This is a genomic window from Sphingomonas sp. CCH5-D11, assembly GCF_001557395.1.
Taxonomy (GTDB): domain Bacteria; phylum Pseudomonadota; class Alphaproteobacteria; order Sphingomonadales; family Sphingomonadaceae; genus Sphingomonas.
Genome location: NZ_LSKH01000008.1, coordinates 1 through 44,211, shown reverse-complemented (window position 1 = coordinate 44,211; position 44,211 = coordinate 1). Strand labels below are relative to the sequence as shown.

At 66.5% G+C, this 44,211-nt stretch carries 40 protein-coding genes; 17 read left to right on the top strand and 23 right to left on the bottom strand.

Annotated features, from left to right (window positions below; all coding sequences use genetic code 11):
- On the top strand, positions 1–206 hold a 206-nt coding region (locus tag AX702_RS00445), incomplete at its 5' end, for a (2Fe-2S)-binding protein (RefSeq protein ID WP_156455287.1).
- On the top strand, positions 196–1,005 hold the full coding sequence (cobA, locus tag AX702_RS00440; protein ID WP_066774931.1) for a uroporphyrinogen-III C-methyltransferase: 810 nt from the start codon (positions 196–198) through the stop codon (positions 1,003–1,005). The genes AX702_RS00445 and cobA, both read left to right, overlap by 11 nt.
- A 747-nt stretch (positions 1,006–1,752) precedes the next feature.
- On the opposite strand, the gene gyrB is transcribed toward cobA, so the two are convergent.
- From gyrB to recF, 3 genes are all read right to left on the bottom strand, one after another.
- The gene (gene gyrB / locus AX702_RS00435) at positions 1,753–4,266 is read right to left on the bottom strand and encodes a DNA topoisomerase (ATP-hydrolyzing) subunit B (protein WP_066774928.1); all 2,514 of its coding nucleotides are present in this window, start codon (positions 4,264–4,266) and stop codon (positions 1,753–1,755) included.
- A 185-nt stretch (positions 4,267–4,451) separates the two neighbouring features.
- Positions 4,452–5,711, bottom strand: coding sequence for an MFS transporter (locus AX702_RS00430; RefSeq protein WP_082745895.1), 1,260 nt, complete (start codon positions 5,709–5,711; stop codon positions 4,452–4,454).
- Between the two features lie 65 nt (positions 5,712–5,776).
- Positions 5,777–6,820 (bottom strand): DNA replication/repair protein RecF, encoded by a 1,044-nt coding sequence (gene recF / locus AX702_RS00425; RefSeq protein WP_066774923.1) that lies wholly within the window; start codon positions 6,818–6,820, stop codon positions 5,777–5,779.
- A gap of 319 nt (positions 6,821–7,139) precedes the next feature.
- On the opposite strand from recF, the gene AX702_RS00420 reads away from it, so the two are divergent.
- A complete protein-coding gene (locus AX702_RS00420) occupies positions 7,140–7,289 on the top strand; it encodes a hypothetical protein (RefSeq protein ID WP_156455286.1) in 150 nt (49 codons plus the stop codon).
- A gap of 219 nt (positions 7,290–7,508) precedes the next feature.
- Here the strand turns inward: AX702_RS00420 and AX702_RS00415 are convergent, their stop codons facing one another.
- Entirely contained in the window at positions 7,509–8,303 is a 795-nt protein-coding gene (locus AX702_RS00415; protein ID WP_066774918.1) for a Coq4 family protein, read from the bottom strand.
- Positions 8,304–8,467: 164 nt separating this feature from the next.
- On the opposite strand from AX702_RS00415, the gene AX702_RS00410 reads away from it, so the two are divergent.
- Entirely contained in the window at positions 8,468–9,667 is a 1,200-nt protein-coding gene (locus tag AX702_RS00410; protein ID WP_082745897.1) for a GGDEF domain-containing protein, read from the top strand.
- A 62-nt stretch (positions 9,668–9,729) separates the two neighbouring features.
- Here the strand turns inward: AX702_RS00410 and AX702_RS00405 are convergent, their stop codons facing one another.
- Genes AX702_RS00405 through AX702_RS00395 form a run of 3 tightly spaced genes read right to left on the bottom strand, consistent with a single transcriptional unit; the run spans position 9,730 to position 12,519 of the window.
- Positions 9,730–10,863: an acyl-CoA dehydrogenase family protein gene (locus AX702_RS00405; RefSeq protein ID WP_066774916.1), complete on the bottom strand. Its 1,134-nt coding sequence runs from the start codon at positions 10,861–10,863 to the stop codon at positions 9,730–9,732.
- Between the two features lie 43 nt (positions 10,864–10,906).
- Entirely contained in the window at positions 10,907–11,275 is a 369-nt protein-coding gene (locus AX702_RS00400; protein WP_066774963.1) for an EthD domain-containing protein, read from the bottom strand.
- 41 nt (positions 11,276–11,316) lie between these two features.
- A complete protein-coding gene (locus tag AX702_RS00395) occupies positions 11,317–12,519 on the bottom strand; it encodes an acyl-CoA dehydrogenase family protein (protein ID WP_066774912.1) in 1,203 nt (400 codons plus the stop codon).
- Between the two features lie 113 nt (positions 12,520–12,632).
- Here AX702_RS00395 and AX702_RS00390 point away from each other — a divergent pair, with 113 nt between their 5' ends.
- On the top strand, positions 12,633–13,184 hold the full coding sequence (locus tag AX702_RS00390) for a lipocalin family protein (protein WP_066774909.1): 552 nt from the start codon (positions 12,633–12,635) through the stop codon (positions 13,182–13,184).
- Between the two features lie 59 nt (positions 13,185–13,243).
- Here the strand turns inward: AX702_RS00390 and AX702_RS00385 are convergent, their stop codons facing one another.
- Positions 13,244–13,753, bottom strand: coding sequence for a MucR family transcriptional regulator (locus AX702_RS00385; protein WP_066774906.1), 510 nt, complete (start codon positions 13,751–13,753; stop codon positions 13,244–13,246).
- Positions 13,754–14,259: 506 nt separating this feature from the next.
- On the opposite strand from AX702_RS00385, the gene AX702_RS00380 reads away from it, so the two are divergent.
- A complete protein-coding gene (locus AX702_RS00380) occupies positions 14,260–15,045 on the top strand; it encodes a thioesterase family protein (protein WP_082745893.1) in 786 nt (261 codons plus the stop codon).
- Between the two features lie 146 nt (positions 15,046–15,191).
- Positions 15,192–16,280, top strand: coding sequence for a serine hydrolase (locus tag AX702_RS00375; RefSeq protein WP_082745892.1), 1,089 nt, complete (start codon positions 15,192–15,194; stop codon positions 16,278–16,280).
- A 25-nt stretch (positions 16,281–16,305) separates the two neighbouring features.
- Here the strand turns inward: AX702_RS00375 and AX702_RS00370 are convergent, their stop codons facing one another.
- On the bottom strand, positions 16,306–17,574 hold the full coding sequence (locus tag AX702_RS00370) for a YihY/virulence factor BrkB family protein (protein WP_082745896.1): 1,269 nt from the start codon (positions 17,572–17,574) through the stop codon (positions 16,306–16,308).
- Positions 17,575–17,725: 151 nt separating this feature from the next.
- On the opposite strand from AX702_RS00370, the gene AX702_RS00365 reads away from it, so the two are divergent.
- Positions 17,726–17,935 carry a DUF2945 domain-containing protein gene (locus tag AX702_RS00365; RefSeq protein WP_066774952.1) on the top strand — a complete coding sequence of 70 codons (210 nt, stop codon included), beginning with the start codon at positions 17,726–17,728 and terminating at the stop codon, positions 17,933–17,935.
- 232 nt (positions 17,936–18,167) lie between these two features.
- Here AX702_RS00365 and AX702_RS00360 read toward each other — a convergent pair whose 3' ends face one another.
- On the bottom strand, positions 18,168–19,682 hold the full coding sequence (locus tag AX702_RS00360) for an acetyl-CoA hydrolase/transferase family protein (protein WP_066774949.1): 1,515 nt from the start codon (positions 19,680–19,682) through the stop codon (positions 18,168–18,170).
- Between the two features lie 186 nt (positions 19,683–19,868).
- Between AX702_RS00360 and AX702_RS00355 the strand changes: the two genes are divergently transcribed.
- Positions 19,869–20,855 carry an SDR family oxidoreductase gene (locus AX702_RS00355; RefSeq protein ID WP_066774903.1) on the top strand — a complete coding sequence of 329 codons (987 nt, stop codon included), beginning with the start codon at positions 19,869–19,871 and terminating at the stop codon, positions 20,853–20,855.
- Positions 20,856–20,904: 49 nt separating this feature from the next.
- Here AX702_RS00355 and AX702_RS00350 read toward each other — a convergent pair whose 3' ends face one another.
- The 3 genes from AX702_RS00350 to AX702_RS00340 form a co-directional block, all read right to left on the bottom strand.
- Positions 20,905–24,024 (bottom strand): helicase-related protein, encoded by a 3,120-nt coding sequence (locus AX702_RS00350; RefSeq protein ID WP_066774947.1) that lies wholly within the window; start codon positions 24,022–24,024, stop codon positions 20,905–20,907.
- A gap of 83 nt (positions 24,025–24,107) precedes the next feature.
- Positions 24,108–24,644 (bottom strand): metallophosphoesterase family protein, encoded by a 537-nt coding sequence (locus tag AX702_RS00345; protein ID WP_066774900.1) that lies wholly within the window; start codon positions 24,642–24,644, stop codon positions 24,108–24,110.
- A complete protein-coding gene (locus AX702_RS00340; protein WP_066774898.1) occupies positions 24,641–25,735 on the bottom strand; it encodes an SPL family radical SAM protein in 1,095 nt (364 codons plus the stop codon). The genes AX702_RS00345 and AX702_RS00340 overlap by 4 nt, the downstream gene beginning before the upstream one ends.
- Positions 25,736–25,985: 250 nt before the next feature.
- Between AX702_RS00340 and AX702_RS00335 the strand changes: the two genes are divergently transcribed.
- The gene (locus tag AX702_RS00335; protein ID WP_066774944.1) at positions 25,986–26,228 is read left to right on the top strand and encodes an SWIB/MDM2 domain-containing protein; all 243 of its coding nucleotides are present in this window, start codon (positions 25,986–25,988) and stop codon (positions 26,226–26,228) included.
- A 129-nt stretch (positions 26,229–26,357) separates the two neighbouring features.
- On the opposite strand, the gene AX702_RS00330 is transcribed toward AX702_RS00335, so the two are convergent.
- The 6 genes from AX702_RS00330 to AX702_RS00305 form a co-directional block, all read right to left on the bottom strand.
- Positions 26,358–26,837 (bottom strand): OsmC family protein, encoded by a 480-nt coding sequence (locus AX702_RS00330; protein ID WP_231731673.1) that lies wholly within the window; start codon positions 26,835–26,837, stop codon positions 26,358–26,360.
- 60 nt (positions 26,838–26,897) lie between these two features.
- Positions 26,898–27,560 (bottom strand): TetR family transcriptional regulator, encoded by a 663-nt coding sequence (locus AX702_RS00325; RefSeq protein ID WP_082745891.1) that lies wholly within the window; start codon positions 27,558–27,560, stop codon positions 26,898–26,900.
- A gap of 275 nt (positions 27,561–27,835) precedes the next feature.
- A complete protein-coding gene (locus tag AX702_RS00320) occupies positions 27,836–29,482 on the bottom strand; it encodes a S10 family peptidase (RefSeq protein ID WP_066774940.1) in 1,647 nt (548 codons plus the stop codon).
- 93 nt (positions 29,483–29,575) lie between these two features.
- Positions 29,576–30,778, bottom strand: coding sequence for a CoA transferase (locus AX702_RS00315; RefSeq protein ID WP_066774894.1), 1,203 nt, complete (start codon positions 30,776–30,778; stop codon positions 29,576–29,578).
- Between the two features lie 3 nt (positions 30,779–30,781).
- Positions 30,782–31,960, bottom strand: coding sequence for an acyl-CoA dehydrogenase family protein (locus AX702_RS00310; RefSeq protein ID WP_231731672.1), 1,179 nt, complete (start codon positions 31,958–31,960; stop codon positions 30,782–30,784).
- 11 nt (positions 31,961–31,971) lie between these two features.
- Entirely contained in the window at positions 31,972–32,880 is a 909-nt protein-coding gene (locus AX702_RS00305; protein WP_066774937.1) for an SDR family NAD(P)-dependent oxidoreductase, read from the bottom strand.
- 108 nt (positions 32,881–32,988) lie between these two features.
- On the opposite strand from AX702_RS00305, the gene AX702_RS00300 reads away from it, so the two are divergent.
- Complete coding sequence (locus AX702_RS00300) at positions 32,989–33,759, top strand: IclR family transcriptional regulator (RefSeq protein WP_066774891.1); 771 nt, start codon at positions 32,989–32,991, stop codon at positions 33,757–33,759.
- The gene (locus AX702_RS00295) at positions 33,756–34,919 is read left to right on the top strand and encodes an acyl-CoA dehydrogenase family protein (protein ID WP_066774889.1); all 1,164 of its coding nucleotides are present in this window, start codon (positions 33,756–33,758) and stop codon (positions 34,917–34,919) included. The genes AX702_RS00300 and AX702_RS00295 overlap by 4 nt, the downstream gene beginning before the upstream one ends.
- Before the next feature lie 37 nt (positions 34,920–34,956).
- On the opposite strand, the gene pncB is transcribed toward AX702_RS00295, so the two are convergent.
- Positions 34,957–36,261: a nicotinate phosphoribosyltransferase gene (pncB, locus tag AX702_RS00290; protein WP_066774887.1), complete on the bottom strand. Its 1,305-nt coding sequence runs from the start codon at positions 36,259–36,261 to the stop codon at positions 34,957–34,959.
- Between the two features lie 226 nt (positions 36,262–36,487).
- On the bottom strand, positions 36,488–36,955 hold the full coding sequence (locus AX702_RS00285) for an Lrp/AsnC family transcriptional regulator (protein WP_066774886.1): 468 nt from the start codon (positions 36,953–36,955) through the stop codon (positions 36,488–36,490).
- Between the two features lie 458 nt (positions 36,956–37,413).
- On the opposite strand from AX702_RS00285, the gene AX702_RS00280 reads away from it, so the two are divergent.
- Both AX702_RS00280 and AX702_RS00275 read left to right on the top strand, forming a co-directional pair.
- The gene (locus AX702_RS00280; RefSeq protein WP_231731671.1) at positions 37,414–37,635 is read left to right on the top strand and encodes a hypothetical protein; all 222 of its coding nucleotides are present in this window, start codon (positions 37,414–37,416) and stop codon (positions 37,633–37,635) included.
- Positions 37,636–37,783: 148 nt separating this feature from the next.
- Positions 37,784–39,670 (top strand): gamma-glutamyltransferase family protein, encoded by a 1,887-nt coding sequence (locus AX702_RS00275; RefSeq protein WP_066774885.1) that lies wholly within the window; start codon positions 37,784–37,786, stop codon positions 39,668–39,670.
- A 140-nt stretch (positions 39,671–39,810) separates the two neighbouring features.
- Here AX702_RS00275 and truA read toward each other — a convergent pair whose 3' ends face one another.
- Both truA and fmt read right to left on the bottom strand, forming a co-directional pair.
- Positions 39,811–40,554 (bottom strand): tRNA pseudouridine(38-40) synthase TruA, encoded by a 744-nt coding sequence (gene truA / locus AX702_RS00270; RefSeq protein WP_066774882.1) that lies wholly within the window; start codon positions 40,552–40,554, stop codon positions 39,811–39,813.
- On the bottom strand, positions 40,551–41,570 hold the full coding sequence (gene fmt, locus AX702_RS00265) for a methionyl-tRNA formyltransferase (protein ID WP_066774878.1): 1,020 nt from the start codon (positions 41,568–41,570) through the stop codon (positions 40,551–40,553). The genes truA and fmt overlap by 4 nt, the downstream gene beginning before the upstream one ends.
- A gap of 56 nt (positions 41,571–41,626) precedes the next feature.
- Between fmt and recR the strand changes: the two genes are divergently transcribed.
- From recR to rmuC, 3 genes are all read left to right on the top strand, one after another.
- Complete coding sequence (recR, locus tag AX702_RS00260) at positions 41,627–42,223, top strand: recombination mediator RecR (RefSeq protein WP_066774875.1); 597 nt, start codon at positions 41,627–41,629, stop codon at positions 42,221–42,223.
- 68 nt (positions 42,224–42,291) lie between these two features.
- Positions 42,292–42,828 (top strand): peptide deformylase, encoded by a 537-nt coding sequence (def, locus tag AX702_RS00255; RefSeq protein ID WP_066774871.1) that lies wholly within the window; start codon positions 42,292–42,294, stop codon positions 42,826–42,828.
- A gap of 62 nt (positions 42,829–42,890) precedes the next feature.
- Positions 42,891–44,211 (top strand): DNA recombination protein RmuC (gene rmuC, locus AX702_RS00250; protein WP_066774868.1); only part of this gene is annotated, 1,321 nt, incomplete at its 3' end.

The following is a 44,211-nucleotide window of genomic DNA, read 5'->3' as shown; positions in this document are numbered from 1 at the left end:
GGCCCGCCGGTGTGACGGTCGACCGGGGGCCGATCGTGTGCACCTGCTTCGACCTTGGCCTTCGCACCATCCTTGCCAACATTCGCGAGCGCCAGCTTACCGACGTAGCCGCGGTCGGCGCGGCGATCGGCGCCGGCACCAATTGCGGATCCTGCCGCCCGGCGCTCGCGCGCCTCCTCCAGTCGGAGAAAACCCATGCCGCATGACGACTTCCCGCCCGGCACGATCTGGCTGGTCGGCGCGGGCCCCGGCGACCCCGAGCTGCTGACGCGCAAGGCCGAACGCCTGATCGCCGCCGCCGAGATTGTGTTCCACGACGCCCTGGTGGGCCCGGCGATCCTGGACCTGATCTCGCCCGGCGCAAAGCGGGTGAGCGTCGGCAAGAGATCGGGCCGGCATTCCAAGGACCAGGCGACGATCGACACGCTGATCGTGGAGGCGGCCAGGAGCGGCCAGCGGGTGGTGCGGCTGAAGGGCGGGGACCCGGCGATCTTCGCGCGCACGGCGGAGGAGCTTTCGGCTAGCGCCCGCGCCGGCATCCCGGTGCGCATCTGCCCCGGCATCACCGCCGCCAGCGCCGCGGCAGCGGCCGCCACCGCGCCGCTGACGCTGCGCGGCCTTGCCCGGCGGCTGTCCTTCGTGACGGCGCACGCCCGCGCCGATGCGCCGCTCGACATGGACTGGCAGGCGCTGGCCACGCCGGACGCGACGCTCGCCATCTATATGGGCCGCACCGCCGCCGGCACGGTGATGCGCCAGTTGATCGCGGCCGGGCGTGACCCGGCGACCCCGGTGCTGGTGGTGGTGAACGCCTCGCTCCCCACTGAGCGCGTGCTGCGCGGCCGCCTGTCCGCGCTGTCCTTCCTTGTCGAAACCGTGAGCGATACCGATCCGACGCTGCTGATCGTGGGCGAGGCAGTGGGCCAGCAGCATGGCCTGGCGCAGGCCGAGGCGACGCCCGCCGCCGCGACGCGTGCGCAGCCGATGGCGGAGCGCCGGGCATGATCGCGCGCTTGCCGCGCCACCAGCTGTTCAGCGCGCCGATCTGCGGCTGGGGCCGGTTCGCTTTGTACGTCGGCCTGAGCTGCGCGCCGCTGCTGATCCTCTCCCTCGCCTGACGCGCGCGGGGCGGAGGACGGCCAGCGCCCGAGCGCGTCGCGCAGCGATTCGCGCCTTTCTTCCCCGGCGGCGCGGTCGAACCGTGCTGCGCCGGTGCGCGCTTGACGCCGCGGCCGGGCCAAAGTTGACAAAGATGGCGCACAGAAAGGTGTTGTTCGCCCGCGACGTATCAACTTTGCCCCACCTTCGCTGCGGACGCGGCGAGAGGGCCACGACCTGCCTGCATCATGCCACGGGGGTGTGCTTGTAGGACAGGCGTCTCGTGGGGCGTGTTGTGGTGGGTAAATGCTGGTTGGCTTGGTGTTGGGGTGAGGCGACGGGCTACCGGCAGGGGCGGTGGGCTCTAGACCGTTTAACTCGCCCGCGTGGGCGCGAGCGCCCCCGGTTCGGCGAGTAGCGCCACCAGCCCGGCCCCTTGAAGCAGGGGGATTGCGACTGTCGTGAGCCACTCAAGGACCGGTGCCGCCGCTGTCGACGGCAACAGCGCCGCGGTATTCGACCTAAGTCCGGTAGACGGGCGCGAGTGGAACGGGCTGCCCGCCCCTGTAGCCGCATAGTAGCTTAGGAGACGCTCTTGCTCTTCTGGTCGATGATCTGTTTCAATGCGGGGCGGCCCAGCCGCCCCGCATCCTATCAAACGTCCAAATTTGCCACGCTAAGCGCATTCTCCTGAATGAACTCCCGCCGGGGTTCCACGACATCGCCCATCAGCCGGGTGAAGATCTCGTCGGCCACGTCGGCCTGGTCGATCGCTACCTTCAGCATCGAGCGGTTGTTGGGGTCGAGGGTGGTTTCCCAGAGTTGCTCGGCGTTCATTTCGCCCAGGCCCTTGTAGCGCTGGATGGCGAGGCCCTTGCGGCCGGCTGCAAGGATGGCTTCCAGCAGCTGTGACGGGCGGGCGACGAGGGTTTCGCCCTTGCCGATCACCAGCGCGCCATCGTCGTCTCCGTCCGCATCATTGCCCTCGATCGCGCCGTCCAGCGTGGTGGCGGGAGTGGGTTCCTCGGCGCGGTCGGCCTGCTTCAGCGACACGAGCTTGCGCGCGTGCACGTAAAGGTCGGCGTGCTCGGCGGCGAGGGTGTGGAGCTTGCGCGCCTCGGCCGAGGAGACGAAGGCCGCCTCGACGATGTGATGATCGGTCACGCCGCGCCAGAAGCGCTGGAAGTGGAAGCCGCCCTCGCTGGTCATCTGCGCCGTCCAGCGCGCCTCGGGATCGCCCTGGTCGAGCCGGCGGGTCACCTCGGCGAGGCGCGCCGCGCGCTCCTCGGGGGCGATTTGCGGATCGAGCGCGCCGCCTAATGCCAGCGTCTCGATGATCACCGGATCGTAGCGGCGCGGCACGTAGCGCATCAGCGTGCGCATGCGGCGCGCGTGGTCGACGAGGTTGAACAAGGGCTCGCCGGTGCCGATCCCGTCGAGCGTGGTGCCGCCGGCGCCGTTGCGGACGAGGTAATCGTCCAGCGCGCCTTCGTCTTTCAGATATTCCACGGCCTTGCCGCGCGTCGCCTTATAGAGCGGCGGCTGGGCGATATAGAGGTGCCCGGCGCTGATCAGATCGGGCATCTGCCGGTAGAAGAAGGTCAGCAGCAGCGTGCGGATATGCGCGCCGTCGACGTCCGCGTCCGTCATGATGACGATCTTGTGGTAGCGGAGCTTGTCGAGATTGAACTCGTCGCGGCCGATGCCGGTGCCCATTGCCTGGATCAGCGAGATGATCTCCTTCGACGAGAGCATGCGATCGGTGCGCGCGCGCTCGACGTTGAGGATCTTGCCGCGGATCGGGAGGATCGCCTGATATTCGCTGTTGCGGCCCGACTTGGCCGAGCCGCCGGCCGAATCGCCCTCCACGATGAACAGTTCGGACTTGGCGGGATCCTTCTCACGGCAGTCGTGCAGCTTGCCGGGCAGGCCGCCGATCGCGCCCATCACCGTCTTGCGGCTGGCGTCACGCGCCTTGCGCGCGGCCTCGCGCGCGGCGGCGGCGTCGATCACCTTCTGGATGATCTGGCGGGCGTTGGCGGGGTTCTCCTCCAGCCAGTCGGCCATCTTGTCGGCGAGCAGGCTTTCGAGCGGCTGACGGACCTCGGAGCTGACGAGCTTGTCCTTGGTCTGCGACGAGAATTTCGGATCGGGCAGCTTGACCGAGACGATCGCGGTGAGCCCCTCGCGCATGTCGTCGCCGGTGAGGGAAACCTTCTCCTTCTTCAGCATGCCCGACTTGTCGGCATAAGCGTTGAGCGTGCGCGTCAGCGCCGAGCGGAAGGCGGCGAGGTGGGTGCCGCCGTCACGCTGCGGGATGTTGTTGGTGAAGCAGAGGACGTTTTCGTAGTAGGAATCATTCCACTGCAGCGCGACGTCGATGCCGATATCGTCGCGCTGGCCGCTGATCGCGATCGGCTCCGGGAAGAGCGCCGCCTTGGTGCGATCGAGCCACTTCACGAACGCGGCGATGCCGCCCTCGTAATAGAGCTCGACCGTCTTCGGCTCCTCGTGGCGGGCGTCGGTGAGGAACAGGCGCACGCCGGAGTTCAGGAAGGCGAGCTCGCGATAGCGGTGTTCGAGCTTGTCGAAGTCGAACTCGGTGATCTTGAACGTGGCGGGGGAGGGGAGGAAGGTGACGCGCGTGCCCTTCTTGCCCTCCGCCGGGCCGACGACCTTGAGCGGGGCGACCGCATCGCCATGGGCGAAGCGCATGTAATGCTCCTCGCCGTCACGCCAGATGGTGAGATCGAGGAATTCGGAGAGCGCGTTGACGACCGAGACGCCGACGCCGTGGAGGCCGCCGGAGACCTTGTAGGCATTATCGTCCGAGGTGTTCTCGAACTTACCGCCGGCGTGCAGCTGGGTCATGATGACCTCGGCCGCCGAGACGCCTTCTTCCGGGTGGATGCCGGTCGGGATGCCACGGCCGTTGTCCGTGACGCTGACCGAGCCGTCGGCGTTCAGCGTGATGTCGATCCGGTCGCAATGGCCGGCCAGTGCCTCGTCGATTGCGTTGTCCGAAACCTCGAACACCATGTGGTGGAGGCCCGAGCCATCGTCGGTATCGCCGATATACATGCCGGGACGCTTGCGGACGGCGTCGAGGCCCTTCAGCACCTTGATCGAGGAGGCGCCGTAATCGTTGGAATTCTGCTGATCTGCCATGACGAGTATATAGGCATGGCGGCGGTGTAACGGAAGCGAAATGGGAGGGTTCGCGCCTTCTCCGTTCCTGCCGGGTGCCGCCTCAGCCACTGGTGCCGCGCGCCCTGTCCGCCGGCTGCGCTCGGGGCGATTGAGGAGGGGGCACGCACGGGCTGCGCGTGCGTCCGGGCCGGGGGAGCAGGCGCTTACGCCGGGTGCGCCTGAACCTGAACGTGGGGGAGCGGGCGTTCGCGCAAGGTGAGGAACAGGAGCGCGGCCCCGGCCAGCGCAGCGGCGGCCATCGCCAGCGCCGCATCGTAATCGCCGGTAGCATCGTGGAGCCGGCCAAAGGCGGTGACGCCCGTCGCCGTGCCGAACAGCGAGACCATCACGAGAAGGCCATAGACCTCGCCATAAGCGCGCAGGCCGAACAGGCGGGCAGCGAGGAAGGGCAGCAGATCATGCTCCGCGCCGTTCATCAGCCCCGCGAAGAACACGGCAGCCACCAGCAGCGTGAGGCCCGGCGTGGCGGTCTGCAAGACCACGAAGGCGAGGGCCGAGACGGTGGCGAAGGCGGCGGCGATCAGCTGCGGGCGGAAGCGATCGACCAGCGCCCCCATAACCAGCCGGCCGACCACCTGGCTCGCGGCAAAGCTGGTCACCAGCAGCGCAGCGTCGGTCGCGCCAAGGCCGCGATCCATGCCGAAGGGCACCAGCGACGTGACCAGGCCGACGCTGGCGACGTTGATCAGCGCGGCGGTGAGCGCCAGGCGCCAGTAGCGGCTGTCGCGGCGCGCCTCCGCCCCGGTGACGCCCTCGACCTGAGCCGGGGCGGTCTCGCCCGGATCGGGCCGCGTGGTCTGGATATGCTCGCGGCGGAGCAGGAGGAGGACGGCGGGAAGCGCAAGGGCGCAGACGATGGCGCCGAGCGCGAGAAAGCCGGCGCGCCAGCCATAAGCGGTGATCACCGCGCCCAGAACCGGCGCGAGCGCGAGCGAGGAGACGGAGATGCCGGAGGTGGCGACGCCAAGCGCGATGCCGCGATGCGCGTGGAAGCGCTGCGCGATCAGCTTGCCGTAGACGATGGCGCTGGTGCCGGGGACGGTGAGCGCGAGGCCGAAGATCAGCAGCTGGTATTGCCACAGCGGCCCGCCGAGCGATGCCATGCCGGCGTAGACCAGCCCGAGAAGGATCATCGCCAGCAGGATGATCGCGCGGGCGCCGATCCGGTCCGCCAGCCGGCCGAGAAAGGGAACGGCCAGCCCGCCCAGAAGGCCAAGGCCGGCAGCGGTGGCGATATCGCCGCGGCTCCAGCCGAATTCCGCGATCGGGCCGACGATGAACAGGCTGGACAGGTTCTGGAACAGCCCCGGTCCGGTCCCGATGCCGATCATGGCCGCGGCGACCACTGGCCAGCCGCGTCGCCACTCGCCGGCATTTGCCGGTCGCCGTGCTTCTCTCTCCATTCCCGGATCGTAGCGCCGCCAGCCGGCCCGTCCAGCCGCTTTGCGACCGGCGCGCCGGTGCGTGCTCAGCCGAGGGCGAGGCGGGTCGCGTCCTCGCCAATGGCGGCGAACAGGGCTGGCTCCGTGCCGGTCATCCAGACCTGCGCATGTCCAGCGAGCCGGGCGAACAATGCCGCCCGCCGCGCCGGATCGAGGTGAGCGGCGACCTCGTCCAGAAGCAGGATGGGCTTCTGCCCCCGCCGCTCCCCGACGAGTTCGGCATGAGCCAGCACGATCGCCAGCAGCAGCGCCTTCTGTTCGCCGGTGGAGGCCTGTGCCGCCGGAATGTGCTTGTCGAGATGGCGTACCTGCAGGTCGGCGCGGTGCGGCCCGACGAGCGTCCGGCCGGCGGCGGCATCGCGCTGGCGCCCGGCGCGCAGGGCGGCGAGCAGCGAGTCGGCATCTTCGCCCCCGCCCTCCAGTGCCAGCGCGGCGCGCGGGAAGTCCGCGTCCGATGCCTGATCGAGCCGGGTGGAGAGGGCCGCCACCGTCTCGGCCCGCGCGGCGGCGACGGCGGCACCATGCTGCGCCATCTGCGCTTCCAGCGCGGACAGCCATTCGCGATCGGGATAGGGCTCCGCCAGCAGCTTGTTGCGCGCGCGCATGGCCGCCTCATACCGGCTCGTCTCGGTCGCATGAGCCGGCGCGAGCGCAAGCGTCAGCCGGTCCAGAAAGCGGCGCCGCTCGCCCGCCGGCTCCACGAACAGGCGATCCATGGCGGGGGTGAGCCAGAGAACGGACAGCCATTCGGCGAGCGCATTCGCGGCGGCGGTCGCCCCGTTGATGCGCACCACGCGGCGTTCCGGCGCGCTCGCCAGCGTGCCCGTGGCAATGTCGGTGGCGTCATCAAGCGCCGCGGCGATGCCGAAGCCGCCGGGCGACTCGCGGCGGGCGACATCTGAAAGGCTCGCGCGGCGCAAGCCCCGGCCGGGCGCGAGCAGCGACACCGCCTCCAGCACATTTGTCTTGCCGGCGCCGTTCGGCCCCGTGAGCAGGACAAAACCCGGCCCGGGCAAAAGCGTGAGTGTCGCGTGATTGCGAACATTGGTCAGCACGAGCCGGCGGATCATCGGCGGCGGCTGTAGTGCGGGTCAAAGCCGGGCGGAAGTGGGCCGGTGCCAGCGATAGTGCCCGTTCGAGACGCTTCGCCCTGTAAATTCAGAGGCATGACCTGGTCGGAGCGGCATTGGAGCGAACAAACAATCGGAATGCCGCGCCAAGATCCGTCGCTGTTCGAAGCGTAGAATACGTGATGTGGTTGGCACCGCTGCAAGCATCGGGCGTTTGATAATCGTGTGCAAGAACGTCGACAATTCGTCGCACGCATCTCGATTTGGACCGGCTTGGTCGTGAACAATGACCAGTACGGATGCGAAGTGGAGAGGTTTTGTGGCTGAACGCTGGGAAGACCTGGAACGCCGCGCCCGGGAGGCGCGCAGCCTGGGCAAGGCCATGCGTCTTCTGGAAGAAGCGGAGCGATCTCGGATCGCTGACCGGATCGCGGGAGACTGGTGGATGCCGCGGCGGCAGAAGCATTGAAGAACGCCGGGGCCGTCGGGCGCGTGCGGCGACCCGCAAAGCGGCAGGGGCGAACCGCTCTGCCGGACAAGGCCCGTCGTTCATGATGAGGCGGGGCGATCCCGCCATCTCGGCTTCCCGAACGTCCGACCCCCTTTGCGGGAGATAAGCCTGGAGCTGCCGCAGAGCGGCGGCCGGATAACGAGGTGGGAGGGAAGCCGATTTCCCCTCCCGAAGACATCAGGCAGCGAGCGGCTGCGCCTCGATCGCGTCATCGCGACGCTGGCTGAGATAGGACGCCATCTCCTCGCCAAGCTCCGCCTGTGCCCGCTTGTACAGCACCGGCTCCGTCAGGCCGAGACGCTTGCGCGCGGCGCCGAGCGGCTCATCCATGAGCTTGATATAGTCCTCGCCAGCCAGCCACTTGGCCGCCTTGCCACGCTGATAGCCCTCTGCGACCGCACGGGCGAACAGCGTGCCCTTGGTGACGCGCAGGCTCTTCAGCGCTGCCGCCGAGCCGATGAACGCCCAGCCGGCACCGCCAACCTGCGCGTAGCTGAAGGCGACGAGTGCTGCCTCGCCAAGGCTTTCGTCCGCCTTGTAGCCGGTGAGGACGTGCCAGATATCGTGAATGTCGCGCGTGCGGCGGCCGAACCAGGCGTACGGATGGTCGATCTCGACATTGTCGTTGCCTTCGCGGCTGACCGCGACGAGCCCGTCCGCCGAATAGCCGGTGCTGTCGAGAAAGTCGCGGTAGGCGGCGCCCACCGTTCCCGGTGCGAACCCGTTGACCCAGGTGCGGTCAGAGAAACGCTCCGCCAGTTCGGCCTGTTCGCGGGCGATCCGCCCGCCCTCTTCGGTGCCGAGCAACCTTGCATAGCCCGATTCCGTGCTGCCGACATTCAGGGCGCGCATGATGCGGAAGACCTGCACGGTATCATCGCCGTTGTTCAGCAGCTTCTTGATCGCGTCAAACGCCGTGTTCCAGTCGCGCCGACCGGTGCTGCCGGGAAAAGGGGGAAGCTTAGCGGCCATGATAGTGACTCCCTACTGACAACGCTGTAAATAGAGGTTGTCGGTAAGATCGTCAACGGTGAGTTTTCGATTTGTGCAGGCTCGCGTCCGCCCTTCGGTACTTTCCCTTAACGATGATCTTGTACAGAACCGCACAGGGGGAAATCGATGTTGCGGATCTGCATATGAACGGACGTTCAGGCCTTGGGCGCGAATTGCCCGCATGGTCCCTGACGCGTTGGCTGGTGGATCCGGGTGGCGATATTCCGGACGGCACGCGCCTCACGCTGCTGCGCAGCCTGTACAATACCTTGCCGATCTTCGCCGGTGGGGTGCTGAACACCATTGCGGTGTCCGCGCTGGTCGCCGTGCGGATGCAGACGCCGGCCGCTTATCTGTGGGTGGCGATGGAAGTGCTGCTGGCGGCGCTTCGCCTGCCGACGCTCTATTTCGGGCGCAAGGCCGTTCGGGAGGGAAGACGGGGCCCGACCGACCTCTACATCTCGCTGGCCGTATTATGGGCCGCGAGCGTCGGTTACGGCACCTTCATGTGCGTGCTGAGCGGCGACTGGGTTGCGGCGACGCTCGCCTGCCTGTCGGCGGCGGCGATGGTGGGCGGGATCTGCTTCCGCAACTTCGCTGCGCCGCGGCTTGTCGCCGTCATGATCGCGCTCAGCCTGGGGCCGTGCGCGATCGCCGCGATCTTTTCGGGCCAGCCGATCCTGCTGCTGGCGCTGTTCCAGATCCCCTTTTATCTCGTCAGCATGAGCTCGGCAGCCTTTCAGCTGAACCGGCTGCTGGTGCGCACAATGCGCGCCGAAATGATCAACGACCATCACGCGCGGCACGACCCGCTCACCGGCCTGTTGAACCGCAACGGCCTGTCACGCTGGGCCGAAGAGCGAGCAGGGCGGGCCGAAGCCGGGCTGATGGTGCTGTACCTGGATCTCGACTGGTTCAAGACCATCAACGACACGCTGGGGCACAAGGCCGGCGATGCGGTGCTGGTCGCAGTGGGCAAGCGGCTGCAGGAAATTGGCGGCAGCAAGGTGCGCGTGGCGCGGATCGGCGGGGATGAATTCGTGCTGGTCGCCGAGAATATCGGGCGCGACGAGGCGCTGGAGCTGAAGGAGCGGATCAGCGACGCGATCGCCGGCCACGGCTATCTGGTGGAGGGCCAGAACGTGCATGTCGGCGCAAGCATCGGCATGGCGACATCCGACGATCATGACGGCACGCTCGCCGACCTATTGGAAGAAGCCGACATGGCGCTGCACCGGGCCAAGCGGCGAAGCCATGGCGAGATGCCGTCCGCCGCGGGCGGCGCCGGCGAGCTGGCGTCGCTGCCGTCGCGCCGGAAGGTGGCGGGCGCGAGAGCGGGCTGAGTCTGCATTCGGCCTGGCCGAAGGGCGGCTGAAACCCGGTTCGCGGCCGTCGCGCGCCGCGATCAGGCGGCGGCCACGCCCTCCGGTGCTGACGGCGTGGCAGCGACGGACATGTAGCGGGCGAGGTGATCGTCGCTGGTGCCCAACAGCCCCTCGATCACGGTGGCGCGCTTGAAATAATGGCCGACGGCCAGTTCCTCCGTCATGCCCATGCCGCCGTGAAGCTGGACGCCATTCTGGCCGACGAACCGGCACGCCTCGCCGACAAGCACCTTGGCGCCCGAGATCGCCAGCGCTCGCTCGCGGGCCGGCGCGTGCAGCTTCATGGTGGCGAGGTAGGTGGCGGAGGTGGCCGCCTCGATCTTCATGAACATGTCGACCATGCGGTGCTGGAGCGCCTGAAAGCCCGCGATCGCCTGGCCGAACTGCCGGCGCTCGCGGGTGTAGGCGATCGTGTCGTCAAGGATCCGGCGAAGCACGCCGAGCGCCTCCGCGGCGAGGGCGACGATGGTTGCGTCAGTGGCGGCGTCGATCGCGGCTGGCGCCGTGGCCGGCGGAGCGATCATCTGTTCCGCCGTCACCACTGCATCGGCGAAGTGGATGTCCGCCGCGCGCCGACCGTCAATGGTGCGATAGGGGTGGAGGGTGACACCGGCGCTGCCCGGCTCCACCGCGAAGACTGCCGCGCCTTCTGGCGTTGCGGCGCTGACCAGCAAGGTGGTGGCCCAGGGCGCGGCCATGACCATGGATTTGGCGCCGTGCAGATGCCAGCCGCCGGCAAAGGGCGAAGCGCGCGTCAGCGCCGGGGCGGCGGCGAGGCGACCATTCCGCTCGCTATCGGCGAAGGCGACCACGGCGTCTCCGGCCGTGATCCGCTGCAACAGGGCAGCCGCGGCGGGCGTGCCGCTTTCGCGCAGCAGCGTCGCGCTGGTGACCGCCGTTTCGAGGAACGGCTCGGCCACCAGAGCAACGCCGAGCTCCTGCATCACGACCAGCAGGTCGAACGGATCCGGCGCATCGGGACCGGCGAGGGCGAACAGGCCGAGCCGGTCGGTGAAATCGTGCCAGATCGCAGGGGTGCGGCCATCGTCGGAAGCAACGCCGGCCTGGCGCGTGGTGAAATCGTGATGGCTGCGCAGATAGGCGGCCAGCGAGGCGCGCAATTGTTCCTGTTCGGGCGTGAAGCTGAAATCCATGCCGCCTCTCCTGATGCTTGTAACAGCCGGTTCTTTCGCCCGGTCAGATGACGTGGTTTTCGCGGACCCAGAACAAGGGCGACTGCGACAGGTCGATGAAGTTGCGTTCATCCTCCAGCAGCCGGCGGCCGGCCTCGCGCGCTTCCTTGCTGTCGTTCACGGCGGTGAGATCCTCGATGCTGTCCCAATATAGTTCGGCGACGCCATCATAGTGCGGGACGATGGCCCCGCGCGCCGCCACCGGCCCTGCAAGTTGCGGGTCCTCGAAGCTGTGGCTTTGCACATAGCGCCGGATGCGCAGCAGTGGCGCGACCTCCGCCACCAAGGGCGCGTGGCGATCGCGCCAATAGGCCTGGAACGCCGCCGGGCTCAGCTCCGCCCGGCGGCGAAGGCAGAAGATCATCTTGATCATCATTGCTCCAATCGGATCGGATGAGTGACGGGCCGGCCGGGTCAGGCGAGCGCGGCATTGGCGCGGTCGAGCGCCTTCCAGACGATCGTCTTCTGGATCTCGGTCGCGCCGCCGTAGATCGTCTGCGCCCGCTCGAAGAGATAGGAGGCGGTGCGCGGCACGGCGAAGCCGGCGACCTCCGGCGCCGTCCCCCGCCAGTCCGCGGCAGTGCGATCGGCGACCACGGCGCGGTCGCGTCCGGCCAGCTCGACCCACAATTCGGTGATCTCCTGCGCCAGTTCGGTACAGGCGATCTTCAAGGCGGAAACGGCGGCGGGCGCGGCCTCCCCGCACAGGACGCGCAGGACGGAGAGCTCGACGGCGTTCAGGCGGATCTCCGCCAGCGCCACGCGGCGCGCGAACAACGGCTCCTGCGCCATGGTATCGGCGAAACTGCCGGGCATGGTGGCCGCGACGCGGCGCAGCTCGGCCAGATCGGCGCGCTTGCGGCCGATGTGTGCATAGGACACGCGCTCCGCGGCAAGCAGCACATTGGCATAATGCCAGCCCTTGCCAGCCTCCCCGATCATGTTCGCCGCCGGCACGCGCACATTGTCAAACTCCACGCGATTAAGCTCGTGCGAACCGTCGATGGAGATGATCGGATGAACGGTGATGCCCGGCGTGCGCATGTCGGCGCAGATCATCGAAATGCCGTCCTGTTTGCGCTCGCATTTCTCCGTGCGCACGAGGCAGAAGATCCAATCCGCCCAATGCGCGCCGGACGTCCAGATCTTCGTGCCGTTCAGCACATAATCGTCGCCGTCGCGCACCGCGCTCATCCGCAGGGATGCAAGGTCGGACCCGGATTCGGGCTCCGAATAGCCCTGCGCCCACATGGCGCGCGAGTTCAGGATGTCCGGCAGCCAGCGCGCCTGCTGCCCCGGCGTGCCGAAGGCGCAGATGATCGGGCCGATATAGATCACCGCCATCGGGATGATCGACGGGGCGCCCGCCAGTTCGAGCTCCTGTTCGAACAGGTAACGCTGAAACGGGGACCAGCCCGGCCCGCCATGTTCCGCCGGCCAGCCGACGCCGAGCCAGCCCCTGGCGTTGAGCGCCTGTTGCGATCGGACGTGATCTTCCCGCGTCAACTTTCGCCCGTCGCGCAGCAGCGCGAGAACGTCCTGCGGATATTCTTCCCTGAAGAAGCGGCGGACTTCAGCGGCGAACGCCTGTTCGGCGGGGGAGAGCGTCAGATCCATGCCGTAGCGTCACCCAGCATCAGGGAAGCGTCAACAGCAACGTTGCGAGCCATTCGCGCGTTGGATCGCCGCATCGCCGGGCAGGTACCCGGAGCGACAGATAAGGAAGGATAATGAGAAAGGTCGTCATTGCCGCCGCAGCGATCGGCGTTCCGGCGATGATAGCGGCATACGTGGCAATACAACGTGCCGGCCCGGTCGGTAACAGATCCGTCCCCGAGCCCGCCAAGCCGGTGGATTTACAGCGATATCTTGGCCGCTGGTATGAACAGTTTCGCTATGAGGCGTCGTTCCAGAGAGGAATGGACGCTGTAACGGCCGATTATGCGCTAAATGGTGACGGAACGATCCGCGTGGTCAATCGCGGGCGGCAGGGCGGTATCAACGGCAAGGAAAAATCATCAACCGGCAAAGCAAAAGTCGTGGACACGGCGCGCAATGCAAAGCTGAAGGTATCCTTCTTCGGCCCGTTCCAAGGTGATTATTGGGTGCTGGATCATGGCGACCGCTATGACTGGTCGATCGTGGGCGAACCCTCGGGACGTTACCTTTGGGCGCTGACCCGAGCGCGCCATCCGGACGCGTCGGTGATCGCGATGCTGGAAACGCGCGCGCGCGAGCTTGGCTACGACCTGTCGCTCGTCAGGCGCACTGAACAACCATAATCCGGTGCCTGAGAAGTCGATCGGGCCGAAAGATCGATTTCGGCCCGATCACGACGAAATCATTCCTCGCCGCCGGCCTCTTCCCCCTTCGGCTTGCGTCCGCGCCGGGTAGACGCCTGCTGATCGGGTGACTTGTTGATCTTCGTCCCCGGCTTGCGGCCCAGACCAAGCTTCTTCGCCACATCGCGACGGGCGGCGGAATAACCCGGCGCGACCATCGGGTAATCAGGCTTCAGCCCATAACGCTGGCGATAATCTTCCGGAGAGAGACCATGCGCGTTTAAGTGGCGGCGCAGGCTGCGATACTTCTTCCCGTCGATCAGCGAAACGATAAAGTCCGGATCGGCCAGGGATTTCCGGACACTGACGGCAGGCTTGTATTCAGGGGTGTCGGCGGCGTCAGCTTCATCGGGAGCTGACGTCTTACCCAAGGTGCGCACTGCTTCATACATTGACGCAAGAACCCCGGGCACATCGTCCGGGTTTACGCGCGTGTTCGGATTGGCCAGCCATGCGATGGTTAGCTCAGTTGCCAAGAGGGTGCTGTCGTCGTCTGGCCTGTCAGTCATAACTCTTCCTACAGAATGAAACCCCAGCCGGGAAGTACGGGGTTACACGGTATTGGACTTAGTAATGAAAAGATACTGTCGAGTCAGGCATTATTGCTGACGCGACGTGGCCGGGTCCATGTTGCTCGCGTTTACGTAATGGTGAGCTTCTGAATTCTCGTACCCGTTATACTTTTTTGCGCTTCCTTGAAGAGAACAGCCGCGCTGACATCATTCGGCGCGCGTTGGAACCATCTAAGGCGTGACTCGCGCCAGATGTCGCAACGCTGAAAGCCTCGCAACACAGTTCTGCGCCTCGAGGCGAGCCATAACGGACACTTTGTCCGCTAAGTGAGCGGTATCTTGTTGCGGTGCACCACGGGCGGTGGCGCGGCGGACCGAAGCGGACGCGACGCGTGAATCTGACAACGGACCCGCGCCACCAGGAAAGGCGTCGGTCAGATGCGCGTTGCATGCGCGCGTCCAGCCAGTAGGTGAGAAGCGCCCAGGAAAGAGGACATGCGCGAGTGAGCGACGCCATCTTCGTGAAACAGGGAAGCGGATTTCTCGCGACGGCCTATGCGGCCGGCCCGTGGCATCCGCAATTGCAGCACGGTGGCGCGCCCTCCGCGCTGGTCGCCTGGGCGGCCGAGCAGGTGCCGACGGCAGCGCCGATGCGGGTCGCACGCGTGACGGTTGAGCTGTTGCGGCCCGTCCCCGTGGCGCGGCTTGATATCGCAACCGAGGTGATCCGCGACGGGCGCAAAATTCAGCTGGTACAGGTCAAATTGCTGCACGACGGCAAGGAAGTCACCCGCGCGAATGTGTTGCGCGTGCGGATGGCGGAAGAGCCCGTTCCGGCGGGTGCCGCCATGCCGGAGGTCGCTGGTTCACCCGAGAACGTGGCGGAAGATGACCAGTTTCGGGACAGCTTGCCCGGCGCGGTGAACTTTGGTGCCAATTTCGACCTGCGACGCATCCGGGGCGGCTTTCGTCAGCTCGGCCCGGGGCAGGTGTGGTTTCGCCAGCATCGCGCCCTGATCGAGGGAGAGCCGCTGTCCCCCGTGGCGCGGGCGATGGCGGTGGCCGATTTCTCCAACGGCATCGCGCCGGTTCTGCCGTTTGACGAGTGGACGTTCATCAATGCGGACCTGACCGTCAACTTTGCCCGCGCGCCGGTGGGTGAGTGGTTGTTTTCGGATGCGGAAACCTGGGCCGGTGATGATGGCGCCGGTTTGGCGATGACGCGGCTGTCGGACGTGCGTGGTCCATTTGCGCGCGCGGTGCAGTCGCTGGTGCTGGAGCGGCGCTGACGGCGCTCACCCTGGTCGACACCCGCGCGTGGCTCGCGACCGCCGCTTTGGCTTCTGCGATGGATGACGGCCTAATCGCGACAGGCTGAGCCGGCGGCCTTTCTCCTGCAGGCTCTGGCGCTTAGCAGGTGGGCAAAGGGAGTAACATGTCCGCCACGTTCGTCCGCCGGCTCAGCGCGATCGCCGCGCTGAGTGTCATCGCCGCCTGTGTTCCTGCCGCGCCGCCCGTCTCGGCGCCCGCTGCAAAGCCCGTTACCGTTCGCCAACCAGCGCCGCCGCCGCCGCCGCGCGTGTCGGTAGCGCGCCCGCAACCGCCAGCCGCGCTGCTGAACGCCGTCCAGGCGCTGGGGCGCGGCTTCAGCGGCGACGTGGGGATCTCGGTTCGAGACATCGACGAAGGCTGGACGGTCGATTGGGCCGGGGACAAGCCGCGCCCGCAGCAGAGCGTCAGCAAATTGTGGGTCGGCATCACCGTCATGGATGCGGTTGACCGGGGACGAATGAGCCTGAGCGATCCTGTTACGGTGCGCAAATCTGACCTCACCGTGTTTCACCAGCCGATCCGGCCGCTGGTGGACAGTGACGGGTATCGAACCAAGGTCGGTGCCTTGCTGCAGGGCGCCATGACGCGGAGCGACAATACGGCGAACGACGTGCTGCTGTGGCGCGCGGGCGGGCCGGAGGCGGTTCGGCGGATGCTGGAGGAGAAGGATGTCGCCGGGGTGACCTTCGGCCCCGGCGAACGGCTGCTGCAGGCGCGCACGGCCGGGCTGACCTGGCGGCCGGAATGGGCGGGGGGCTGGGGCTTTCTCCAGGCGCGGGCGGCAATGAGCTATGAGGCGCGGCGCCGGGCGCTGGACCGGTACCTGGCCGATCCCGAAGATGGCGCGTCGGCCAACGGCGTGACGCTGGGCATTGCGCTGCTGGCGCAGGGGAAGCTGCTCAGCCCGGCCTCGACCGACAAGCTGCTGTCGCTGATGCGGGCCAGCCGGACCGGGCCGCTGCGGCTGAAATCGGGGCTTCGGCCTGGCTGGACGCTGGCGCACAAGACCGGGACCGGGCAGGATCTGGGCAGCCTGTCGACCGGCTATAACGACGTGGGGCTGCTCGTCGCCCCCGATGGCCACCGTTATGCGGTAGCCGTCATGATCGCGAGCACTCGCCAGTCGATCCCGAGCCGGATGCGGTTGATGGGCGATGTCAGCCGCGCGATCGTAGCGTCTCACGCCGACTGACCCTGCCGGACTCGCGGCGGGACGCTTATCCCCGCGTCGACGTCGTGGACCGCGCGTCGGGGCGGCTGAGCCATTTCAGCCCGCCGGCCGCGGCCATGAAGGTGATGCCGAGCGCCGTCCTGTTCCGCTTGCCCATCATGGAGAGGCCAAGCGTGGCGAAAAGCGAGGGGAGCAGCCCGACCTTGCCGATGGAGCCGATGCGAAGCGCCCGATCGAGATTGCTGCTGACGGCAAGGCCGGTCCTCGCCGGTCCGGTGGCGGGATGAGGATCGCTGGCCGGGCTGCGCGTGGTGCCGCCCAATGCCGGCTTCGACTGCGGTTCCGGCCCGCTCGCCACGGTATCAGCGGCATAGGCGCCCCGCGTGCCCATCGGCTGGGCCGCGCCGGTAGTCGTATCCTGCGCGGTCTGTCGTTCCAGCTCGCAGTTGAACTCCGCCCCCAGCAGCAGGACATAGGCCGACAGGTACAGCCAGGTGAGCAGAACCACCGCCGCGCCAAGCGAGCCATAAGTGGCGTCATAGCTGCCGAAATTGGCGACATAGATGCCGAAGCCCAATGTCATCAGGACCCAGGAAAGCGCCGCGAAGACCGACCCGGGGGTGAGCCAGACCCATTTGGCGCCTTCGCGATTGGGGGCGAAGCGATAGAGCGTCGCCGCGGCGGCGGCGCCCACCGCGGCCATGACCAGATGGGAAATGATGTTGGTGATGACGAGCACCGGCGCGGGCAGCGTGGGAAACAGGTGCTTCAGCGATCCCATCGCGGCGATCGCGACCACCGCCAGCACTGCCACCAGAACGCCGCCGGCGGTGATCGCCAGCGCGATGAGGTTCAGCTTCACGAAGCCGCGCGTTTCTTCCTCATCATAAGCGATGTTGAGCGCGGTGATGATCGCCGTGGCGCCCTTCATCGCACCGTAGAGAGCGATGCCAAGCGCGATGAGCAGGCCGAATCCCTTCTTGCCATCGGAGGTGGACACGACATTGGCGAGCTGCTCCCCGATCAGCCGAGCGGCGTCTGCCGGCATCAGCGAGGTGAGCGAGCGGACATTGTTCATCACCGTCTCGGGTGTCGCGACCAGCCCGTAGCTGAGCACAATGGCGCCGAGCATCGGCACCATCGCGAGGATGCCGCAGAATGCGACCCCGGACGCGACGAGGCTGATGTTGTCCTGCCCCGATTCCCTCCAGCTGCGCAGCACGACATCCTTCCAGCCGCGCGGCGGGATGGCCCAAGGGGTAGGGGCCTGGCGACCGCGTTCCGCCGGTGTCGTCGTGGGGCTCGTTGCTGGCATCATCCCTCCCTTTCGTCGTTCTGATCGAACAAGTTGGCAGCGATGACGTTCCCGCGAGCGATCTTTGCCGATGGGCGTGGCGGCCGCGCAACCGGGTGATCGATCGGCGCGTTCGGAGCCGGGCGGCAACGTCCGCATCGGAGAGCGTGTCATGACAAAGAACCTGAAAGCCGGCGACCATGTGAAGTGGGACACGCCGCAGGGCGAGACGTCCGGCAAGGTGGTGCGCAAGGAGACGAGCACCACCAAGGCCGGTGGTCATACGGCCAAGGCGTCAAAGGACGATCCGCAATATCGCGTGAAGAGCGACAAGTCGGGCAAGGAAGCGGTTCACAAGCCGGATGCGCTGAAGAAGGGCTAGGGGCTGAACCGGCTGGTTCGCGTCACCTCGCCCCGGCGGGGCGTGAAGAAGGTAGAGCTTCGGGTGAGCTGCTGCCGAGCCTGATCGGCATCTATCGTTCCGCCAATCTCCGGCCATGGATTGGCGGAACGGTCGATCCCGGCGCTAGGCCGGGATGACGCGCTCTGTTGGGGCGACCGAGTAGATTTCTCCCGTGCGGTGTCGCCAACCCTTGATGGAAAGCCCGTATGGGTCAGGCGGGAAGCATGGTGCCTGTTTCCATGAAGCGCTGATGCCAGGACAGAGCCTCGCCGGGCAGTGCGGGCGCATGCAGGCCATAAGCGCCGCCCCGTGCGCGCGCGGCATAATCGGCGAGCAGCGGGCGATAGCTCGGGTGCGCGCAGCGCTCGATTACCACCGCGGCGCGCTGCCGCGGGCTGAGGCCGCGCAGATCGGCCAGGCCCTGTTCGGTGACGATCACCTGCACGTCCTGCATGATGTGATCGACATGGCTCGCCTGCGGCACGATGGCGGAGATGCGGCCGCCCTTGGCCGTTGAAGGCGTCATGAAGATCGAGACATAGGCGTTGCGGGCGAAATCACCCGAGCCGCCGATACCGTTCTGGATACGCGAGCCCATGACGAGCGTGGAATTGACGTTGCCGTAGATGTCGGCCTCGATCAGGCCGTTCATCGCGATGCAGCCGAGCCGGCGAACGAGTTCGGGATGATTGCTGATCTCCTGCGGGCGCAGGATCATGCGGCTGGCATAAGAGGCCATGTTCGCATTGAGGCGATCGGCGGCCGCCGGGCTGAGTGAAAAGGCCGTGGCCGAGGCCATGCGAAGCTTGCCCGCGTCGAGCAGGTCCAGCATCCCGTCCTGGATCACCTCCGTATAGGCGGTCATCGGATCGAACGGCGCGTCGACCAGCCCGGAAAGCACGGCATTGGCGATATTGCCCACGCCCGACTGGATCGGGAGCAGCGAGGCGGGAAGGCGGCCGCGCTTCACCTCATGACTGAGGAATTCGATGATGTGGCCGGCGATCGCGAGCGCGGTGTCGTCCGGCGCGGCGAAGGGAAGGTTGCGGTCCGGCGCATCCGTTTCGACGATCGCAACGATCTTGTCCGGATCGCAGGAGAGATAGGGAGAGCCGATGCGATCATCCGGGCGGACCAGAGGAATGGGAACGCGCTCCGGCGGCAGGCGCGTGCCGTAGTAAATGTCATGCGCGCCCTCCAGCGCCGGGTTCTGCCAGCGATTGACCTCCAGAATCACGCGCTTGGCGCGATCGAGCCACGTCTTGTTGTTGCCGATCGAGGATGAGGGGATCAGCGAACCATCGGCCTTGATGCCGGTGATCTCCACCACCGCCGTGTCGAGCGTGCCGATCACCCCTTCCCACGCCATGGGGGCGACCTGGCTGAGATGCATGTCGAGATAGTCGATCTCGCCGCGGTTGATCTTTTCCCGCGCCACGGGATCGGACGAATAGGGAAGCCGCTGCGCGACGCCATCCACGGCCGCAAGGGCGCCATCCAGCTCCGGGCCGGTCGAAGCGCCGGTCCACAGATTGACGCGGAACGGACGTCCGCCGGCACGCTCCGCCGCCATGCGACGGGCAAGCGCCTGCGGCACCGCCTTGGGGTAGCCGGAACCGGTGAAGCCGCTCATGCCGACCGTCTCGCCCGGCTGGATCAGCGCGGCGGCGGTGTCGGCGTCAGTGACGCGGGAGCGGAGAGCGGCGGATGCGATACGATCGGACACAGCAGTCTCGTTGGTTGTGGTAAGCAAGGGCTGCTGCCCTTTCCGCCGATCGCCCCGCGAAGTCGAGCGCGGAGCGCCATGTGCCCATCATCACAGGATATTTATCGTCATGCGTCCGGCCGGCCGGAACGCCGGCAGCGTCGGTGCGTCCCTCACCTGAACCGATATTCATGGTGGAGATGGTGGATGAGTGAATTCGAAAGCTCGCGACGCGGCCTGCTGGGCGGCGCGGTTCTCGGGCTGGCGGCGGCGTCCACGCCCGCCGCGGCACAGGGGCAGGCAGGAGGGCGACCAGCGCTGAGCGATCCGCGCACCCGCTATCGCCGGGAACCCTTCCCCGAGCAGCGGCAGCCATGGCCAGCGCTCGCCAGCAAGATGAACCCGCGCCCCGACCATGGGGAAACAAGCTATCGCGGATCGGGCAAGCTGACCGGACGGCGCGCGCTGATCACCGGCGGCGACAGCGGGATCGGCCGCGCCGCGGCGATCGCCTTTGCCCGCGAGGGGGCGGACGTCGCGATCAACTATTATCCCACGGAAGAGCCGGACGCGCGCGAGGTGAAGGCGCTGATCGAACAGGCCGGGCGCAAGGCCGTGCTGCTGCCGGCGGACATCCGGACGCAAAAGGCGTGCGAGGAGACGGTGCGCAAGGCGATCGCCGCGCTGGGCGGGCTGGACATTCTGGTCAACAATGCCGCTTATCAGCAGAGCAAGGCCGACATCATGGAGATTTCGGACGAGCAGTTCGTCCGCACCTATGAAACGAACGTCTACCATGTCTTCCGCTTCAGCAAGGCGGCGATCCCCGCACTGCCGCCTGGCGGCGTGATCATCAACACCGTGTCGGTGAACTCCTATGACCCTGGCGAGGAGCTGATCGATTATGCCAGCACCAAGGCGGCGATCCTGAACCTGACCAAGGGCATGGCGAAGCAGCTGGCGAAGAAGGGCATTCGGGTGAATGCCGTCTCGCCAGGCCCGGTGTGGACGCCGCTCCAGGTGGCGGGCGGCCAGTTGCCGGGCAAGATGGGCGAGTTTGGACAGGACACGCCGCTGGGCCGGGCCGGGCAGCCGGCCGAGCTTGCCTCACTATACGTCACGCTGGCGGCCGATGACGTAAGCTTCTCCACCGGAACCGTCGTCGGCGCCCATGGAGGCAAGGGCAATCCTTGAGGGGGCAACCCGTAAGGGGCAACCCGAAACGGTGCAGGGCGGGGCGGTGCTACCCGAGTAGCGCCGCCAGCCGTTCCAGCCGGGCGGATGGCTCTTCCAGCGCTTCCTTGAGCAGAAAGCGTCCGTCCTTTTCGACCATACCGTCGATCTGCGCCGCGCCCTTGCTGCCGTTGCGCGGCGTCAGGGCGATGGCGGCGGGCCCGGCATCGATCCGGGCGATGTTCAGCCCGCGCGCACGCTCCCGCACGCGGGCGATCGACATGAGCAGGGCCGCATCCTCCGGAAGCTCGCCGAACCGGTCCTCCAGTTCTGCCTCAAAGGCGTCCAGCTCCGCATCGCTGCGCAGCCGGCCGAGGCGGGCGTAGAGAGTGATTCGCAGATCCTCCTCCGGGATCCATTCCGGCGGGAGGCGTCCTTCCAGCCCGAGCTGCAATTCCGGCGTCCAGCGTTCCACGGTCTCGCCGCGCTCCGTGCGCAGCGCATCTTCCAGCAACTGCTGATACAGCTCCACACCGATCAGCCGCATGTGACCCGCCTGCGTGTCGCCTAGCAGGTCGCCGGCACCGCGCATGTCGAGATCGCGCGCGCTGATCGCAAAGCCGGCGCCCAGCCGGTCGAACGCCTCCAGCGTGCGCAGCCGCTTGAGCGTGCGCGGGGAAATGGCGTCATCGGCATCGGTGAACAGCAGCACCTGGCCGCGGCGGTGCCCGCGCCCGACGCGGCCGCGCAGCTGGTGAAGCTGCGACAGACCGAAGCGATCGGCGTGGACGATCGCCATGGTATTGGCCCGCGGCACGTCCAGCCCCGCCTCGATGATGTTGGTAGCGAGCAGCACGTCGCCGTCACCGCGGCCGAAGCGGACCATGGTCTCGTCGATCTCGGCGGCTGGCATCTTGCCATGGGCCTGCAGCAGCTCGAGCTCCGGCACCAGTTTGCCGAGCTGTTCGGCCAGCGGCGCCATGTCCGAGATGCGGGGCACGACGACGAAGCTCTGACCGCCGCGCGCGCGCTCGCGCAGCAGGGCGCCCCGCAGCGTATCGGGCGAGAAGTCGGAGACGGCGGTGCGGATCGGCTGGCGCCGGGCGGGCGGGGTGGCGATCACCGACAATTGCCGCAACCCGACCAGCGCCGATTGCAGCGTGCGCGGGATAGGCGTTGCCGACAGCGTCAGAATGTGGCCGGCGGAGAGATCCTGAAGCTTGTTCTTGTCGGCGGCGCCGAAGCGCTGCTCCTCATCGATGATGACGAGGGCGAGATCCTTGTATTTCACACCCTTGCCGGCGACCGCGCCTGTTCCGATCACCACCTGAATGCTGCCGTCCGCCAGGCCGGCCTTCACCCGCTTCTTTTCCGCATCGCTCGTCAGGCGAGAGAGGCCGGCGACGGCGATGCCGGCGTCCTCGAAGCGCGCGGTGAAGCTTTCGAGATGCTGCCGCGCGAGGACGGTGGTGGGCGCGGCCAGCGCCACTTGCTTGCCAGCGAGGGCGGCGATGGCGGCGGCGCGCAACGCCACCTCCGTCTTGCCGAAGCCGACATCGCCGATGATGAGGCGATCCATCGGCTTTCCCGAGGCAAGATCGCTGCGCACGGCCTCGATCGCGGTCAGCTGATCGGCGGTTTCCGAAAAGGGGAAGCCAGCGGCGAACCGCTCATAGGCGGCGGGCGCGGGATCGAGCACGGGCGCGCTATGGGTTTCGCGTTCGGCCGCCAGGGCGGTGAGCTGGCGCGCGGTATCGGCGATGGCCTCAGCGATCTTGCCGCGCCGTTCGTGCCAGGTGCGGCCGTCCAGCGTATCAAGCGTGACGGCATCATCCTCCGCGCCATAGCGCCACAGCCGATCCGCCTCCGCCACGGGCACCAGGCGAACGGCGTCCTTGGCATAGGTCAGCTTGATCGTATCGCCGCCTGTGCCGTCGCCATTCGGCAGCGCCTCGATCCCGGCTACGACGCCGATGCCGTGATCCTCGTGAATGACGGTATCACCGACGCGGATCTCGGCCGCCTGCACGAACGACAGATCGACGCGGTGTGCGGCGCCATCCTCGCGCTCCGCCCGGCTGCCGAGAAGATCGGCGGCGGCGATGGCGAAGATGCCGTCCCGGCGAAAGCCGCGATCCGCCGGCGCGGCAAGGGTGCAGAAAGTGCCCTTTGGCGCCGACAGGATCTCGGACCAGTCGCTGGCGGCGAGGGCGGCAGTGTCCAGCCGTTTCTCGATCCGCCGTGTCAGGAAGCGCAGGTCGCGCTCGCCGCCGATCAGGACGACGCGATCGCCCGCGGCGAGAACCTGTTTTGCCTCCTTTGCGAAAGCTGCCAGCGGCCCGCGCTGTTCGACGAAGCGGGCGGGCGGCTCGCCCTGCTGATCCAGCCCCTGCGTTTCGCGCCCGTCCAGCGCCTTTTGCCAGGCGGCGTCGTCCACAATGTCCTGCGCCGCGCGCCGGCTTTTGCGCTTTGCCGCATCGCTGCTGAGCGCGAGCAGGCGCCGGCGACGTTCGTCCGCGCGATCGGTGATGACGATCACCGCCTTGGGTAGATGATCCAGCAACGTCACCCGCTGCGCATCAAGCGGCGGTTCGGCCACGCGCCCGAGCTCATGGCTATCCACATCCTCGATGCTGCGCTGGTCGGAGGGATCGTAGAAGCGCAGGCTGGCGATGACGCCGTCCGCCACCTCGATGCGGAGCGGCGATTCCGCGTCCGCGGGGAAAATGTCGAGCACTTGCCCGCGCAGGGCAACCTCACCGGGCTCGTCCACCCGCTCGTCGACGATATAGCCGAGCGCGATCAGTTCGTCGTGCAATTGGGCAAGATCGCATGGCTCACCAACCGCGACGGACGGGGGTTTGGCATCGAACGCTGCTGGCGGGGGATAGGCGCGGGCGAGCGCCTCGCCCGAGGTGACAAGGGCGATGCGGGCGCCGTTCTTTCCGGCGCTGTTCTGGCGGACGGCGCGAAGCGCGGAGACGCGCTGGCCGACATTGGCAGGTGAGGGCGGGGCATCGTCGCCGGGCAGGGCATCCGTCCCCGGGCAGAACAGGACATGCGCGTCCGGCATCATCGCTGCCAGCATCCGGGTCAGCGCCAGGGCGCGTGTCTCGTCCGCCACGGCAACGATCACGTCATGCGCGACGAGCAGCGGCGCGACCCCTGCTGTGGTTTCCGCGATGCTCATCGGCGAGGGCGGCAGTTCGCCGAACGGCGGCAAGGCGGTGGTTTCCGCATCAGGGGATCGAGACATTCCAGGCGAGAGGTCCGTTATGATGAGGTGGCTCGAACGGGCGGGCTGCCGCCGCGTTCCCGTCGGTCGGGCTTTGCCAGCAGATCGCCGAGCGTGACCGGGGCGAAATCATGAACGTCGACCCCGACATCGAACTGGCGACGCATCGGTGCGAGCCGCCCGTGGCTGTGGCCGTGAAGGTTGAGGGCGCCACGATGCTGGCTGTTCCAGGAGCGAAACGGATAGTGGCAGAGGACGAGCCGGTGTTCGTCCACGACCAGCTCGGCATAATCGGCCGTGCTTGCCCAGCCGGCCGATTGCAAAGTGCCGTCCGGATCGTTGTTGCCGCGGATGAGGTGCTTGGTGCCGTTCAACGCGGCGAGCAGATCCGGCACATCGGCCGGCCGCCGCGCCACATCGCCCAGGTGCCAGACGATATCGTTCGGGGCCACGGTGGCGTTCCAGCGCTCGATCAGCAGCGCGTTCATCTCGGCCACGCTGGCGAAGGGACGCCGCCAGATGTTGATGGTGCGGTGATCGCCGAAATGCGTGTCGGCGGTGAAGAAGGTCGTCATGTCCAGTAGAGGATCCGGGCAGCCGGCAGGGCACGAGCGATGCGATCCTCGAAGAAGGTGCGGAGCAGCCGCATCGTCGCCGTGTCGTAAACCTGCTTCTCCCCGCCGAACTTCGCCCGCTTGGTCACGCGCCGGTCATCGCTCATGTCGAGCGCCGCTCCGGGGTACCAGCTTTGCAGCACCGCCTTGGACCCGCTGGTGAAGCGGTGGGTGATCAGTTCGATGGTAAGATCGAGCGAGGGGATGTCGGCGAGCGCGCCGGCAGCGTCGTCAATCAGCGCGCTATAGGCGTCCTGCCAGCCATCCGCAGCGATGATCGGGGCAATGGTGAGACCGACAGGATAGCCGGCGCGCGCCATCCGGCCGAGCGCCTCGAGCCGCGATGCCACCGGCGCGGTGCCCCCTTCGAAACGGGCGAAGGCACGGGGATTGATCGATGCGCGCATCCGCGTGCGGCCATTGTGATCGAGCGCGAGCAGGGGCGCGACGTCAGCGAATTTGGTGGTGAAGCGAAGCTGGGCTGGCGCGTCCCACTGGCCGAACCAGCGTATCGCCGCCGAGAGCGAGCCGGTCAGCGGCTCCAGCGCCAGCGGATCGGTGTAGCAGGACGCCTCATAGGTGGTGCCCTCGATCGCGCGTGCCCTGCTGCGCGATGTGACCGTGCCTTGCCCGAGATATGCAGGCAGACCGGCGAGTATCTCTTCCACGTTGGCGTAGACGCGGGTGATCGGCGGCCCCTTCAGCGAGCCGGCGAGATAGCAATAGCTGCAATGCGCCGGGCACCCCTCGGCCAGGTCGACCCGCCAGTCGGCGCTGGGCGCGATCGGTTGGAGGCGGCGCTTGGACGGCGGCGCGACGACCACAGCCAGCGTCGCCTTTGCCGCGGCATAGGCACGGCGCGGATCAGGCGGGAGATCAAGTGCGAGTCGATCGCCGGCGAGCTCAACAATTTCGACGCCGAGGCGCGCTGCGCGTTCGGCGATGGCGCGCCCATGTTCGATGTCACGTGCAGAGCGCGTGAGGAGCAGCCGGCGCGGCCGCCATTCGGGCGGGGGAGCGGGCTGGACAGAAGCGGCAGGAAGCAGCGCCATGATCGGCAAACGAGCAATCGAGCCAGCGGTTCAGGACAATATCTGCAGCCGATTGCAGCCGTGCTGCGGAACTTCGCCAAGCCATGACGCTTAAACACGCTGGATTGCCGGCTATCCGATGCTAGGATCCGGGCAGATAGAGGAGAGACCCATGGCGCGGACGGCAGAAAAGCGTAGCAAGGACGAGACCAAGGCGGCGGAAAAGAAGGTAAAGGCCACTGGCAAGCCGGCCGGCGGCGCGCGCGGCGGCATCACCGCGCCGGTCACTCCCTCGCCTGAACTCGCAGAGATCGTCGGCAAGAATGACCTGCCGCGCAGCGAAGTCGTCAGCAAAGTGTGGGATTATATCAAGAAGAACGATCTTCAGGACGCCAAGGACCGACGCCAGATCAACGCGGACGACAAGCTGGAGAAGATCTTCGGGAAGAAGTCGGTGAGCATGTTCGAGATGAACAAGCATCTCAGCAAGCACCTGTCCGCCAAGAAGGACTAAGACGGGTCGGCGTGGCGCGCCGGTGATCCTGCGGGATCAACTGGGCGCCGTGACGGTGAGGCGCGCGCCGGCGGCTCAGGCGTGCGTGATCCCGGCTGGATGCGCCGAACCGCTTGACGGCGGTGGCGGTCAGCCGCTGGTGATTGCGCTGGTGATGCTGGGCTCAATGCTGACGGGAAAATTCACCGAGCGCGCGATAAAACACATCGCATGCGCCCGTTCATGCAGCGCGGCGGCGAGCACCGCGTCCGAGGATGCGGCAATGACGACTTGCGGCCGTAGGGTAACCGACTGAAATTGGCCGGCGCCGCCGGCTTCCTCGACCATGATCCCCTCCGGCTGATCCGTATAGCCGTGCACGATCACGCCAGCGTCGGCGCACAGCCCCAGATACCAAAGTTCGTGGCATGCCGAAACGGACGCGACCAGCAGCTCCTCCGGGTTCCAGCATCGCGGATCGCCGCGAAAGGACGGATCGGACGATCCGGCGATCGGCGGCTTTGCGCCAGCGGAGATGCGGTGGCTACGTTCATAGGCGGACAGGCTTCGGGTGCCCTGGCCCGTGTTGCCGGTCCATTCGAGATCAATGACGTAACGGTGAACCTTCACCTCAGCGCCTCCTGTACCAAGCGTCGACGGTGCCATGAACGAGTGGCGCAAACCGCCGCGTCAGGCCCGGACACCGTTCAGGATGACGTCGATCACCGTGGCGGCGAACTCCCGTTCGAACTCGGGACCGCTCAGATGATCGCCCATGATGTTCGCGAAGACGAGGCGGGACGAGAACAGGTAATTGCACGCGCCGACGATGATGTAATAGAGTTTGTCCGGATCGATCGGGCGAAGCTGTCCGGCGGCGATCCCTTCCTGAACCAGCCGGCGTTGTGCCTCAATCAGCGGGGTGACGAAGCTCGTCTTGATACCCTCGGAGGCTTTTGTCCGCGACTCGCGCAACAGATGGTTGAGCAGCCCGACAAGGTAGGGATAGCGGCTGTAGGTGCGCGCGATCCCGCTGATGTGCAGCTTCAGCTTGGCGAGCGGATCGAGATTGGTGGCGTGCAGCCCCTCCAGTTGCGCGAGGGAACGGGCGGTGTCGCGTTCCACTAGCGCCAGCAGCAAGCCCTCCTTGCCGCCGAAATAATATTTCACCAGTGGCGCGGTGACGCCCGCACGCCGCGCAATGGCGTGAAGCGAGACATCCGGCGTGCCGAGTTCGATCATCAACTCGCTGGCGGCCTGAAGCAACAGATCGCGCGCGGGCAGATCGCCGCGCCCCGGAAGCGGGGTGGTCGGCACGGCGACTTCGCCTTCGGTTTTCTTCAGATTTTTCATGATGCGTATCCGGCGCGGCTTGCACCGCGTTCAGCGTGACCGGGGCCAATGGGGACGTGAACGACTTGATTCTTCTGGAACAATGCGCGCCTCCCCGGTCAGCCGCGACGATCTTCCCCGACCGGGGTGTTCGCGTGTCCGGCTGCTTTCGTAGCCTGCCGGTTCGCCATCATTCAAGAGACGGGTGAAGCGCCGAACCGTAGCATAGTTCGCGCGATCCTTGAGACCAGAAGCCGGGGCGGCAGCGCGCTAAGTCCGCGCGCTGCCGCTGGTATTCAGTTCGGCGTCTCGCCGGGAACGGTGGCTGCCTGAGCCATGAGTGCGACGGGCGGGGTGGGCGAGCGCGCGTCGCTGACCGCCTCGTCATACCAACCCGCGAGATCCTGCTTCATCTGGCGGAGCGCATCCGGATTCAGATAGGTCATGTGACCGGCGGGATAGTAGGTATATTTCAGGTTCGCCTGAAGTGCCGGCTCCAGCATCATGTGACCAAGATCGTTTTCTGTCCCGAAGAACGGCGTCGCCATGTCGTAATAACCGTTGAGCGACAGCACCTTCAGATAGGGATTGGTGCGCATCGCGGCAGCGAGATCCACGGCCGTGTTGGGATTGTTCTGGCTGCCATAGCCGCCGCCCGGTGCCTTGTGCGCCCAGTTCCACTTGAAGCCGGCGCCGTCGCGGGCGGACAGGCGGTAGGGCAGCTCCGTCTGGTAGCCGAGCGTTGCGTGCAGATAATCCTGGAAGGAGGCGATGTACGCACCCGAAATCGCATCGGACGATGCATCGGTCTCGGGGCGCTCGCCGGCGGCGTCGCTGTCGATCCCGAGATATCGTGAGTCGAAGCGGCCGACGGTGCGATTGGAGCCGCGCAGCAGCTCCTTGCGGAAGCGCGCCAGATCGATGCGAAGATTGTTCTGCTTGATATATTCGGGGCTGATACCGATCAGCTGGCTCATCTGCTCGGCGACCTGGTCACGCTCCTGCGGGGAGATCAGCTGACCCTTGGCGAGCGCGCTCATATACGGCCCGGTGGCAAAGGCGCGGGCCTGTGCGACGACGGTGGCGACGTCGGCGGGACGGTTCTGCAGACGGTTATGGTACCATGCGGTGGCAGCGTAGCTGGGCAGGTAGTTGAGATAGACCTGATCGAGACCCGGCTGGCGATAGCCGTAGTTCATGATCGAGCTGAGCAGCATCACGCCGTTCAGCGCCATGCCGCGGTCCTGAAGCTGATAGGCAAGCGCGCCGGCGCGCAGGGTGCCGTAGCTTTCGCCCAGAACGAACTTCGGGCTCATCCAGCGGCCGTATTTGGTGACATAGCGCATGATCGCGCGGGCAAAGACATCGACGTCCTCGTCGACGCCGTAGAAATCACCCGGTTTGGCATCGCCGAGCGGGCGCGAATAGCCGGAGCCGATCGCGTCAAGGAAGACGAGGTCGGTCTTGTCGAGCAGCGAGTCCGGATTGGGACCGACGTCGTAAGGCGCGGGGCGGACGAATTCGGGATTGGTGGTGCGGATGCGGATCGGCGCGAACGAACCCATGCGCAGCCAGAAGGACGGCGAGCCGGGACCACCGTTGAACAGAAAGGTGATCGGCCGCTTCGTACCCGGTTGCGTCCCGTCCAGCGTGTAGGCGGTGTAGAACATGGAAGCGGTCGGCTTCCCTTCATTGTCGCGCGTCGTCAGCGTGCCGGCGGAGGCGATGTAATTGTACCGCTTCCCATGGATGGTGACGCTGTCGCGGGAGCGCGTTTCGGTTTCCTCAACCGGCGCCTTGGCCCAGGCGGCTTCGGCCTCGGCCTTCACCACCTCGGCATGAGGGCGGGCGGGGGGCTGCTTTGCGTCGGGCTTGTCCTGGGCGGCGAGCGGAGAGGCGAGGGCGGAAGTGGCGACGAGCGCGAGAAGGAAGTGCTTGGTCACGAACAACTCTTTTTGCGAAAACAGGTCATAGTGATTGACCTGTTCGCGTGGCGGCGCAACCGCTCCGCCCGGATCAAAACAATCACTTTTCTTTTAGCGATCAGAACTTCCGGCAATGCCCGCGTCGAAGAGGCGGCCGATCTCGCCCGATGACAGGCCAAGCGTCTCGGCGAGCACCTGTTCGCTGTGCTGGCCGTTGCGGGGGGCGGGGGCAGGGGGGCGGCGCTGCTCGGCCGGCAGCGTCGCGAACGCACCCACGGCGGGATAGCGCGTGCCACTGGGATCATCGGCCGTGCCGAAGATCGGGTTTTCGGTGACGAGGCGTGGATCGCGCACGGCATCGGCCATGGTGCCATAAGCGGAGTGGACGATGCCGCCGGCGTCAAGGGCAGCGGCGAGCTCCGCATGATCGCGCGCGGCGATAGCGGCCTCGAACAGCGGGAACAGCGCATCCCGGTGAGTGAAGCGGAGGCCGTCATCCTTGGCGAAGCTGACGCCGCGCTGCGCCTCCACCTGTGCGATGGCGTCGCCGAGACCCAGAGCGGCGATCAGGTTCGCCCATTGGCGGTGCGTGACGACGACGATCATCGTGCGCTTGCCATCGCGGGTGGTGAAATCGCGCCCGAACAGGCCGAAAACGGTGTTGCCGAGCCGCGGGCGATCGGTGCCGGTGTCCATCACCTCGGCAATGCCGCCAAGGTTCGCCACCGTGCCGATCGCGACATCCGACAGCGGGATGCGGATCTCTCCGCCTTCGCCGATCGCATCCCGCCGGCGCAGCGCCGCCATCAGCGCGAAGGCGGCATAGGCGCCGGTCAGCAGATCCCACGCCGGCAGCACATGGTTGACCGGATCCGGCCCCGCACCGGTCAGCATGGGATAGCCGACCGCATTGTTGACGGTGTAATCGAGCGCCGGGCTGCCGTCCGCCCAGCCCATCACGCGCACGGTGATGAGATCGGGGCGACCTTCGGCAAGTATTTCGTGCGACAGGAAGCCCTTCACCGGAAAGTTGGTGACGAACTGGCCGGTGGCGCGCACCAACGCCTGCAGCAGTTCGCGCCCTTCCGGTCGGCCGAGATCGAGCGCCAGGCTCTTCTTCGCCCGGTTGAGGTTTTCCCAATAGAGCGAGTCGCCGTTCTGCGTGACGGGCCAGCGGCGAAAGTCGGGGCCGCCACCGATCTGGTCCACGCGGATCACCTCCGCCCCCATCTGCGCCAGATAGAGCCCCGCGGTGGGCGAGGCGACGAAGGACGACGCCTCGATCACGGTCAGGCCGGGGAGGAGGTTATACATGGATCAGTTCACCCCGGCGTTGAACTCGCGCAGCATGTGCTTGGCGATCTGGAGCTGCAGGATCTGCGTCGTGCCCTCGTAGATGCGATAGACGCGCGCATCGCGGAAGAAACGCTCCGCATCATATTCGGCGAGATAGCCAGCGCCGCCGTAGATCTGCACCACGCGATCGACGATCCGGCCGCAGGCCTCCGACGCGAACACCTTGGTCGCCGCTGCCTTGCGCAGAACCGGCTGACCGGCGTCAACCAGACGCGAGCAATCCTCCAGCATGGTTTCCGATGCGTAGAGCTCGATCTCGCTTTCGGCGAGCATCTGCTGGATCAACTGGAAGTTCGCGATCGGCTCCCCGAACGCCTTGCGCTCGGTGGCGTAGCGGAGCGCGGAATCCACCGCGCGGCGGGCATAGCCCATGGAGGCGGCAGCAACGGACAGGCGGCCATTGTCGAGGCTCTTCATCGCGGTGACGAAGCCCTTGCCTTCGTCCAGGCCGAGCAGCGCCTCGGCGGGCAGGTGCACGTCTTCCAGGATGATGTCCGCGATATGCGTGCCGGCCTGGCCCATCTTCTTGTCCGACTTGCCGACGCTGACGCCCGGCGTGTTCATCGGCACGATAAAGGCGGAGACGTGTGCGTTCTTGGGCAGCGGCTCCTTCGACGTGCGCGCCATGATCACCGCCATCTCGGCGTCGGGCGCGTTGGTGATGTACCGCTTCGTGCCGTTCAGCACCCAGCCGTTGCCCGACCGCACCGCCATGGTCTGCATCCCGGCTGAATCGCTGCCCGAGCCCGGCTCGGTCAGGCCGAAGGACACGATCATGCCGGCCGCCATCTTGGGCAGCCATTCGGCCTTCTGCTGCTCCGTACCGCCATTGCGGAGCGCCGAATTGACCATGCCGACCGTGATCGAGATGATCGATCGGAAGCACGGCATGGCATAAGCGAGTTCGCGGATCGTCTGGGTGTATTGATAGGTGTTCATCCCAGCCCCGCCATATTCTTCGGGGATGGTGAGGGCGAAGAGGCCCATGTCGCGCATCTCGCCCAAGATCTCATCCGGGATCCGATCGGTATCCAGGATCTCCTTTTCGGAAGGGATCAGCCGATCGCGCACATAGCGGCGCAACTGGTCGATGAACTGCTCGAACGTTTCGGCATCCATGCCGGGGTTCAGGGTGGACATGGGCTTGGTCCTCAGATCGGATCGTAGGGGAAGACGTGAGCCGATACCTCGTCGGCACGCGCGAAGCTGGGGCGGAAGGATGGGATCAGCTCATCGGCAATTGCCTGGGCGCTCCAGCCTTCCAGCCTGACCATGGAGCGCACCGGACGCGGCTTGTTGAAGAGCACGATCTCGTTCTTGCGCACGGCGAAGATCTGGTTGCTGACATCCTTCGACGCATCGGACGCGAGGAAGGCGACCAGTGGGGCGATCTTGTCCGCGCTCATCGTCTGAAGCCGGGCGACGCGCTCCTTCGCCTCGGGCGTTTCGGCCGGGATGGAGGCGGTCATGCGGCTCCATGCGAAGGGGGCAATGCAGTTCGACCGGACGCCGACGCGCGCCATGTCAAGCGCGATCGATTGCGACAGGCCGACGATCGCCAGCTTCGCCGCGGAGTAATTCGCCTGACCGATGTTGCCGATCAGGCCGCTGGTCGAGGTGAAGTGGATAAAGCTGCCCGACTGCTGCTCGCGAAAATAGGGCGTCGCCGCCTTGGACACGTTGAACGCACCGTGAAGGTGCACGTCAATCACGGCGCGCCAATCCTCATGGCTCATCTTGTGCCAGATGGTGTCACGCAGAATGCCGGCATTGTTCACAACCGCATCGATCCGGCCGAAACGCTTCACCGCATCCTCGACGATCGTCGCCGCCGCCGCCGGATCGGACACGCTGGCGAGATTGGCGTGCGCCTGTCCGCCGGCGGCCACAATATCCGCGACCGTCTGCTCGGCGGGCCCGCTTTCGCCGCCTTCACCGCCGCCGCCGACGCCCGGGTCGTTGACCACGACCGCGGCACCCTCCGCAGCGCACAACAATGCGATTTCACGGCCGATGCCGCGCCCCGCGCCGGTGATTGCGACGACCTTTCCGTCGAGAATGCCCACGCTCCGCCTCCTGATCCTTGTCCGGCAGGGGTTACGGCGGTGCCGGTATGATTTCAAGATGGCGCATTGCGGTTTCAGTCAGATGAAGTTTATGGATGGGTGATGAGCTCACCGGTGCCTTCCGTCGTCCATGCGTTCGCGATCGTGCGCACATTGGCGGATGGCGGCGCGATGACCCTGTCCGAAGTGGCGCAAAGCTGCGGGATCAGCCCGTCGAGCTGCCTGGGCCTGCTGCGCACCTTGGTGGGCGAAGGCGTGCTGTCGCTGGGCGAGGGCAAGAGATACGCACTTCAGCCACCCTGGTCGGACATCGCCGCGGGCGACCTTGATCGCGCGAACCGCCTGATCACCCGCGCGCGGCCGGTGCTCGAGCGGGCGGCGCGCGCCTGGCACGCCCCTGTCGGGCTGTGGCGCGTTGTCGGGCGGGATCGGCTGCAACTGGTGGCGCTGGGGCAGAGCGTTGCCGCCACGCGCATCCATATGGAGGAAGGGCAACGCCAGCCGATCGGCAGCGGCGCCGTTGGTCGCGCGCTGGCGGCGGCGCAGCGGACCGGGCGCGACGAGCTCGCCCGGCGCTTCGCCGCAGTGCGATGGCAGCGACCAATCGACTTCGCCACATATGCCGCGCAAGTCGCCGAGGCGGTCCGGCTCGGCTATGGCGTGGATGACGGATTGAGCTACGCGGGCATCACATCGGTGGCGGTGAGCCTGCCCGACGATGGATCGACCCTGTGCGTATCCGCCTCCATCTTCGCCGGCTCGCGCAGCGACGCCGAATATCACGATCTCGTCTCCGGGCTGCAGTCGCTTGCCGATGAGATCGCCGCGCTTGACCACAAACACGCTCCTTCGCTCAGAAAGGCCCGCGCATGATCCCCGCCGCCCGCAACGACTTTCCCGAAATCCGCGATGCCGTGCGCGCGCTGGTTCGCGAGTTCGGCGACAGCTATTTTCGGGAGGTCGACGAGGCGCGGGCCTATCCCGAAGCGTTCGTCGAGGCGCTGACGAAGGCAGGCTGGATGGCCGCGCTGATCCCGGAAAGCTATGGCGGCGCCGGGCTCGGCCTCACCGAAGCGTCGATCATCATGGAGGAGATCAATCGGGCCGGCGGCAATTCGGGTGCCTGCCATGGTCAGATGTACAACATGAACACGCTGCTGCGGCACGGATCGGCCGAACAGAAGCAGCGGTTCCTGCCCGATATCGCGAGCGGCGCGCTCCGCCTGCAATCCATGGCGGTGACCGAGCCGACCACCGGCACGAATACGACCGAGCTGAAGACCCGCGCCGAGCGCCGCGGCGACACCTATGTCGTGAATGGGCAGAAGGTGTGGATCAGCCGCATCCAGCATTCCGATCTGATGATCCTCCTAGCGCGCACCACGCCGCTCGACCAAGTGAAGAAGAAGGCGGATGGCCTGTCGATCTTCCTGGTCGATCTTCAGGCGGCGATCGGCAAGGGCATGGAGATCCGGCCGATCCGCAACATGGTCAATCACGAGACCAATGAAGTCTTCTTCGACGACCTGGAGCTGCCGGCCGAGAGCCTGATCGGGGAAGAGGGCAAGGGATTCCGCTACATCCTGGACGGGCTCAACGCGGAGCGCGCGCTGATCGCGGCTGAATGTATCGGCGACGGATACTGGTTCGTCGAGCGAGCGGTGCAATATGGGTCCGAGCGGGTGGTGTTCGACCGACCGATCGCCAAGAACCAGGGCGTGCAGTTCCCGATCGCGCAGGCGTACATGGAAGTGCGTGCGGCGGACCTGATGCGCTATGAGGCGTGCCGGCTGTTCGACGCGCACCAGCCGTGCGGGGCGGAGGCGAACATGGCGAAGCACCTGGCGGCGGAATCGTCATGGAAGGCGGCCAATGCATGTCTGCAGACGCACGGCGGATTTGGCTTTGCGGCGGATTATGATGTCGAGCGCAAGTTCCGCGAGACGCGTCTCTATCAGGTGGCGCCGATCAGCTCGAACCTGATCCTGAGCTTCGTCGGGGAGCATGTGCTGGGGATGCCGCGCAGCTTCTGACCCCGTCGCTCGCTCGGGGTGGGCGGTTCGGGTGACTTTAGACCCGCACCGCTTGCGCCACTCGCCCGGCATCTCCGAACACGCGCAGATATCGGGCGATTGCCGCCGGATCGCCGGTCGCCTTCTCCGGATTGTCGGACAGCTTCACCGCCGGCCGGCCGTTCACCCGAGACACCTTGCACACCAGCGACAGCGGGGCGAGCGCCGCATCCCCCTGCGGATCGCAGCCGCGGAAATCGTTGGTGAGGTTCGTGCCCCAGCCGAAGCTCATCCGCACGCGGCCGTGGAAGTGCCGGTAGGTCGCCGTGATCGAATCGACGTCCATGCCGTCCGAGAAGATCAGCAGCTTGCCGCGGGGATCCTGACCCATGTCCCGCCACCAGCGGATAATCTGCTCGCCCGCCTCGATCGGGGGTGTGCTGTCGGGCCGGAAACCCGTCCAGTTCGCGACCCAGGGCGGAGCGGCCTGCAGGAAGGATGTCGTGCCAAAGGTGTCCGGCAGGACAATCAACAGGTTGCCGGCATAATCCTCCTGCCATTCCTCAAGCACGCGATAGGGCGCACGGCGCAGTTCCTCATCGCTTTCGGCCTGCGCCGCCGCGACCATGGGCAGTTCATGGGCATTGGTGCCGATCGCTTCCAGATCGGCGTCCATGGCGAGCAGGACATTAGACGTGCCGATGAAGCGACTGCCAAGTCCCTCCTTCAGGGCTTCCACGCACCAGCGTTGCCAGAGAAAGCCATGGCGGCGGCGGGTGCCGAAATCGGACAATGCCAGGTCCGGGAGCTGCTGCAGCTGCTCGACCTTCTGCCACAGGCGCGCCTTTGCCCGGGCATAAAGAACATCAAGGGCGAAGCGCCCGCGATGCCTCAGCGCCGCGCGGGACCGGAGTTCGTTGACGATCGAGAGGGCGGGGATTTCCCACATGGTGGTGGCGGCCCAAGGGCCTGAAAAAGTGAGTTCGAACTGCCCGTCGACGGTGCGCAGCTCATATTCCGGGAGCTGGAACTCCGCCAGCCACGCGAGGAAGTCGGGGCGGAACATCCGCTCCACGCCGTAGAAGGTGTTCCCGGCCAGCCAGATCAGTTCCTTTTTCGTGAAGCGCAGCGAACGTGCGTGATCCAGCTGCTCGCGCAACTCGGCCTCGTCGATCACCTCGGCCAGACGCACCGAGCGGGTGCGGTTGATCAGTGAGAATGTGACCTGGGTTGCGGCGTGCCGCGACTGGATGAGTTGCAGCATCAGCAGCTTGTAGAAGTCGGTGTCGAGCAGGCTGCGCACGATCGGATCGAGCCGGAAACTGTGATTATAGGTGCGCGTGGCGAGATCGGTGAGCGTCATGACCGTGCATTGCCCGAGAGAGCTGGTTCGTTCCAGCGGGGCACCGGCTGGGCGCAATGTGTACGGCCGCGGCGTTGTCGCGGCCCATCTGCGACAGAGCAGGACGATTTGCCCGGGCTAGTGCAAAGATACCAAGCCACGAGTTCGCGGAAGGACGGGCGCAGCGAGGGTGGCGCCGTTACGGGGGGAAGCAGAACCGGCTACGGCGCTGGCGACGGGGCCGAAGTCATGTGACCTTGGCCGTGCGCCTCAGGACCGTCTTGAGCACGAAGCTTGAGTTGATTCGCGAGAGCATGGGAATGCGGGACAGCGTGCCGAGCATGACCTGGAAATGATCGAGATCGTTGACCACCACGCGAAGCAGATAGTCGTAATCCCCAGTCATTTGATAGCAGTCGGTGACTTCCTCAACATCTTGGATGCTGCGTTCGAATATCGACAGCGCTTCATCCGACTGACGATCAAGCGTTACCGAAATCATCGCCTCTATCGCGCCGCTTAAACGACGTTCATTCAACCGTGTCGTATAGCCGAGAATGAAGCCATCACTTTCCAGACGGCGAACACGGCGGAGCGTCGGCGTGAGGGATAGACCGATTTCGGTGGCAAGTTCACGCCATGAGATGCGCCCGTTGTTCGTCAGAATCTTGAGGATACGCGTGTCGAACGCGTCAATCCTGGTCTTTTCCGTCATCTGGCCCCCTGGATGGCTCCGTCGCCGCGGCAAAGTTTACACAATGTGGCCGTGACCGCAATTTTTTGCCGCTAAATCGAAAGGTTGTGCCGCAGGTGGAGATGCGATCCTTGCCGCATTTCAGCTTCTTCGGGGCGCCGCCGCGGGGCCTTTGGTGATGGTGCGCCGGGATTGAAGAAGCAGTAGCCGCGGTGTCATTCACGTCCGCTTAGTTCAAACGAGCAATCATCATTCCAAAGGCAGCGCAAAGCCGCCAAACAAAGATCAAAACGAACGAATTTAATGGTTGCGTTCTCCAACGGAACTCATTTTTATGGTCGGAAAGCCTGTTGGAGGCGGTGAGGGGGTGGCCGGCCACCGCGACGCTCGGTCGCAGTTCGGCAAGCATGTCGAACGGCATGATCCTGATGCCGGCTGCGCAGGCCAGGGATCACAGGACGAAGACGAGGGTCGCCACGATGGACTTGAACATCGCCCCGCCCGGGGCAAAGGCCGGGATGCGCCCGGTCGATGAACGGGCAGTGTCGCTGATGAAGCGAGAGATCGCCGGGCAGACCGACGAGGTGCTGATGCGTCAGTTCGGCATCAGCTACAACACATGGCGCAAGGTGCGCGAAGGGCAGCCGATCCGCCGGTCCGTGGCCGACCGGCTGGAGCAACGGATGGCGGCTTTCTGCTGATCCATTTTGGATGACGGTCGTCCGTCCCATCCGCCAAACATGGCAAGTCGACGGCGTGACGCGCCAGGCCCGTGCGGCACGACCGGTGATCGCGCGCTTGTCGCTGGCCGGTTTTGCCGCAACAAGGGCCTGAAACAGGAGCCCTTTCATGCGTCGTCGGACCTTTGTCGCCACCTTGCCCGCGCTTGCCATGGCGCCAACGCTTGCGAGGGCGCAGCAGGGAACGGGCGGCGGCGCGCAGGGCAACGAGGGTCCAGGGCAGGGCGGAGCACCACAGCCGGCAACGGCGAAGGGCGCGGACCTGCCGGGGCATTGGGCGGCCGGCGAGGACCGGTTCATCCGACCAGACGTGCATGGTGGCGATCGGCCGGTTGGGGCAAGCTTCGCCTCGCGCACGGCGGTTTACGGGATGAATGGCGCGGCAGGCACGGCGCATCCGTTCGCCACCCAGGCCGGCATCGACATCCTGAAGCGTGGCGGATCGGCCGTGGACGCAGCCATTGCCATGAATGCGTGCCTCGGCCTGCTGGAGCCGACCGCAAACGGCATCGGTGGCGATGTCTATGCGATGATCTGGGACCCGAAGCAGAAGAAGGTCGTAGGGCTGGCCGGATCGGGCGCAAGCCCGCGCGGACTGTCGCTGGAAACCGTGCGGTCGCGCGCGAAGAACGGCGTTCTGCCGCCGCTGGGCGCGATTACCGTGTCGGTGCCCGGAACGGTGGACGGCTGGTGGACCATGCACCAGCGCTACGGCAAGCTGCCCTGGGCGACGCTGTTCGAGCCGGCAATCGCCATGGCGGAGGCGGGGACGCCGGTGCCCGACATCATCGCTTATTACATCCGCCGCAGCATGGCGAATTTCGCGCGTCCCGGAAACGGCGTGGAGGAAACGGCCAATGCGCTGAAGACCTGGGGCATGGCGGACGGCAAGGGCCCGCAGGCGGGGCAGGTGTTTCGCAATCCCGATCTTGCCCGCACCTATCGCGCCATCGCGCAAGGCGGTCGAGACGCCTTCTACACCGGCGATCTCGCGCGCACGATCGATCGCTACTTCAAGAAGATCGGCGGCTGGCTGCGGTATGAGGATCTGGCGGCGCACCGCTCCGAATGGATCGAGCCGAACCGCACCGATTATCGCGGCACCACCGTGCACGCGCTGGGCGCCAACACACAGGGCATCGCAACGCTGCAGATGCTCAATATCCTGGAGCATTTCGACCTGAAGGGAGCGGGCTTCCAATCGGCACTGTCGATCCATCTGCAGGCTGAGGCCAAGCGCCTCGCCTATGAGGATCGCGCGCGCTTCTATGCCGATCCGAAGTTCTCCAAGGTGCCGGTCGACTGGCTGATCTCCAAGGAATATGCCGCGCAGCGCGCCAAGCTCATCCGGCCTGACCGCATCCTGACGCCGGTCTATCCGGGGCAGGCGCCAAGCAAGGGCGACACGACCTATTTTTCCTGTGCCGACAAGGACGGGATGATGGTGTCGATGATCCAGTCCAACTTCCGCGGCATGGGATCGGGGCTGGTGGCCGATGGGCTCGGCTTCATGTTCCAGGACCGTGGGCAATTGTTCAGCCTAAAGGATGGGCACCCGAACATCTATGCGCCGGGCAAGCGACCGTTCCAGACGATCATCCCGGGCTTCGCCACACGCGGCGGCGATCCGTGGATGAGCTTTGGCGTGATGGGCGGGGACATGCAGCCGCAGGGGCAGACGCAGATCATCGTCAATCGCGTCGACTATGGGCTGGAAATCCAGTCCGCCGGCGATTCACCACGCTGGCACCATGAAGGGTCATCGCAGTCGATGGGCGAGGATGATCCGGATCTGGGCGTGGCAGGCCGGCTGCGGCTGGAAAGCGGCGTGCCGGACGCCACCCGCAAGCGGCTGGCCGAGATCGGCTGGCAGCTCGGTAATCCGGATGGCGGCTTCGGCCGGTACGAATGCGTCGAGCACCGCATGGATGGCGACACGCGAGTCTATGCCGCGGCGAGCGAGATGCGAGCCGATGGATGTGCGCTGGCATATTGAACGGGGTGAGGGCTCTGAGCTTCTCTATCCGTTCGCCCTGAGCTTGTCGAAGGGCGTGCCTTGAGTGCAGTCACCTTGAACACGTACTTCGACAAGCTCAGTACGAACGGCTTTCATTGTTCAAGCCGGTTGAAAGTCGCTCAGTCCGGGTAGCGAGCGCGCATGAAGAACAGGCCGTCGGGTGGGGCGTTCAGGCCGAGGCGGGTGCGGTCGGCGGCGGCTAGGGCGTCGGCCATGTCGGCAATCGACCAGCGGCCGAGACCAACCAACGCGAGGCAGCCGACCATCGAGCGGACCTGATGGTGGAGGAACGACCTTGCCTCCGCCACGACGGATACGCGGTCGCCGAACCTTGCGACGCTTAGAACGTCGAGCGACTTCAGCGGGCTGGCCGATTGGCAATGGGCCGAGCGGAAGGTGGTGAAGTCATGGCGGCCGACCAGCAGCTGCGCGGCTTCATGCATGGCGGCGGCATCGAGCGGCTGGGCGACCTGCCAGGCGAGGCCCTTTTCCCAGGTGAGCGGGGCACGGCGGTTGACGATGCGATATTCGTAGGCGCGACCCAGGCAGGAAAAGCGGGCGTGCCAATCGCCCGGCACCTCCTCGCACGCGAGGATCGCGACGGGATTGGGGCGCAGGCGCGCGTTCAATGCCTCGCTAAGGCGGAAGGCGGTAATCGGCTTTTCGATGTCGAGATGCGCGCGCATCGCGGCGCCGTGGACGCCGGCATCGGTGCGGCCGGCGGCGTGAACGGCTGTGCGCTCTCCCGTGACGGCGAATGCAGCGTCCTCGATTGCCTGCTGGACGCTGGGCCCGTGATCCTGCCGCTGCCAGCCCATGAAGGGGCGGCCGTCGAATTCCACCGTCAGCGCGAAGCGAGTCACAGGCGGGTGCCGGGCGGGATGGGAAAGCCGCGCAGCAGCTCGTCTACCATCATGACACCGCGGCCGGCGCGCTGGACATAAGCAGGGCGGATGGCGCCAGCGGCACAGGCGATGGTGAAGCGGTCGTCGAGAACGGTGCCCGCGACCGGGGTGCTGCCATCCTGTTCCGTTCGCCCTGCGCTTGTCGAAGCCTGTCCTGAGCTCTGTCGAAGGGGGCGCGATTCGGCCCCACGGGCGTCGACAGGTTCACCCCGAACGGGGACGGGTGAGTCTGCAAGCACCTCGGCTGCGAGGATGCGCAGACGTTCGCCGTTCACCTCCAGCCAGGCGCCTGGCGGGTTGAAGGCGCGGATCTGGCGCTCGGCCGCGGCGGCGTCCTGCGCGAAATCGAGGCGCATCTCGTCCTTGGTGATCTTGGCCGCGTAGGTGACGCCTTCATCGGGCTGCGGCACCGGCGGGTGGCTGTCGAGATCGGCCAGCACGTCCACCATCAGGCGGGCGCCCAAGCTGGCGAGTTCGGCCGTCAGTTCACCGGCGGTCTTGCCGGCGATTGGCGTGCGGCCGTCCAGCCGGACAGGGCCGGTATCCAGCCCTGCCTCCATCTGCATGATGCCGACGCCGGTCTCCGCATCGCCGGCGAGGATCGCGCGCTGGATCGGGGCGGCGCCGCGCCATCGCGGGAGGAGCGAGCCGTGAATGTTGAGGCAGCCGTGACGCGGCGCATCCAGGATCGGGCGGGGAAGGATCAGGCCATAGGCGGCGACCACTGCCACGTCCGCGTCCAGAGCGGCGAACGCCGCCTGCGCCTCGGCGTTCTTCAGCGACACCGGCGTGCGGACTTCGATGCCCAGCGCTTCCGCGCGCTGATGCACGGGTGAGGGGACCAGCGCACGACCGCGCCGGCCGCCTGGGCGGGGCGGCTGGCTGTAAGCCGCGACGATCTGATGCCCGGCGGCGGCAAGCGCGTCGAACGCCGGCACCGCGAACTCGGGCGTTCCCATGAAGACGATCCGCATGGGCCGCGCTTCAACGCGCTGGCGCGGCCCGGCGCAACCCCCTATCTGTTCCCGCGATGGCATCGCAGGAGATCGAGGCGCTGACGGGCGCGCTGGCGCGGCTGCCCGGCCTGGGCCCACGTTCGGCGCGGCGGGCGGTGCTGCACCTCATGAAGAAACGCGAGGGCGCGCTGGTGCCGCTGCTCGCCGCCCTGCAGGCGGTGGAGGAGCGGCTGGCGACCTGCTCGACCTGCGGCAATGTGGACACGACCGATCCATGCGCGATCTGCACCGACCCGCGCCGCGATGCGCGATCGCTGTGCGTTGTGGAGGAAGTGGCGGACCTGTGGGCGCTGGATCGATCGCGGCTCTTTCCCGGCCGGTTTCACGTGCTGGGCGGCCGGCTGTCGGCGTTGGAGGGCGTGCGGCCGGAGGATCTGTCGATCGATCGGCTGGTGCAGCGCGTTGAGGGCGGCGGCGTGGACGAAGTGGTCCTGGCGATGAATGCGACGCTGGAGGGGCAGACCACCGCGCACTATATCGTGGAGCGGCTGGAGCGCTTTCCGGTGCGGATCACGCAACTGGCGCATGGCCTTCCGGTCGGTGGCGAGCTGGATTACCTGGACGAGGGAACATTGGCGCAGGCGCTGCGCGCGCGCCGCCCTGTTGCCTGAGAACTGAGGGGCGGACAGGCCGTCGCCTGCCGCTTGATTCGGCGGGGAGGTGCCAATATCTGCTCGCAATGGCCGTTCTTCCCATTGTCGAGATCCCCGATCCCCGCCTTCGCCTGATGTGCGAGCCCGTTGCCGCGATTGACGCGGAGGTCCGCCAGCTTTCCGCCGACATGACGGAGACCATGTACGCCGCACACGGCATCGGCCTTGCCGCCATCCAGGTGGGCGTTGCCCGCCGAGTGGTGGTGATCGACCTGCAGGAACGCGAGACCGAGGACGAGGAAAAGCCCGAGGCAGTCCGCAACCCGGTGACATACGTCAATCCGGAGATCCTGTGGGTTTCCGACGAGCTGTCGCGCTATCAGGAAGGCTGCCTGTCGATTCCGGAGCAATATGCCGAGGTGGAGCGCCCGGCGCGCTGCCGGGTGGCCTGGCTGGATCTCGATGGACAGCGGCATGAGGAGGAGATGAGCGGTCTGCTCGCCACCTGCATGCAGCATGAGATCGATCACCTGAACGGCGTGCTCTTCATCGACCACATCACCCGGCTGAAGCGCGACATGCTGCTCAAGAAGCTGGCCAAGGCGCGCAAGAACGCCGCCTGACAATGCTTGCCCCGCACGCCGGCGGGGGTTAGGTTCGCGCTTCGTTCTCATGAGGAGGAAGCGTGGAGCCGATTGCAGCATTGTTCGTCGTGGTCGCATTGCTGCTGGGGCTGGCGGTCGGCTGGTGGCTGGCGCAGCGAGGCATGGCGGCGATCCGGGCCGAGCGCGATGCGCGCGCCGAGGAGTTCAAGAAGGCGATCGTCGACCTGGCCGGCGCCGAGGAAAGGGCGAAGGCGGCCGATGGCTTGCGGCAGGAACTGTCCGACCTTCGCCTCGATCGGGATGCTGCACGTGCGGATATCGCGCGACTGGAGGCCGAGGCGCGCGGCTTCGATGCGCGGCTGAGCGAGCTGCGCGAGGCGAAAGACGCGCTGGCTGCGCAGTTCAGCCAGGTGGGGCAGAAGCTGCTGGCCGAGGCGCAGGATCGCTTCCTGCAACGGGCGGACGAGCGGTTTCGCGAATCGGAGCAAGTGGCAGGCGCGAACCTGCGGGCGATGCTTCAGCCGGTGAGCGAGCGGCTTCAGAAGTACGAGGATGGCGTGGCAAAGGTAGAGGCCGAGCGGCGCGACGCCTTCGGCGAGCTGCGCGGCCAGATCGAGCAAATGCGCGTTGGCCAGGAGAGCGTGCGCAGCGAGGCCGCCAAGCTGGTCAACGCGCTGCGCAATGCACCCAAGGCGCGGGGCCGCTGGGGCGAGCAGCAGTTGCGCAACGTGCTGGAAAGCTGCGGCCTTTCCGAACACGCCGATTTCGCGACCGAAGTGTCGGTGGCGGATGGCGAAGGCGGGCGGCTGCGGCCCGACGTGATCGTGCGCATTCCAGGCGGCAAGTCGCTGGTGATCGACGCCAAGGTTTCGCTGAACGCTTATCAGGATGCGTTCGGCGCAGTGGATGAGGCCGAGCGCGTAGCGGGACTGACGGCGCATGCCGCGGCAATGCGCGCGCACGTGAACGGGCTGGGCGCCAAGAATTACTGGAGCCAGTTCGACGATGCGCCCGATTATGTGATCATGTTCGTGCCGGGCGAGCATTTCCTCTCCGCCGCGCTGGAGCATGATGCGGGCCTGTGGGATTATGCCTTCGAGCGGCGAGTGCTGCTGGCCACGCCGACCAACCTCATCGCGATCGCCCGCACGGTGGCGGCGGTGTGGCGGCAGGAACTGCTGGCGGAACAGGCACGCGAGATCGCGCAGCTCGGCAAGGATCTGTATGCGCGCCTGTCGGTGATGGGCGGGCATGTCGCGAAGCTCGGCAAGAACCTCGACACGGCGATGGGCGCGTACAACCAGTTCGTCGGCAGCCTGGAATCGCAGGTGCTGACGCAGGCTCGGCGCTTCGAGGCGCTGAAGATCGACACGGCGGGCAAGAGCATCGAGGCGCCGCCGG

Bases quoted from the DNA above. Each gene is read 5' to 3' on its own strand.
- AX702_RS00430 (WP_082745895.1), bottom strand. From the start codon at position 5,711: ATGGAGAGAGAAGCACGGCGACCGGCAAATGCCGGCGAGTGGCGACGC.
- AX702_RS00275 (WP_066774885.1), top strand. From the start codon at position 37,784: ATGCGTCGTCGGACCTTTGTCGCCACCTTGCCCGCGCTTGCCATGGCG.
- recR (WP_066774875.1), top strand. From the start codon at position 41,627: ATGGCATCGCAGGAGATCGAGGCGCTGACGGGCGCGCTGGCGCGGCTG.
- AX702_RS00385 (WP_066774906.1), bottom strand. From the start codon at position 13,753: ATGACTGACAGGCCAGACGACGACAGCACCCTCTTGGCAACTGAGCTA.
- AX702_RS00365 (WP_066774952.1), top strand. From the start codon at position 17,726: ATGACAAAGAACCTGAAAGCCGGCGACCATGTGAAGTGGGACACGCCG.
- def (WP_066774871.1), top strand. From the start codon at position 42,292: ATGGCCGTTCTTCCCATTGTCGAGATCCCCGATCCCCGCCTTCGCCTG.
- AX702_RS00375 (WP_082745892.1), top strand. From the start codon at position 15,192: ATGTCCGCCACGTTCGTCCGCCGGCTCAGCGCGATCGCCGCGCTGAGT.
- AX702_RS00390 (WP_066774909.1), top strand. From the start codon at position 12,633: ATGAGAAAGGTCGTCATTGCCGCCGCAGCGATCGGCGTTCCGGCGATG.
- AX702_RS00280 (WP_231731671.1), top strand. From the start codon at position 37,414: ATGGACTTGAACATCGCCCCGCCCGGGGCAAAGGCCGGGATGCGCCCG.
- fmt (WP_066774878.1), bottom strand. From the start codon at position 41,570: ATGCGGATCGTCTTCATGGGAACGCCCGAGTTCGCGGTGCCGGCGTTC.
- AX702_RS00340 (WP_066774898.1), bottom strand. From the start codon at position 25,735: ATGGCGCTGCTTCCTGCCGCTTCTGTCCAGCCCGCTCCCCCGCCCGAA.
- recF (WP_066774923.1), bottom strand. From the start codon at position 6,820: ATGATCCGCCGGCTCGTGCTGACCAATGTTCGCAATCACGCGACACTC.
- AX702_RS00415 (WP_066774918.1), bottom strand. From the start codon at position 8,303: ATGGCCGCTAAGCTTCCCCCTTTTCCCGGCAGCACCGGTCGGCGCGAC.
- AX702_RS00345 (WP_066774900.1), bottom strand. From the start codon at position 24,644: ATGACGACCTTCTTCACCGCCGACACGCATTTCGGCGATCACCGCACC.
- AX702_RS00400 (WP_066774963.1), bottom strand. From the start codon at position 11,275: ATGATCAAGATGATCTTCTGCCTTCGCCGCCGGGCGGAGCTGAGCCCG.
- AX702_RS00395 (WP_066774912.1), bottom strand. From the start codon at position 12,519: ATGGATCTGACGCTCTCCCCCGCCGAACAGGCGTTCGCCGCTGAAGTC.
- AX702_RS00405 (WP_066774916.1), bottom strand. From the start codon at position 10,863: ATGGATTTCAGCTTCACGCCCGAACAGGAACAATTGCGCGCCTCGCTG.
- AX702_RS00310 (WP_231731672.1), bottom strand. From the start codon at position 31,960: ATGTCCACCCTGAACCCCGGCATGGATGCCGAAACGTTCGAGCAGTTC.
- AX702_RS00315 (WP_066774894.1), bottom strand. From the start codon at position 30,778: ATGTATAACCTCCTCCCCGGCCTGACCGTGATCGAGGCGTCGTCCTTC.
- AX702_RS00355 (WP_066774903.1), top strand. From the start codon at position 19,869: ATGAGTGAATTCGAAAGCTCGCGACGCGGCCTGCTGGGCGGCGCGGTT.
- AX702_RS00370 (WP_082745896.1), bottom strand. From the start codon at position 17,574: ATGCCAGCAACGAGCCCCACGACGACACCGGCGGAACGCGGTCGCCAG.
- pncB (WP_066774887.1), bottom strand. From the start codon at position 36,261: ATGACGCTCACCGATCTCGCCACGCGCACCTATAATCACAGTTTCCGG.
- AX702_RS00410 (WP_082745897.1), top strand. From the start codon at position 8,468: ATGAACGGACGTTCAGGCCTTGGGCGCGAATTGCCCGCATGGTCCCTG.
- cobA (WP_066774931.1), top strand. From the start codon at position 196: ATGCCGCATGACGACTTCCCGCCCGGCACGATCTGGCTGGTCGGCGCG.
- AX702_RS00300 (WP_066774891.1), top strand. From the start codon at position 32,989: ATGAGCTCACCGGTGCCTTCCGTCGTCCATGCGTTCGCGATCGTGCGC.
- AX702_RS00350 (WP_066774947.1), bottom strand. From the start codon at position 24,024: ATGAGCATCGCGGAAACCACAGCAGGGGTCGCGCCGCTGCTCGTCGCG.
- AX702_RS00295 (WP_066774889.1), top strand. From the start codon at position 33,756: ATGATCCCCGCCGCCCGCAACGACTTTCCCGAAATCCGCGATGCCGTG.
- AX702_RS00325 (WP_082745891.1), bottom strand. From the start codon at position 27,560: ATGAAAAATCTGAAGAAAACCGAAGGCGAAGTCGCCGTGCCGACCACC.
- AX702_RS00285 (WP_066774886.1), bottom strand. From the start codon at position 36,955: ATGACGGAAAAGACCAGGATTGACGCGTTCGACACGCGTATCCTCAAG.
- gyrB (WP_066774928.1), bottom strand. From the start codon at position 4,266: ATGGCAGATCAGCAGAATTCCAACGATTACGGCGCCTCCTCGATCAAG.